A 57,671-nucleotide genomic window follows, 5' to 3' on the forward strand; every position below is an offset into this window, starting at 1 on the left:
TAATGCTGAGGATGATTATTACATATGTGCATATGGAAAAAGATTAATTCCTGTTTCAAGCAAAATTAAAGTATCTAAATCTAACTATAAATCAGTAGTGACCATTTACGAAAGTGAAAACTGTAATGGCTGTCCATATAAAGATAAATGTACTAAAGCTAAAGGGAATAAGAGATTTCATGTATCTAAAGATTTTCTTGAAAAACGTAATGAATCTCTTAAAAATATTTCAACGCCCGAAGGAAAAATTTTAAGAATGAATCGTTCTATTCAGGTCGAAGGTGTATTTGGAGTTTTAAAACAAGATTATGCATTTAGAAGATTCTTACTTCGTGGTAAGAAGAATGTATTGGTAGAATTTACATTGCTCGCATTTGCTTATAATATTCAAAAATTATTTAATAAAAATATTAAAAACACAAATGGAATATTATTACACATTCCTAAAACAGCTTAGTGGAATAATATGTAAAACAAATAGAAGGATTAATACCTTCTATTTGTTGTGTTTAAAATTAAATTTATTACCACTAATTACATAATATAAACTGAATAATTTTTCTAAAAAACAAAAAAGAGGGCGTCTACATAAATGATTTAAAAATCATTTATGAGACGTCCCCTTCTTTATTTTATTGTTCTTTTTCCACGATTACTGGAATTATCATAGGCTTTCTTTTAGTCTTTGTATATAGGAAATGTCCAAGTGAACTCTTGATTTTAGACTTAATTGAATACCAGTCTAAAATATCGTTATCTAAACAGTATTCTACTTCTCTTTTGATTAAATCAGTGGTTTCGTTTAATAAATCATTAGAGTCTTTTACATAGACAAATCCTCTTGAAATTATATCAGGTCCAGAAATGATTTCTTTTGCATCCTTATCTATTGCAAGAACAGCAGTAAGGATACCATCTTGTGATAATACTTTTCTATCTCTTAATACAATATTTCCTACGTCTCCAACTCCGCTACCATCAACATAAACTGTTCCAGTATGAACTGATTTTGTTTTGACAGCTTTCTTGCCTGTAAGTTCAAGTACATCACCGTTATCTAAAAGGAAGATATTCTTTTCATCCATGCCTAAAGATTTTGCCAGTTCAGCATGTTCTTTAAGATGTCTGTATTCACCATGAACAGGAACGAAATACTTTGGCTTTATTAGAGAATGGATAAGTTTTAATTCTTCTCTACATGCATGACCAGATACATGAACTTCTTCCATGGCATCATAGATAACTTCTGCACCTTTGCTTATTAACACATCAATAAGTTTTGTGATAAGCTTTGTATTTCCTGGAATAGGTGAAGCAGAAATAATTATATAATCTTTTTCTTTTAAAGCTATTTTTTTATGGTTGCCTGAGGCGATTCTTGATAATGCAGACATTGGTTCACCTTGACTTCCAGTAGTGATAATAGTAACCTTATTATCAGGATATTTATGTATATCATCAAGTTTGATAATGGTGTTTTTAGGAACTTTTAAATAACCTAAATCCATGGCAATTTGTGAAATTTTCTCCATGCTTCTACCACTAAATGCAACTTTTCTTCCATATGTTATAGAAGAATTGATTACTTGTTGAACTCTATGTACATTAGATGAGAAAGTAGCAACTATTACTCTTCCTTTAGCATTTCTAAATAGTCTTGTAAGATTTTGTCCAATTATAGTCTCGGAAATAGTAAAGCCTTCTCTTGTGGCATTTGTACTATCAGCCATTAATAAAAGAACACGTCTTTTACCTATTTCAGATATACGTTGTAAGTCAATAACTTCGCCATCTACAGGTGTATAATCTATTTTGAAATCACCAGTATGGAAGATGACACCTTGAGGTGTTGTTATTGCTAATGAACATGAATCAGCGATACTGTGACATGTTCTGATGAATTCACAGGCAAAGTGCTCTGTCTTTATAGGTTCCTTTAAAGTGATTTCATTTAATGAGCAGCTTGATACCATATTAAATTCAATTAGCTTGCTTTCAATAAGGCTTAAAGTGAATTTACTTGCATAAACTGGAACATTAATTTCCTTTAATATATATGGAAGAGCACCTATATGATCTTCATGACCATGTGTTATAAAGATTCCTTTAACCTTTTCTCTATTTTCTAAAAGATAAGATATATCTGGAATTACTAAGTCTATTCCGTACATCTCATTGTCAGGGAAAGAAAGACCGCAATCAATTACAATTATTTCATTTTCATACTCAATTGCAGTGATATTTTTCCCAATTTCGCATAATCCGCCTAACGGAATTAATTTTACTTTGCTTTTTTTAGTTCTCATATAATCTCCAATTCTTAACGCAATTTATAATAATTATTATTAAAATCTATAATTTTTCCATATTATAATTAGTAGTTTAATTATATATAATGGTTTCTAATTAATCAATAAAATTTTATTAACTTAAAATAATATCAACTTAATTATATTCTTTTTTTATTCTATGGAAAAAATTTTTGATAAATGAGGTTGATTTTAAGTATAACATAAAATTAACTATGAAATAAATAAATTTTAATATATAATAGTCATAATTACTTTTATGAAGGTAATCATTGTTTAGGTTTTACAATATACTGATAAGGAGAAATAAGGATGAAGAAAATAATTATGGTTATTATTGTTATATTAGCATTGCTTTGTGCTTTAATTTTAGGAATAGGTGGCAACTATTTATATAATCTTGCTGTGAACCCTAGTGTTTCGAAAGATATGGTTTTTAATTCATCAAAAAATGATGTGACACAAGAAGAAACTAGTGGTGATGTTACTGAAGAAACAAAAAATTGGCTGGAGGATGAGAGTGGGTATAGTGATGTATATATCACATCAGATGATGGACTAAAACTTCATAATTATAAGATTATTAATGAATATACCAGTAATAAGTGGGTTATACCAGTACACGGCTATACATCTAGTGGAGTTGGAATGGCTTATTATGCAGAGAAATTTTATAATATGGGATATAATGTAATGATTCCAGACTTAAGAGGACATGGAGAAAGTGAAGGAGATTATATAGGTATGGGGTGGGATGATAGAAATGATATCATGAATCTTATAGATTATATAATTGCTGAAGATAAGAAAGCAGAAATAGTACTGTTTGGTGTTTCAATGGGAGCAGCAACAGTGATGATGGTTTCAGGAGAAGAGCTTCCTTCAAATGTAAAAGCGATTGTAGAAGATTGTGGATATACGTCAGCTTGGGATCAATTTGCCTATCAGTTAAAAGTATTGTTTAATTTACCTGAATTTCCAATGATGAATATTGCAAATATTATATGTAAGATAAGAGCAGGGTATTTTATTAGCGATGCTTCAGCAATTAAGCAGGTAAAGAAATCAGTGACTCCAACACTATTTATTCATGGAGATAGTGATAGTTTTGTACCTTTTGAAATGCAGGAAGAATTATATGAGGCGTGTAATGCTGAAAAGGAAAAGGTTGTAATAGAAGGTGCAGCACATGCAAAAGCTTCTTCTACTAATCCAGAATTGTATTGGACAAGTATAGTTGATTTCTTAGAAAAATATGTAGAATAGTTAAAGTTAAGTTGTTATAATTAAGGTGTAAAAATAATTGTGTATACTTTTATGAAAAAATTACTTTTATAATAAAAAAATTATAATATACATTGACATTAATAAAATAAAGATATATTATATTAGTATAATATAAATGAATAAAATTTTAGAAGACAACGGCGTTTTCAAATGTTTAGGTATCTTATTTTGAGATAGATATCTAAAATATTTGAGGGCGCCTTTTTTGTTTGATGGAGGTACTGTAATGAGTAGATTAAATGAAATATTTGGTTCAAATGTATTTAATGATTCTGTAATGAAGGAATGTTTACCAAAGGCTACTTATAAAGCGCTAAAAAAGACTATTGAAGAAGGAAAAGAATTAGAGCTATCGGTTGCAGAAGTTGTAGCTTCAGCAATGAAAGATTGGGCAATTGAAAAGGGAGCAACACATTTTACTCATTGGTTTCAACCAATGACTGGAATTACAGCAGAAAAACATGATGCATTTATTAATCCAACAGGTAATGGAGAAGTTATTTTAGAGTTTTCAGGTAAAGAACTGATTAAAGGTGAGCCTGATGCATCTTCATTTCCTTCTGGTGGTTTGAGAGCTACATTTGAAGCAAGGGGATATACTGCATGGGATTGTACATCTCCTGCTTTTGTAAAAGATGATACACTTTGTATTCCAACAGCTTTCTGTTCTTATAACGGTGAAGCATTAGATAAGAAAACTCCGCTTTTAAGGTCTATGGAAGCTATTTCAAAGCAAGCGGTAAGAGTGCTTAGAGCATTAGGCAATACAAACACCAAAAGAGTTATTACTACAGTGGGACCAGAACAAGAATATTTCTTAATTGATAAAAAACTATATGACCAAAGAAAAGATTTAATTCTTACAGGAAGAACTTTGTTTGGTGCTAAAGCTCCAAAGGGACAAGAATTAGAAGATCATTATTTTGGAACTATTAAAGAAAGAGTATCAAATTACATGAAAGAAGTTGATGAAGAACTTTGGAAACTTGGAATATATGCTAAAACTAAGCATAACGAGGTTGCACCAGCACAACACGAATTAGCACCTGTATTTACAACAACTAATATATCAACAGATCATAATCAACTTACAATGGAAGTTATGAAAAAGGTAGCATTAAGACATGGACTTGTATGTCTTTTACATGAAAAACCTTTTGCTGGAGTTAACGGTTCAGGAAAGCATAACAACTGGTCTATGGCAACAGATGATGGAATAAATCTTTTAGAACCTGGAAAGTCACCAGAAGCAAATGAACAATTCCTATTATTCTTAGTGGCAGTAGTTAAAGCCGTTGATGAGTATGCTCCACTTTTAAGAGCTTCAGCAGCAAATGCAGGTAATGATCATAGACTTGGAGCTAATGAGGCGCCACCGGCAATAGTATCTATGTTCTTAGGGGAACAACTTACTAATATATTAGAACAAATTGAAAATGGGGATGAGCTTGCTGTAACAACAAATAAAAAGTTAAGGATTGGTGTTTCAACATTACCAGCTCTTCCTAAAGATGCAACAGATAGAAATAGGACTTCGCCATTTGCATTTACAGGAAATAAATTTGAATTTAGAATGTGCCCATCATCAGGTTCAATATCTGGTCCAAACTTTGTTCTTAATGCTATAGTAGCAGAAGTGCTTTCAGAATTTGCTGATAGACTTGAAAAAGCACATGATGTAGAAGCAGAAGTTAATGACATAATTATTGAAACTGTTAAGAAGCATAAGAGAATTATATTTAATGGTAATGGTTATTCTGAAGATTGGATTGAAGAAGCAGCAAGAAGAGGGCTTCCTAATATTACAACAACAGTGGAATCAATAAAGTCATTATTAGATGAAAAAAATATTGAAGTATTGGAAAAACACAATGTGCTTACAAGAGAAGAAGTTCATTCAAGATATGAAATAAGTCTTGAAAACTATAGTAAGACAATTAATATTGAAGCTTTAACTATGATTGAAATGACTAAGAGAGAGATATTACCAGCAGTGATAAGCTTTGCAGGAAAATTAGCTAAAGGAATTAATGAAATGAAATCCACAGGATTATCACTTAGATTAAATTGTCAGGATGAACTTTTAGAAAAAGTATGTATTTTAACAAATAGTGCAGATGAAAAGGTAAAAGTCCTTGAAAATGTTCTTCTTAAGGCTGAAGGGATTGAAGAAAGTTATGAACAAGCATATGCTTATAAGTTTGAAGTAGTTGCAGCAATGGATGATTTAAGAGAAGATATTGATGCTCTTGAAACAATAGTAGGAAAAGAATATTGGCCTTTACCAACTTATACAGATTTATTATTTAGCGTTTAGTTAAAAGTTAGCTATAATTTATCTTAAATTATTATAAATTCCATTATTATATAGGTATATTTGATATAACTATATATGATGGAATTTTTTATCATGCCAGGGTTACATAAAAAATAAAAAAATTAAAATATTACAGAATATAATTTCTATAAATTCCATAAAGTATTAATGTTGCTTGCCATTATAAGATATACATAATATAATTAAAGTGATATGAAAGCAACAGAGGGGGAAGAACATGAAAACAAAAGGCAGAAGTACAGTATTGTTTATACTATCCTTTATTGTTATAGCCTTTTTAGCATTTACAGGCTTTAAAGGTTTTGAAATAGGTGGATGGGAATTTAAGAACTTTGAAAAAACCATTACTAAGGGGCTAGACTTACAAGGTGGAGTATCTGTGCTAATGGAAATAAAAGATGCAGATGTCAGTGTAGAAGATTTAGAAAAAACTCGTGAATTAATTGATTTAAGAGTTAATAAATTAGGAGTTGCTGAAACAGCAGTTACTACAGAAGGAAACAACAGAATAAGGGTAGAAATTCCTGGTCAATATGATTCTAAGGAGTTAGTTGACAGTTTATCTGCTACTGGTGAATTAACATTTAAAGATTCAGAAGGAAATGTTGTTATAAGCGGTTCAGATATTGAAAGTGCAAGTGTAGTTATGGATAACCAAACTAATAAACCAGTAGTATCATTAAAGCTTAATGCAGAAGGAAAAAATAAATTTGCACAAGCAACAGCTGCAAATATTGGTAAAACAATAAGTATTTATATGGATGATGAATTAATATCAAAACCAAAAGTTCAAAGTGCAATAACAGATGGTGAAGCCATAATATCAGGTAGTGCAGATGTTGAAGAAGCTAAAACACTAGCAAGCTTAATCAATGCAGGGGCATTACCAGTAAGCATAGAAGTTGCATCAATCAGCAATGTTGGAGCGCAATTAGGTGAAGAAGCTTTACCTAATGCTATTAAAGCAGGAGCTATAGGTATAGGTGCTATATTCATATTCATGATTGCATACTATAGAATTCCAGGAATTATTGCTTCTATGGCATTAACTTTATATACAACATTAGTACTTTTTATCTTCTCAGAAAATGGTGTTGCACTTACATTACCAGGTATTGCAGCATTCCTGCTTACAGTTGGTATGGCAGTAGACGCTAATGTACTTATATTTGAAAGAATAAGAGAAGAATTAAAGAAAGGCTTATCAGTAAAAACAGCAGTTGATAAAGGATTCCATAATGCATTATCTTCAATTGTGGATTCAAATATCACTACTATAATAGCTGGTTTGGTTCTTTATTATATGGGAACTGGTACTGTAAAAGGGTTTGCAGTAACATTAATGATTGGTATAGTGGTAAGTATGTTTACAGCATTAGTTGTAACAAAGACATTAATGAAATTAGGAGTTAACATGGGATTGTTAAAGACTCCAGCTCACTTTAGAGTAAAGAGGGGGTAAGAAAATGATAAAAGTTGTAGAAAAGAAAAAAATATGGTTTTCAATATCCCTTACAGTAATATTAGTAGGATTAGTTTTATTATTCACTAGAGGGTTAAACTTTGGGATAGACTTTAAAGGTGGAACTAAGCTTCAAGTGGAGCTTGGTGAAAAACTTGATACAGCAGCACTAGATGAAATAATAAATAAATATGATTCATCTGCATCTTGTAAGATTGTTAATGATACTCAGTACGAAATAAAATCAACAGTATTAGATGAAACAACAAGTTCAGAACTTTTAAATGAAATTGAAGAAACTTTTGAACTTGACGATACAGCATTGGTAGAACAAAATCAAATAGGTGGTGCTGTTGGTAAGGAACTTACTAGAAAGTCATTAATTGCAGTTGGAGTAGCATGTGTAGCAATGCTTGTTTATATAGCTATCAGATTCCAACTTGCCTTTGGTGTTGCAGCAATCATTGCTTTATTACACGATGTGCTTATAACGCTAACTGTATATCTAGTATTCGATATAAATATAAATACTCCATTCATTGCAGCAATGCTTACAATTGTAGGTTATTCAATCAATGATACAATTGTTGTATTTGACAGAATAAGAGAAAATGCAAAAGGTATGAGAAGATCAAGTTATACTGAAATAGCTGATAAGAGTATTAATCAAACTTTATCAAGATCCATTAATACATCTTTAACAACATTAATAATAATTGGGGCTGTAAATATATTTGTACCAAGTGTAAGAGAATTTGCATTTCCACTATTTATTGGTATTGCAGTAGGGGCATATTCATCAATCTTTATAGCATCACCGTTATGGGTATTAATAAAGGAAAAAAAGAATAAACATAATACAGCAAAAGTAGCTTAAAGTAATTAGTAAAAAGCAGCCATTCTAAAGGAAAGGCTGCTTTTATTTTTAGCAAAAATAGCAGATAAATAGTACAAAAGTAAGAAAGTTGGCAAAAATTTATTTTTTTTATATAAAACATTTGTAAAGTTCATAAATATACATTATAATATAAATGTTTTCTTAAATATTGTGGAGGAGTTTGTCATGCGTAAGTTTTGGGAAAGTATATATAGTCCAAATTACATAAGTGGATATAATCCCTTTTTACTTAAAGATATGAATAGAGCAATTGAGCGAATGGTATCAGCAATAAATACTAGAGAAAAAATTGTTTTATATGGGATACCAAATGTAGATGGACTATGTGCTATTTCATCCCTAATACTGGTTTTGAAATATTTAAATGCAGATATTGAATATGTAGTCCATGATGATCCTTCGGGAAATTCCAAAATCAATTGTCAAGATATAGTGAATAATGTTCATTTTTTAGGTGGAGAGCTACTTATTAATTTAGGAATAGATTTAAATTCAAAAGAAGAAGAAGAATTATGCAAGAATCTTGGAATTGATATTATTTCAATTGAGAATAAAAATGTAAATACTGATAAAGAATACATATATATAAATCCGTGTCAAAAAGGATGTCAATATAGATATAAGGATTTGTCTATAAGTGGACTAACATTCAAATTGATGCAGGCAATTGCAATTTACTATAATATAAAAAGCATAAATAAGTATTTAGATTTGATTTTAATTGGAGAAAAGTGGGCTAATGTACCATTAAAGGGTGAAAATGGTGTAATATTAAAAGAGGGAAAGAAATTTTTAATAAATACCAATAACTATGGGTTAAGAGCAATAATGGATGCATATGATACTGTTGAAATAGATGATGAATTTATTTGTAAGATAACGGATGTAATTACACCAACAATAAATGTAGTTACAATGATGGATAATGCTCGTATTATTATTGAATTATTGATAACAAATAAAAAGGAACGAGCGCAACAAATTACAAAGTATTTAAATAAATCCAGAGAGAATATATAATTATGTATATATAAATATTAGTGATATTGGAGGAAGAACATATGGATCTTAAAGAAAAGATAAGAGTCATTGAAGGGTTCCCAAAAGAAGGAATAAGTTTTAAAGACATTACTACTTTAGTAGCTGATGGAGAAGCATTTAAAGAATCAATAGATAGGATTGTAGAACATTTAAAAGATAAAAATGTAGATGTAATATTAGGACCAGAAGCTAGAGGATTTATTTTTGGAGTTCCTGTAGCATATGCTTTAGGTGTAGGATTTGTTCCTGTAAGAAAGAAAGGTAAATTACCAGCAGAAACAGTTTCTGTGGATTATTCATTAGAATATGGTGTTGACGTCTTAGAAATTCATAAAGATGCTATAAAAAAAGGGCAAAAAGTAGCTATAGTTGACGATTTATTAGCTACAGGAGGAACTGTTGAAGCAGTTGCTAAACTTGTTGAAAAAGTAGGAGCTGAAGTTGTAGCATTAGATTTTGCTATTGAACTTACTGAATTAAAAGGTAGAGATAAATTAGAAGGTTATGAAATTATGTCATTAGTACAATATGATGTGTAATTTTATTGAAAATAAATAAATTATAATATATAATATTAATAAAAAATGGCTGGTTAGTTAACCAGCCATTGACTTTAGAGTAATAAATTTATCTTAAGGAGATAAATCTTAATGTTAGAGATGTTAGTAAAAAAAATTAAAGAAAACTGTGTAAATATTAATATGGATATGGTAGATAAAGCTTATAATTTAGCTTTTGAAGCCCATAAGGAACAAAAGAGAGATTCTGGTGAGCCATACATCATACATCCAATAGAAGTAGCTACGATTTTAGCAGAACTAGGAATGGATACAAGTACTATTGTAGCAGGGCTTTTACATGATGTAATCGAGGACACTGAATATACTTATGATGATATAAAGAATCTATTTGGTGAAGAAGTAGCCAACTTAGTTAGTGGAGTAACAAAAATAACTAAGATGGAATATAAGTCTAAAGAAGAGCAGCAAGCAGATAATTTTAGAAAGATGCTACTTGCTATGGCTGATGATATTAGAGTAATAATAATAAAATTGGCTGATAGACTACATAATATGCGAACACTTAAGTATAGGAAAAAAGAAAAACAAAAGAAAACTGCTATGGAAACATTAGATATTTATGCACCACTTGCACACAGGCTGGGGATTTCTAAGATTAAGTGGGAACTAGAAGATTTATCTTTCAGATACCTTCATGAAGAAGAATATTATGACTTAGTTAAGCAAGTTGCAGAAAAGAGAACAGAAAGAGAAATATACATTAAGAAGATTATTGAAGATATGTATAATAAGCTTGAAGAAGCTGGAATTGATTCAGATATTGATGGAAGACCTAAGCATTTCTTTAGTATATACAAGAAAATGGTAACTAAAAATAAGAGTATAGAGCAAATATTTGATTTGACAGCCATAAGAGTTCTTGTAAATACTGTGAAAGATTGTTATGAAGTCTTAGGGATCGTACATACAATTTATAAGCCTATTCCAGGAAGATTCAAGGATTATATAGCAATGCCTAAACCTAATATGTATCAATCACTTCATACAACAGTAATTGGTCCACAAGGAAAGACATTTGAGATTCAAATAAGAACTTTTGAAATGCATAGAACAGCAGAATACGGTATTGCCGCTCATTGGAAATATAAAGAAGGCGACAATAATGGTGAAACTAAGGAGAAAAATTTTGAAAGTAAGCTGGTATGGCTTAGAGATATGCTTGAATTCCAAAAGGAAACAGCAGATGCACAAGAATTTATTGAAGGATTTAAAATAGATTTATTTACTGATGAAATCTTTTTATTTACGCCAAAAGGTGTAGTTATCGATTTACCAAATGGAGCAACACCAATTGATTTTGCATATAGAATCCACACTGATATAGGTAATAAATGTGTAGGTGCCAAGGTTAATGGTAAAATTGTACCTTTAGACTATAAACTTAAAACAGGGGAAATTGTGGAAGTATTAACATCAAATAATGCAAAGGGCCCTAATATGGATTGGCTTAATATTGCTAAAAGTAATCAGGCTAAAAGTAAGATAAGATCTTGGTTTAAAAAGGCTAAGAAGGAAGAAAATATCAGCAAGGGAAAAGAATTATTTGAAAAAGAACTTAAGAAGCAAGGTGTTCATTTTGCAGATATTGCAAAAGGAGAAACTTATGAGAAGTTTGTCAAGAGGAATAATATTAATGGAATGGATGACTTGTATGCTTTAATAGGTCTTGGAGCAATTTCAGCGTCATCTTTCATTTGGAAGCTAAAAGATGAAAATCAAAGTAAAGATGAAAAGGTTATTGAAGAAAATACAAATAAAATCATTGAAGATAATATTTCTAAAGCACAAAGAAATAAAATAGATCAAACTGTAGGAATTACCGTAAAAGGTGTTGATAATCTTATGATAAGATTTGCAAAATGCTGTAATCCAGTTCCAGGCGACGATATAATGGGTTATATCACCAAGGGAAGAGGTATTTCAGTACATAGAGCAGATTGCGGTAACTTGAAAAATCTCATAATGGAAGATGGAGATAAGGTTGTTGATGTTTCTTGGGGAACTTCAAATGGAAGAGCTTATATTGCTGAAATCCAAGTTAAAGCTGAAGATAGAAGTGGATTGCTTACTGATATAATGGGAATAATATCAGAGCTTAATCTGCAACTTAACGCTTTAAATGCTAAGTCAGCAAAAGGTAGCATGGCATATGTCAACATAAAGGTTAAGATAGACACAGTTGAACTATTAAAAGATCTCATGAAAAAAATAAGACATCTTAAGGGAATTATTGATGTATATAGAGTAAATAATTAAAGGAAGAAAAAATATGAGAGCAGTAGTACAAAGAGTTACAAGTTCTAAAGTAGTGGTAGACGGCCAAATTACAGGAGCTATTAATAAGGGAATCAATGTGCTTATTGGCATAAGCTGTGATGACAATGAAGAAGATTTAAAATATATAAGGGATAAAATAATCAATTTAAGAATTTTTGAAGATGAAAACTTTAAGATGAATAAATCTTTAATGGATATTGGTGGAGAAATACTTGTAATTTCACAATTTACCTTATATGGAGACTGTAGAAAAGGTAGAAGGCCTAATTTTATGGCTGCTTTAGGAGGAGAAGAAGCAAAAAAATTATATGATCAGTTTGTTTTAATGATTAAAGAGTGTGGCATAAAAGTTGAAACAGGAATTTTTGGAGCTGACATGAAAGTGGATATTCAAAATGATGGACCTGTTACTATACTGCTAGATAGTAAAAAGAACTTTTAGTATATGATTAACTTAGTTAATGATGAACTTAGTAAATGATGAATGATGAATGATGAATTGTGGAATAAATTCCTCAACGGAATTTAGAAAAAATATAATTTTCAGAAATTCTGTAAGAATTTCATCATTAATTCATAATTCGTAATTCATAATTCATAATTTTAAAAAAAGGAGGGTGTTTTGTATGATGATAAAGACTTTTCCTGTGGGGATGCTTCAGGAGAATTGTTATATAATAATAAATGAAGAAACAAATGAAGCTTTTGCAGTTGATCCAGGTGATGAAGGAGCAAGACTTATTGCTAATATAGAAAAATTAGGGTGCACTTTAAAAGCAATTTTATTAACACATGGTCATGCTGACCACGTAGGAGCAGTTGTTGACTTAAAAAATAGATTCAATGTGCCTGTTTATATAAATGAAAAGGAAATCCTTTGTATGAAAAATGATAATACTGTATTTGGTAAATTACCAGAGTGTTATGATTTTATAAAAGATGGAGACGAATTAGAAATTGCAGGGATGAAAATTAAATGCATCCACACTCCAGGCCATACTTTAGGAGGAATGTGCTTCTTAATAGATAATGAACTATTTACTGGTGATACATTATTCCAAGGAGCTGTTGGTAGAAGTGATTTTTATGGCGGAAATCATGGAGAGCTTATTAACAGTATCAATGAAAAGCTGATGATACTTGATAAGAAAACTAATGTATATCCAGGACATGGACCAAGTTCAACTTTAATGTATGAAGCAATGAGAAATCCTTTTTTACAAGATGATTTGTTTTAAACAAAGGAGAAGAAATGGAAATTAAAATTAGATTAAATGATCATAAATATAGATATGATGTTTATCAAATGTTCAATATATATTTTGCACTAGATGAACTGAAATTTGTGGATGATGGTGAATATATAATTAATATTGAAGAAAATAAAATAACGTTTGCTTTTAATGGATATTATAAGGAAAGCTTAATTGGCGAAAATATAAAAGAAGATATTAAAAGATTGGTATTTGAATCATTAAAGGATATTACAGGAGAAGAGCATCCTTGGGGAATACTTGTAGGAATTAGACCATCTAAAATTGCTTTAAAGTACTTAAATGAAGGGAAAAGCAATGAAGAAATAGTGGAGATTTTCAAAGAAAAACATTTAGCAGCAAGAGAAAAAGCAGAGTTATGTATTGAAGTTGCCAAAGCTGAGGAAAGCTTTGTAAATACAGATGAAAAGAAAATAGCTATTTATGTTGGTATGGCATTTTGCCCTACAAGATGCTTCTATTGCTCATTTGCAGCTAACCCAATAATGGGAAATAAAAAGATGGTAAATCCATATTTAGAAGCACTTACAAAAGAAATCAGAGCACTGAAAGAATATGTTAATCTTAAAGGATTAGCAATTGAATCAGTATACTTTGGTGGAGGTACTCCTACTGCAGTAAATAATGATGAGTTTGAAGAAATAATGTCAGAAGTTTATGATGCTTTTGTGAAAGATAAAAACCTTGTGGAATTTACTGTGGAATGTGGAAGACCTGATAGTATAACAAAAGAAAAGCTTTTAACAATGAAGAAATTTGATGTTACAAGAATAAGCATTAATCCTCAAACAATGAATGATGATACATTAAAGATGATTGGAAGAGGACATGACTCTGACAGCGTTATTGAAAAATTCAATATGGCCAGAGAAATGGGCTTTGATGATATAAATATGGATATGATTATAGGACTTCCAGGAGAAGGTATCAAAGAAGTAAAGCATACTAAGGATGAAATACTTAAGCTTCATCCAGATAGTCTTACAGTACATGGACTATCATTAAAAAGAGCATCAATTCTTTATGAAAATTTCATACTTAAAAAAGGTATTCAAGTGAAAAAACAAAAAGAGCTGGCAGATATGTATGAAGAAAGCAGAATTTTAGCTTCAGAGCTAGGATTAACTCCATATTATATGTATAGACAAAAAAATATGGTAGGCAACATGGAGAATTTAGGGTATTCTAAGAAGGGCAAAGAATGTATTTATAATATTCAGATGATTGAAGATAAGCAGACAATTATAGCCCTAGGAGCAGATGCTGTTACTAAAGCTGTATTCTTAAAAGAAGATAGAATTGAAAGGTTTGGTAATGCTAAGGACCTAAGAGAATATATAAATAGAATTGATGAAATGATTGAAGGAAAAATTAAGTTATTAGATAGCCTATATAAATAGCAAAAGGCTTTTTTATAGACAAAAAACACATGCTTTATGTGTGTAAGTCGTATATAAGGAGGAATAGTGTAAATGGAAGTTCAAGCACCAAAAGGTACGAAGGATATGTTACCACAAGATGCGTATAAATGGCACTTTGTAGAAAATAAATTTAGAGAAATAGCAAAGTTTTATGGAATGAGAGAAATCAGAACGCCAATGTTTGAGCATACTGATTTATTTTTAAGAGGTGTAGGAGATACAACTGATATAGTACAAAAGGAAATGTATACTTTTAATGATAAAGGAAATAGAAGTATTACATTAAAACCAGAAGGTACTGCACCAGTAGTAAGAGCATTTATTGAAAATAGACTGTTTAATGAGGCACAGCCTACAAAGCTTTATTACGCAATACCATGCTTTAGATATGAAAATGTACAAAAGGGAAGATTAAGACAATTCCACCAATTTGGAACAGAAGTTTTTGGTTCTAAGGAACCATCAATGGATGCAGAAGTAATTGCTTTTGCAATGGAATTTTTAAAGAGTCTTGGTTTAAAAAGCTTAAGCTTAAATATAAATAATTTAGGATGCCCTAACTGTAGACCTAAGTATAATGAAGCATTAAAGAAATTCTTAGAAGAAAACTATGATGATTTATGTGGTTTATGTCAAAGCAGATTTGAAAAGAATCCAATGAGAATTCTTGATTGTAAAAATAAAAATTGTGGTGAAATTACAAAAAATGCACCGATAATCTTAGATTACATGTGTGAAGAATGTGATACTCACTTCACTGAAGTTAAGAAGTATTTAGATGCATTAAATATACCTTATACAGTGGATCCAGGAATAGTTAGAGGATTAGATTACTATACAAAGACTATTTTTGAAATATTAAATGATGATTTTACTGTTTGTGGTGGAGGAAGATATGATAGGCTTATAGAGCAACTTGGTGGTCCAGAAATGCCAGCAGTAGGTTTTGGTCTTGGAATAGAAAGACTTCTACTTACACTTCAAAATGAAGGTATTGAAATTCCAAATGAAGGATTATATGATTTATACATAGGAGCTAGAGGAGAAGATGGAAAGCTTGCATCATTCAAGCTGGCAAATGCTTTAAGAACTAGAGGTATAAAGACTGAAATAAACCATATGGGAAGAAGCTTAAAGGCAGAAATGAAGTATGCTAATAAGATTGGAGCTAAGTTTACTGTAGTTTTAGGTGATGATGAGCTTCAAACTGGAAATGCAAAGTTTAAGAGAATGAGCGATGGTGAGCAGTTTGAAGTGAATTTAAACAATATAGAAGAAATAGTAGCAATACTAAATAGTTAGGAGGAAATTATAATGGGTGAGGCACTAGGTGGCTTAAAAAGAACTATGATGTGTGGTGAACCTAGAGAAGCAAACATAGGAAGTAAGATTACTCTTATGGGATGGGTTCAAAGAAATAGAAAGCTTGGAGGTCTTGAATTTATAGACCTTAGAGATAGAACTGGAATAATGCAAATTGTTTTTGGTGAAGAGATAAATGCTGAAAGCTTTGAAAAAGCTAAAAGCGTTAGACCAGAATACTGTATAGCTGTTACTGGAGAAGTTGTAAAAAGACAATCTCCTAATGAAAATATGCCAACAGGAATGGTTGAGTTATTATGTGAAGAAATAAAAATTCTTTCTGAATCAGATACTCCACCAATATATATAAAAGAAAATTTAGATGCAGCAGAAAATATAAGATTAAAATATAGATATTTAGATCTTAGAAGACCTGATATGCATAGAATATTTGCTATAAGAAGCAAAACTACTAAGGTAATAAGAGATTATTTAGAAGAAAATAATTTCTTAGATGTTGAAACTCCAGTTTTAGGAAAATCAACACCAGAAGGTGCAAGAGATTATTTAGTACCATCAAGAAATTATCAAGGAAAATTCTATGCACTTCCACAATCTCCACAATTATATAAGCAATTATTAATGATGTCTGGTTTCGATAGATATTATCAAATAGCTAAATGCTTTAGAGATGAAGATTTAAGAGCTAACAGACAACCAGAATTTACTCAAGTAGATATGGAATTAAGCTTTGTGGAGCAAGACGATGTAATGGCATTAAATGAAGGATTAATTGCTAGAGTATTTAAGGAAGTAATTGGTGTAGATGTACAATTACCAATAAAGAGAATGACATTCAAAGATGCCATGGAGAAATATGGTAGTGATAAACCAGATTTAAGATTTGGTATGGAGATCACAAATATTACTGAAGCTGTTAAAGATATGGACTTCGTAGTGTTTAAATCAGCTATAGAAAATGGTGGTTCTGTTAGAGCATTATGCTTAAAAGGTGGAGCATCACTTGGAAGAAAACCAATTGATAAATTAGGAGAATTCGTTAAGACTTATAGAGCAAAAGGTCTTGCATGGATTCAATTAAAAGAAGATGGAGTTAAATCTTCTTTAGCTAAATTCTTAACAGATGATGTAACAGAAAATATAGTGAAAACTATGGGAGCTGAAACTGGTGATGCAATATTCATCGTTGCAGATAAAGATTCTGTTGTATTACAAAGTTTAGGGGCATTAAGATTAGAACTTGCTAAGCAATTTGATTTAATAAAAGATAAAAATGAGTTTAACTTCACTTGGGTTACTGAATTCCCATTCTTTGAATACAGTGAAGAAGAAGAAAGATTTAAAGCATGTCACCATCCATTTACATCACCAATGGATGAAGATTTAGAATTTGTTGAATCTGATCCAGCTAGAGTAAGAGCTAAAGCTTATGACTTAGTATTAAATGGTGAAGAATTAGGTGGAGGATCTATCAGAATTCATGATTCTGCTGTCCAAGAAAGAATGCTTAAAGCATTAGGATTCACTGAAGAAAGAGCTTGGGAATCATTTGGATTCTTATTACAAGCACTTAAATTTGGAGCACCACCACACGGCGGATTAGCATTTGGTTTAGATAGAATGGTAATGTTCTTAGCTGGAACTGAAAATATTAAGGATGTTATTGCTTTCCCTAAAAACCAAAACGCTTTCTGTTACTTAAGTGAAGCACCAAACGTAGTTGATGAAAAACAAATTGATGAATTAGGATTAATAATCACAAAAAAAGAAGAAGAATAATTTTAAAAGAGGCTATAGCTTTAAAGGCATAGCTTCTTTTTTTATCTTTAAGCATAAAAAATATATATTTGCAGAAAATATAAATAAGCTTTTTTATGCTATAACTTTAGGAGGGATTATAATGAAAAACAATTCTATGAATAAGATGAAGAGAACCATGAAGAAGAGCATGAAAAAAAGTAATGTATTAGTTGAAATGGCAGAAGATTTTAAAGATTTAATTACAAATGCGAAAGTATACAAAAAATTAACGAAAAGAAAATAATATATTTTTCAATATGGCCCTAGGAAATCTAGGGCTATATTTATTAAGTGCGATAGATTTTGTAAATTTAATAAAAAATGATACAATATAACCTATATAATGAAGTGTAGGAGGGAAAGAAAAATGGATAATGATAAATATAGAAAAGATATTTCCAATAGACTTAAGAGAATTGAGGGGCAAGTTAAGGGAATACAGGGAATGGTGGAAAAGGATGCATGTTGTGATGATATCCTTATTCAGATTTCAGCTGTAAGATCTGCTATTAATAAAGTTGGAAGCATGATGATAGAACATTATGCCAATAACTGCATGGGCATTGAGAAGGATAGTATTGAAGAAGCTAGAATAAAAAAGCTTGTCAAAACTATAAATACATTTATAAAATAATGATGAACTATATTTATATAATTCATCATTTTTTATTATTAAATCATTATAAAATTATTGTTGATTAAATCCTTTAGTAGAATACTTTCTTTTAGCTCTGAAAATAAGTGAAGTAATGGTGGATATAAAAATTACACCTAAAGCAAGAGTTCCAGCATTAGCCAAAGTATTTATTCCTAAATGCAGAGCAGTTTCTAACTCTCCTTTAATTGTGGCAAGCATTGTATAGTACATTCCACCTCCAGGAACCAATGGGAATAAAGCACAAATTATAAAGGAAGTAACAGGCGTCTTAAAAATTCTAGCTAAAATTTCGCTATATGTACTGAATACTAAAGCAGAAATAAATAATGAAGAAACTTCACTTAGACCTAGAGATAGTGGCAAGGAATAGCAATACCAACTTAGTCCTCCCCCTAAAGCTGCAAAAATAAGTTTCTTACCTTTTATATTAAAAAGTATTCCAAAACCAAAGGTTACTATAAATGAAACAAACGACATACGTAATAACATATTAAATACCTCCTAGAAATCTCATGCAAATACTTAAACCTGCACCAGTACCTACTGCAACAGAAATAGCAATAAAAAATGCTTCAGCTGCTCGTGTAAGACCAGAAACCAAATCACCTGCTATAGTATCCCTTATGGCATTAGTAATGGCAAGACCAGGCACTAGAAGCATTATAGAGCCAATGATAGTTTGATGTATGCCACTAGCAAGACCAAGCTTTTGTAGAATTACTGCTAAAATGGCAGTAAGGGCACCTGAAATTACATTAATAAAGAAAAAGTTTATTCTAAGTTCGTTGCCTTTTAGAGTAATAAGCCTAATTAATAGCCCTATAATAAAGGCTGAAAACATATCTTTTATTGTGCCACCAAAAAGGATTGCACATGAGCCAGCACCAAAAGCCGAAAAGAATAATGTCACCATAGATGAATATCTTTCCCCTTCATTTATTTTTATGAGCTCTTCTTTAAATTGATCAACAGTTAGATTTCTACTTAGAATATTTCTAGACAAGTCATTTACCTTATCTATTTTGTTCAAATCAACTGTTCTGCTGACCACTCTTTTAGTTAAGGAGTATATTTCTCCTTTATGGAATATAGAGGTCATTATTCCGGTAGGAGTAACAAAGCTTTCTGCTTGTTCCGCTCCAAAGGTTTTGCAAATTCTCAAAATAGTATCTTCTACACGATAAGTTTCTCCGCCACTTTCCAAAATAATTTGACCTGCAAATGTTGCAACTTGTAAAATTTCGTTCATGGTTTTATCTCCTATTGTTTTTTTATAACTATATGTATTATAACATATAAAATAAATAGGTAATATATATAAAAATATAGTTGAATATATTATTAATTATATTTATAATTTTAATAAAATATAAAAAATTGGGGTGATAATATGAATTTTGAAAATTTAGTGAAAGTTGACGAAGAAATTTATAATTTAGTTGGAAAAGAGTTAGAAAGAGAGCAAGAGGGGATTGAGCTTATAGCATCAGAAAATTTTGCATCAAAGGCAGTTATGGAAGCAATGGGCTCTTATTTAACAAACAAATATGCAGAAGGTTATCCAGCTAAACGTTATTATGGGGGCTGTCAAGTAGTTGATGAAGTTGAAGAGCTAGCAAGAGAAAGAGCTAAAAAGCTTTTTGGAGCAGAACATGCCAATGTACAACCACATTCAGGATCACAAGCAAATATGGCAGTGTACTTTACAATACTTCAACCAGGTGATACAGTACTAGGCATGGACTTAAGCCATGGAGGACATCTTACTCATGGTTCAACTGTAAATTTCTCAGGTAGATTATATAATTTCGTTTCTTATGGGGTTAATAAGGAAACTGAAATGATAGATTATGAACAGATAAGAAGATTAGCATTAGAATATAAGCCAAAGCTTATAGTTGCAGGAGCTAGTGCATATTCAAGAATAATAGACTTTAAAAAATTAAAGGATATTTGTGATGAAGTAGGGGCATATTTTATGGTTGATATGGCACATATAGCAGGACTTGTAGCAACAGGAGCACATCCTTCACCAGTACCATATGCAGATTTTGTTACTTCAACAACTCATAAGACACTAAGAGGTCCTAGAGGTGGACTTATATTATGTAAAGAAAAGTATGCCAAAGCACTAGATAAGAATATTTTCCCTGGTATTCAAGGAGGTCCATTAATGCATACTATAGCTGCAAAAGCTGTATGCTTTAAAGAAGCACTTCAACCAGAATTTAAAGAATATATAAATAAAGTAGTGAAAAACTGTAAAGTATTAGCAGAAGAATTAGTAAAATATGATTTTAAATTAGTATCTAATGGAAGTGATAACCACTTAATTCTCGTTGATTTAAATAATAAGGATATAACAGGAAAAGATGCAGAAAAGCTTTTAGATAGTATTGGAATAACAGTAAACAAGAATACTGTACCAAATGAAACAAAGAGTCCATTTGTTACTTCAGGTATAAGAATAGGAACAGCAGCTGTAACAACTAGAGGCTTTGATGAAGAAGATATGAAAGAAGTGGCAGCTTTAATAAATGATGCAATTGAAAATAAGGATGAAAATTTATCATCATTAAAAAATAGAGTAAAAGCATTATGCAGTAAGCACCCTTTATATTAATAATGATATAAGCATAGGAGGAAACAATGAAATTAATTTCTTGGAATGTAAATGGATTAAGAGCATGTGTACAAAAGGGATTTTTAGAATATTTTAATAGTGTTAATGCAGATGTGTTCTGTATTCAAGAAAGTAAGCTTCAGGAAGGTAAAATAGAACTAGATCTTCCAGGTTATGAGCAATATTGGAATTATGCAGAGAAAAAAGGATATTCAGGAACAGCAATATTTACAAAGAAAAAACCTTTAAGTGTAAAATATGGTCTTGGAATTGAAGAACATGATCATGAAGGTAGGGTAATTACCTTAGAGTTTGAAGATGAATATGTTATAACTGTTTATACTCCTAATTCACAAAATGAACTGGCTAGACTTGATTATAGAATGAAGTGGGAAGATGATTTTAAAGAGTATTTAAAAGAACTTTCAAAAAAGAAGTCAGTAATCGTATGTGGAGATTTAAATGTAGCACATAAGGAAATAGACTTAAAGAATCCTAAGACTAACCGAAAAAATGCAGGATTTACAGATGAAGAAAGAGAAAAGCTTACTGATTTATTAAAGGCAGGCTTTATTGATACATTCAGATATTTTAAGCCAGATGTTACAGGGATTTATTCTTGGTGGTCATATAGGTTTAATTCAAGAAAGAATAATGCTGGATGGAGAATTGATTATTTCCTAGTATCAGAAGATATGAAGGATAGATTGGTTTCAGCAGATATACACACAGAAGTTCTTGGCTCAGATCATTGTCCAGTAGAACTAGTAATTGAATAATTTATTTAAAATAGACATAAACCTAAACTTGGTTTATGTCTACTTTTTTATGGCAAAATAGCATTAGAAAGGAAGAAAAAAGGCATAAAAAAGCATATTTTGGTGAAACTATGTAATAAGCAGAATATTTTGAAAAAAAGTAAAGGAGGTATAACTTATGTATTGGATAGTTAGGGCAGAGAAAAAAGGACAGGGAATTAAAAAGCTAGTAAATCTAATATTAGCTTTATCTTTGATTATAGTAAATATAAGCACTATTTTTACATATGCCTATGAACCAACAGAAGCGTCCAATGAAAATATTAATAATAACTTTAAAGTATGTATTGACCCTGGACATCAGGCTAAATATGATTCTAGGGGTGAGCCAGTGGCACCAGGAAGTGGTGTCAAGAAAGCTAGGGTATCAGCTGGTACAAAAGGAGTTGCCACTAAGAAGAATGAATATGAAGTAAATTTGGAAGCAGCATTATTACTAAGAGAAATGCTTAATAATAAAAATTACAATGTAATAATGACAAGGGATAATAACGATGTAAATATTAGCAATATAGAGCGTGCAGAGATAGCTAATGAAAATAATGCAGATATTGTCATCAGGATACATTGTGATAGCTTACTGGATAGCAGTAAGACAGGAGCTACCATTCTTGTGCCAAATAAGGATTGTGAATGGACAAAGGAAATATATGAGAATAGTTATAAATTTGCCACAATACTACAGGAAAAATTAAAAGGAGAAAATATTAAGGTAAATGGAGTATTTGAAAGAAAGGATATAACAGGATTCAATTGGTCTAAGGTACCAGTGGTAATTTTAGAGATGGGATTTATGAGCAATTATACTGAAGATACTATGCTTTCTAATCCTGATTATCAAAAAAAGCTTATGAATTGTGTATCTGAAGCAATAGATGAATATCAAAATGTTATGGACAAAAGATAAATTTATTTCATAAAGCATAAAAAGAGTAATAAAAATATAAAAAGAGGATAAAATATAAGATAAATATTATTTTTCAAAATAATAATGTATAGGAGGTATTTGGTGAAAAAGTATAATTTAATTTACTATTGGCAAAACTTCTTGGCTAATGAAGAGGATGTCTCACTTAAACCTAATGCATACGTTATAAAGTTTTGTATAGTAAATAAATATAGTTATGATTATTATTGTAATTGGTATTCATTTGCAAATGTAGAGAAATTAATAAGTTTTTTAAAATATGTAGTAATACCTTCAACATATATAACAAAGGCATTTGGCAAAGATGAAAATACAATATTTTTAGATGCTTTAGATAAATACGAGTGTATGGAGTATTTGGAGAAAGCCAATGTTTTTGATAAGGCAGAATTATTAAGAAAAGTTAATAGAGAATATGATTTTTTAAGCAGAATTGAAAAATGCAATTTAGGAATTGAAGGAGTTAAAAAGTATTTAGAGTTAGTTAATAAATATAATGATAGGAATGCTAAAATATTTCTTGAATTAGAATTTTATAAAAATGTAAATATGATTGGTAAAGGGCTAATAGATGAATATGAGAAGGAAAATATGCTAGATGACTTGGAAGAAAATATGTCTTTAAATAAAAACGAAATATTATCAATGTTTGAAAATATAGATAAAAATATGTTTATGTTAAAAAGACTCAATACTTATTTGAATAATACGCTTACATTCTAGTAAAAAACAAGAGATTAATAAATATCTCTTGTTTTTTTTATGAAAATGAAGGTAAATAAATATTGCATATTAACAAGAACAAAATAAAATGGTATATTAATATAAGTTATATAAAGTATTATTGATACTTTTATTAAAAATTAGAAATGAGAGATGTGATTAAATGGATAAAAATAGATTTTTACCTATTTCTAGAGAAGATATGAATGAAAGAGGTTGGGAACAATGCGATTTTATTATCGTAACAGGTGATGCATATGTAGATCATCATAGTTTTGGGACTGCTATCATATCAAGAGTTTTAGAAAATGAAGGTTACAAAGTAGGTATAATAGCACAGCCAGATTGGCATAGTACTGATGATTTTAAGAAGCTTGGTAAACCAAGACTTGGATTCCTTGTTAATGCAGGAAATATGGATTCAATGGTAAATCATTATACTGTAAGTAAAAGAAGAAGAGAAAAGGATCTTTATTCACCAGGTGGTGAAATGGGATTAAGACCAGATAGAGCAACTATTGTTTATTGTAACAAGATTAGAGAAGCTTATGGTAAGATAAATATATGTATAGGTGGAGTAGAAGCCAGTCTAAGAAGATTTGCTCATTATGATTATTGGTCTGATAAAGTTAGAAAATCAATTCTTATAGATAGTGGTGCAGACCTTTTAATATATGGAATGAGCGAAAAGCAAATAGTTGAAGTAGCTAGATGTATGAATGAAGGTTTTGAGGCTAAGTACATAAGACACGTACCAGGAACGTGCTATTTAGTAGATTCAATGGATGAAGTCTATGAAGAACATATTGTTATTCCTTCATATAAAGAAGTGACTGCAGATAAGAAAGTTTATGCGCAGGCTTTTAAAGTTACATATCAGGAGCAAGATCCTATAAGAGGAAGAACTATTGTGCAAGATCAAGGCGACAAGATACTTGTAGTTAATAAGCCAGAAGTAATTTTAAATAGAAAGGAACTTGATGCAGTATATGCACTTCCATACACTAAAGAATATCATCCATCATATAAGGAAGCAGGTGGAATTCCAGCTTTAGAAGAAGTAAAGTTTAGTATTATGAGTTCAAGAGGATGCTTTGGTAACTGTTCATTCTGCGCCATAACATTCCACCAGGGAAGAGCTGTTGAAAGTAGAAGTAAAGAATCTATAGTTAAAGAAGCTAAAGAAATGACAGAAATGCCAGACTTTAAGGGATATATTCATGATGTTGGAGGTCCTACAGCTAACTTTAGAAAGCCAGCATGTAAGCATCAATTAACTATAGGTGCATGTAAGACTAAGCAATGTTTAAGTCCAAGTCCTTGTAGAAACTTAGAAGTTGATCATAAGGAATTCTTAGGCGTTCTTAGAAGTGTAAGAAGCTTACCAAAGGTTAAGAAGGTATTTGTACGTTCAGGTATCAGATATGACTATGTAATGGCAGATAAGGATGATACGTTCTTCAAGGAATTAGTGGAGCATCATGTTAGTGGACAATTAAAAGTAGCTCCAGAACATGTATCTGAAGAAGTATTAAAATATATGGGTAAACCAGCTGGTAGAACATATGAAGATTTTAGACAAAAGTTCTTTAGAATAACAGAAAAGTTAGGAAAGAAACAATATATAATTCCATACTTAATGTCAAGCCATCCAGGTAGCACATTAAAGGAAGCAATAAACCTTGCTGAATACTTAAGAGATATTAAGTATCAACCAGAACAAGTACAAGATTTCTATCCAACACCAGGAACATTATCAACAACAATCTTCTATACAGGACTTGATCCATTAACTATGAAGCCAGTTTATGTACCTAAAACTAAGGAAGAAAAGGCTATGCAAAGAGCACTTCTTCAATTCAGTAATCCTAAGAATTATAATATAGTTTATGATGCATTAATGAAGGCTGGAAGAGAAGATTTAATTGGTAATGGACCTAAGTGCTTAATAAGATCAAAAGAGCAAAGATATATGGATGCTCATGGTTTAGGATACAAAGGAAAAAGCCAAGGGAAGTCAAAAGATAAAGGTGGAAGAGGAAGCAAAAACTCTAAAAATTCTAAAGACTCAAGAAATTCAAAAAATAGAAGATCAAATGACACAAGGGATAATAGAAATCCTAGAGATGCAAGAGATACTAAATCACCTAAGAAATCAAGAGGAAGCTTTAAGGAAAGACAGGCTGCAAAAAATAGAAGAGGCAGATAATAAAAAGACACTACATATGAATGGTCACTGAAAAGTGACTTTCATATATAGTGTCCTTTTTGTTTTGTAGTTATTAGATTTGTTACGTACATAAAAAATATTATAAAGTTAGTATAAATTCTTTTGAGAAGATATCCATTCATTTTTTAAAAGTGAGTATACTGCTAAATTCACTAGCTTTCCTTTAATTTTTTTAGCTTCTCTTAAGGTTCCTTCATAAGTAAGTCCACATTTCTTCATTACTTTTCCTGAAGCAGGGTTATCTATATCATGCTTAGCTACAATTCTATTAATATGAATTTCCTTAAATAAATAATCAATAACAGCTTTAAAGGCTTCAGAAGTAAATCCCTCATTCCAGTATCTGCTACTAATACAATATCCTATCTCACAAGCTTCACTAGCTTCGTCTAGCTCAACTATGGAAATGGCACCGATTACTTCATGAATAGATTTCAATTCAATGGCCCAATTATAGATATTATTATTGTATTCCTCTATCCAGTTATTAATTATTTTTTGTGAAACATTCACATCGCTATGGGTAGGCCAGGATAAGAATTTACTTACCTTAGGATCACTACCCCAATTTTTATACATGTATTCAGCATCACTATATTTAAATTTTCTAAGTATTAATCTATCAGTTTCTAATAAAACAGTACCTTTGTTAATCACTATTAATCCCCCTTTATATTAAGTATATTAATATAATAACAAAATAATGTAAAATGTGGTATAATTAATAAAAAAAGTAAGGGGGATTATGATGAATAATCTGGATGTTATCAGCCTATTGGGAGAATAGGCTAAAATAAATAAAACTATTCTCTCATGATCAAATAGCAATTAATTATTTGAGAAATGGAGAATAATATGAAAAAGGTTAAAAATGAATATAGTAAGATATTAATAAAGATGTCGTTACCAATATTAATGAATTATCTTATAATGACATTATTTGAAGTGATTGATAAAGCCATAGTAGGTAATTATTCAACAGAAGGTTTTGCAGCAATAGGAGTAGCAGCAAATTTCATTTATTTAGTAACAGGTGCCTTAGGTGTACTTTCAGCAGCTTATAATATTATAGCAGCACAATTTTGGGGCAAAAATGATAAGAAACAATTCAATGCTACTTTTAAAACAGTTATGGTTATTACAATTGTAATTGGAACTTTAATAATAGCTTTATCATTTGTAGGAGGAAGGCTTTTATTTGAGAAAGTTTATGGTTTAAAAAATGGAATACTATTATTAGCTTTGGATTATTTTTATATTGCTTCAGTAACTGTGATGATGAATATGATTATTTTTAATTTTTCTGTATATTTTAGAAATATGAAAAATACAAAGATATCATTTTATAGTACCATTGTTTCTACAGTTATAAATATAGCTTTTGATTATGCTTTAGTATACGGAAGATTTGGATTACCAGAGTTAGGTGTTAAAGGTGCAGCCATAGGAAGTGTAATAGGTTTAAGTGGAGGGATTTTAGTATACTTAATAAAGTTTAAAGCAGATAAAGAAAAAATGATTAAAATAAAGGCAGATAAAGAAGTAGCTAAAAGAATTATTAAATTATATATACCTTTGTTGGCACAGGATATAGTGGAAGGAACTATATTTACTATGATTTTAACTAGTTTTATATCCAGGATGAGTGTAATAAATATAGCAACATATAATTTGTTAGAAACCATTATAGGGGCAGTGGCACTTCCGATGTTTGCGTTATCATCTTCTACCATTACCTTAGCGTTACAAAAATCATTTTCTAAGGATAGGAAGGATACGCTAAGAATTATTAATACAGCAATTTCTATATCCATATTGATGATAGTGTCTTTAGGAAATATTATCTTGCTATTTCCAAGAGGGACAATGGCAATTATAAGTAAAGATAATTTAGTCATTGATAAAGCTGAGAGAGTACTATTATTTGCTATTATAGCAGTGATATTGAAGACATTTACTGTAGTTTATAAAAGCTTTTTGCAAGGAATAAATAATGAAAGCTTTGTGTTTAAATCTACAGTAATAATAAGTTTCTTATCATTATTCTGGATTTATGCATTAGTAAGAATATATGGCCTTAGGGGAATTTATATAGGAATAGCTATTAATAATATGATATTTTCCATTATCTATTTCAAAAGGATAAGAAATAATATGAAGTTGAAAAATTAAAGTGAGGATATTATGAATGATTATAGCTAAAAAAATTGTTGTAAAAGGAATAGTACAAGGTGTTGGCTTTAGGCCATTTATCTACAAAAATGCTACAAAGAATAACTTAAAGGGCTTTGTAAATAACACTAGTAAAGGTGTTTTTATTGAAGTGGAAGGTTACGAAAAAGATATAACTTCCTTTATTGAGGAAATAAAGCATAAACCTCCAGTCTTATCGAAGGTTACAGATATAAAGATAATAGATAGGGAAATAGAGGGATACACGGATTTTAAAATAATTGAAAGTGTGGAAGAGGAAGAAGCAATAACGTTACTTTCACCAGATATAGCTACTTGTGATGATTGCCTTGCAGATATCAGTGATGTAAATAATAGAAGATATAGATATGCTTTTACAAATTGCACCAATTGTGGACCAAGATTTTCAATTACTAAGAAAGTACCTTATGATAGAGAAAATACTACTATGGATGTTTTTCAAATGTGCAGTGAATGTAGGGAGGAATATAATGATCCTTTAAATAGGAGATTTCATGCTCAGCCTAATGGATGTTCTAAATGTGGTCCTAGGGTCTATATTTGTAACAAGGAAGGAAATGAAATAATCAGTAATGATCCAATAAAGGATATTGCTAAAGAAATAAAGAATGGAAAGATTGTTGCTATAAAAGGAATTGGTGGATTTAATTTGGCTTGTGATGCTAAAAATAAAGAAGTAATAAATGAACTTAGAAAGAGGAAAAAAAGGCCAAGAAAACCTTTGGCTGTAATGATGAGAGATGTTGAGACAGCTAAGAAATATTGTAATGTAAATGAAATGGAGGAAAGAATACTGCTTGGCAATAAAAAGCCTATTTTACTTTTAGATAAAAAAAGAAATTCTCTTTTACCAAAGGAGCTGACTAATTATCAAAATGGAAAATTAGGTGTAATGCTGCCATATACGCCAGTACATCATATTTTATTTAGTGAAGATATTGAAATATTAGTGATGACCAGTGCAAATATAAGTGGCGAGCCTATGGTATATAAAAATCATGAAGTAATAGAAAAACTAAAGGGTATAGCAGATTTTTATTTAATGAATAATCGTGATATTTATATCCCTATAGATGACTCTGTTTCAAGAGTGGTTTTAGGCAAGGAAAGAGTTTTGCGGAATGCTCGTGGATATGCACCTAAATCAATGGAAATAAAAGATATGTCATATTCTATTGCTTTAGGAGCTAATAGTAATAACACATTTGCTATAGCTAATAATGAAAATATTTTTTTTAGCAATTATATTGGTGATTTGGCAAATTATAGTACTTGGCAACATTATATAAATTCACTAGAACATATGAAAGGAATTTATAAGATTGATCCTAAAAGTTATTTTTATGATCTTCATCCAAATTTTTATCAAAACGAGTTATTAAAAGAAATAAAAACTAAGAAAATTGGCATACAGCATCATCATGCACATATAGTAGCATGCATGGCAGAACATTTTTTAGAAGAAGAAGTAATAGGAGTTGCTTTTGATGGGACAGGTTATGGCACTGATGGAAAGTTATGGGGTGGAGAATTTTTTGTTTGTAATAAGGAAAAATTCAAAAGACTTGCTCATTTAAACTATGTAGCTCTTCCAGGTGGAGAAGGAGCTATTAGAGAGCCCTGGAAGATGGCCATAAGCTATTTATATGATACTTTTAAAGAAGAATATGATGCTTATGTGCCTAAACATTTGCAAGAAAAGAAACATCAAATTATTACTGAAATAATAAAAAAAGATATAAACTCACCTAAAGCAAGTAGTATAGGAAGACTTTTTGATGCAGTTGCAGCATTGTTAGGCTTTGATGATAAAATAACCTTTCAAGGTGAAGCAGCCATAGACTTAGAAAATTTATGCTGCAGAGATGATGGGTCATTTTATCAATATAATATTTCCTTGGAAGAAGGAATCTATATAATTGATTGTAAACTATTAATTAAATCTGTAGCAATTGAAGTAATAAGTGGCATAGATAGGGAACTTATAGCTAGGAGGTTCCATAATACTATTATAAAATTCACCATTGAAGTATGTGAAATATTAAGAAAAGAATATAATTTATCATCAGTTGTATTAAGTGGTGGGGTGTTTCAAAATGAAATATTGCTAATAAGTATATATGAGGAATTAATTAAAAAAGATTTTAAGGTGTATATACATGAACAAATTCCAGCCAATGATGAAGGAATAAGTATAGGACAGATGATAATAGGCAATGAAATATTAAAAAAGGAGCTTGTTTTTTAGGAGGGCACTGAAAAACTTAATGTTTTTCAAGTGCGGTTATCTACAAAGTAAAAAAATAGTTAATGAAGCTGAAGTTTTTAGTTTCATTAACTATTTTTATTTAGTTATTTATATAATAACTAGGATATTTCTATCCTAATATCTTCAATATTCTTTTAATATTTACTGTAAATATTGCTAATGCCCCTTGCATTTCCATGCCAATTAGACCTGAAGATGATGCTTTATCATATCCATGTCTATGTTTTAACTCACTATTTTTTGCTTCTATTTTATAACGCTCTTTAGACTTTTCTTTAAAATATTCGCTTTCTTGAAATGCTATCTGTGATTTATGTATATCACTTTTTATAGTAACCGAATAAGTTTTACTCTTGGCTCCGTCTTTATAACAACCTTCTTTTTGTGGACAAATTTTACATTTTTCTATATCAAAATAATAAGTATCTGTTTGGTTTGTAGATACATTTTTTTTGCCCTGTCGTGCTTTACGAATAGCCATATGTCCTTCTTTACATACATACATTCCAGCATCTTTATTGAATTGGAACTCATCTTCTTTTTTTCTAAATCCTTGCGTTACAGAAGGATTTAACTTTGATACGAGTTTCATATTATTTTTATTTGCAAACTCAATATTACCCTTTTCTGAATAAGCAGAATCACCAATTATTGTTTCAACTTTTATTCCAGATTTCTGACTTTTAGTGATTAATGTTTCTAATTCTTTACCATCGTTTTTTTCTCCAGTAGTAATAGTTGCAGCAGTTATTATTCTTTCTTCCGTCATTGCAATATGTGTTTTATAACCAAAGAAAGATGTGTCAACAGACTTGTGGCCAATTCTTGCATCCGCATCAGCGCAAGCTTGAATATGATGAATATCATCTTCTAATGTTTCATTTAACATATTTAATTTTTCCCTAACCTTTGGATAAGCTGCAATAATATCATTCTTTTCTATAGCTTTAACTAAGTCCTGACAATATTTAATTTCAGCATCTAAATTATCAATTGTATTTTTAGCTGGTAAAGTATTTTTAATATTCTCATCTATTTCATAAACTGATTTTCTTAATTTCTTAGAACGTTCTTGTAACACTTCACGTGGTGATTTTTGATTATATCTTGCTGCAGTATGCGTAGCATCAACAATGATTGACTTTGATTTTATTATTCCTTTTTCAAGGGCGATTTCAACAGTTTTATTTATTAACATATCTAAAATATTTATATCTTTAAGTCTAAGTCTACGAAATTTAGTTAAAGAGCTTGGCTCAATAACATTTTACTCTGGAGCCATCCCAAGAAAATATTTAAATGACATATCATATTTTGAACGCTCCACAATATCCACATCTGATAAATCAAATATGGATTTTAATAAAAGATATTTAAACATGCGTATTGGATCAATAGCATTTCTACCATTATTAGTACAATATTTATCTAAAAGTTCATCATAAACAAATGAAAAATCAATTAGTTCATTAATTTTTCTTAACATATTATCTTTAGGAACAACTAAATCATAAATTCCTGCATATTCACTTAAAATCATTGTTTCTTGCTTTTTTATCATACAAATCACCCACATTATTTTATAAGTTAAGTATAACATAAAAGACCTAAAAAATTGTCTTAAAAAAATTTTTTAGGTCTTTTATTCCGAAAGGCACTTTTTCAGTGCCCTCGTTTTTTAGCAAGCCCTTTTTCGTTACTATATAAAAGTTTTGGCATATGCTATTTGTCAGGACTTTTGCTAAAACATAGCTTACATACATTTACTTTATTACCGGCATTATCTTTAGCTGTCCATGCAAGTTTTACTCTTTTTCTACCACAAAGAGGGCATGTACCTCTCCATTCAGGAGTAGTTGCTTTTAGATATTTTCCTCGTCTTTGTTTTGCCATATTGTTACCTCCTTAAATTTTTTAATATGGTAAAAGTGTTCTTTAAAGTATATTCATAACTATCTAATAATTGAATAAGAAATATGAAAATTAAGCAAAATAAAATTATTATGATAATAAGGAGATGATACTATGAAAAAGATTGATGTTGCATTGAAAAAGACAGTAGCAAAGAAAATGATTATTGACGGCGAACCATGGGATAAGATAATGGATGAAACACATTTAAGATTAAAGGACTTAAAGAGAATTCAAAGAGATGAAATAGATCCCCATTTTTAATACATAGGAGGAATTAAAAATGAAGAATGATAATAAGAGGACATATAGTAAAGAAAATTATTTGAGAAATGGAACAAAGACACAAAATCAATATGCAAAAAATAGCTTTAATAATAATGTTCAAGAACCAGCTTTAAATGAAAGTGGAGAAGAAGCAAAGAGAAGAGGATTTTAATAGCTTTATTGCTACAGCACTAAATATTTAGCGCTGTAGTTTCTTTGTGATACAAAATAAATGTTAAGTAATATTTTTCATCAATTATGTATTATGAAAAAATATGAAACATATATTTATATTGTAAAAAACTTAGATGGGGGAAATCATATGAATTTAATTGTTTTAGCTCCAGTAGGAGCAACAGTGGCATTATTATTTGCGGCATATTTTACTTATACAATTTTTAAAGTAGATGAAGGCACTGACAGCATGAAGCACATTGCAGAGAGTATACGTAAGGGTGCAAATGCCTATTTAAAAAGGCAGTATATTGCTGTAGGTAAATTTTTTATAGTAATTTTTATCTTGCTTTTAATTCTTTCTTATTTTGATTATGTATCTATATTCATTCCATATGCCTTTGTAACAGGAGGATTTTTCTCAGCTCTTAGTGGATATTTAGGAATGAAAATAGCTACTAATTCCAATGCAAGAACTGCTAATGCTTGTACGAAGAGCTTGAATAGCGGGTTAAGAGTTGCATTTTTCAGTGGAGCAGTAATGGGATTGGTAGTAGTAGGACTTGCTCTTTTGGATATAAGTATATGGTATTATATTTTAAATTGGTATTATCATGGTGATGCAGCTGCTATTGCATCAACAATGCTTACATTTGGTATGGGTGCTTCTGCAATGGCTCTATTTGCCAGAGTAGGTGGAGGTATATTTACTAAGGCAGCTGATGTAGGTGCAGACTTAGTAGGAAAAGTTGAAATAGGAATTCCAGAAGATGATCCAAGAAATCCAGCTGTTATAGCTGACAATGTTGGTGATAATGTTGGTGATGTTGCTGGTATGGGAGCAGATTTATTTGAATCATATCTAGGTGCAATAGTTTCATCTTGTGCACTTGCTATTTCAGCAGGACTTAAGGCTAATGGTGTAGCACTTCCTCTTATTATCGCAGCCCTTGGAATTATTGCATCAATTATTGGTACTTTCTTTGTTAAGGCAAAGGAAGATGTATCTCAAAAATCACTTCTTGCAGCTTTAAGACGAGGAACATACTCAGCTGCAATAATTATTGCAATTGTATCATATTTCTTAGTTTCAAATGTTTTAGGAAATAAATATATAGGAATATATTTTGCTATACTTTCAGGACTTGTAGCAGGTATTTTAATTGGATTTTTAACTGAATACTATACCAGTGATAACTATAAACCAACTAGAACCATTGCAGAATCTTCAGAAACAGGTTCAGCAACAGTAATTATCACAGGATTATCTGTAGGAATGAAATCAACAGCTTTTCCAGTAATAGTAGTAGGTTTATCAATACTTATAAGTTATGTGGTGGCAGGAGGTCTTCATAGCTATAGTTTGGGGCTTTATGGTATTGGGATTTCTTCAGTGGGGATGCTTTCAACTTTAGGAATAACTTTGGCCACAGATGCTTATGGACCTGTAGCAGATAATGCTGGAGGAATTGCTGAAATGGCAGGATTAGATCCAGCTGTAAGAGAAAGGACAGATGCACTTGACTCATTAGGAAATACTACTGCAGCAACAGGAAAAGGGTTTGCCATTGGTTCAGCAGCTTTAACAGCACTTGCTTTTATAGCTGCTTATAAAGATTCAATAGAGCAAATAGTAGAAAAAAACTCTGATTTAACCTTCAAGTTTGACCTTTCAATTTTAAATCCTAATGTTTTAATAGGCTTACTTATAGGTACTATGGTTACTTTTGCATTTTCTTCTTTCACCATGAGTGCAGTAGGGAGAGCAGCCAGCAAGATTGTTATTGAAGTAAGAAGACAGTTTAAGGAAATCAAAGGTTTAATGGAAGGTAAATCAGATCCAGATTATGCATCATGTGTTGATATATGTACTAAATCAGCACTAAGGGAACTTATAATAATTGCAGCTATTGCACTTATTACACCAATTGCAGTTGGACTTATACTAGGGCCTAATGGTGTGGCAGGTTTGCTTGGTGGATCAACTACCAGTGGCTTTGTTTTAGCAGTTATGATGTCAAACTCAGGTGGATCATGGGATAATGCTAAGAAATATATTGAAGCAGGTAATTGTGGAGGAAAAGGTTCAGAAAATCATAAGGCAACAGTGGTAGGAGACACAGTAGGAGATCCTTTTAAAGATACTTCAGGGCCAGCTTTAAACATTTTAATTAAGCTTATGTCAGTAATAGCAATTGTTTTTGGTATGATAATACTTAAGTTTTCAATTTTCTAATTTTTAATTATTAAAGGGAGCAATATTTTATATTGTTCCCTTTATAATATTAATAATGAACATCTAAAAAATGAAATCTAATGTTGTCATTGCTCCATCCTAAATCATATGGAACCAGTAGTCTATCAGTATTATGACAAGTAACTAGAGGATATCCTTTAGAGTCTAATCCAGTGACTGTAGAAATGTGAGTAATCCTTCCTCTTTTTTCGTAACCTACAAAATCTCCAGGTCTTAAATTAAAGGCTGCTTTATAGACGTCATTATAGCTTCCTTTAGCAATATATGATGCTCTACCGCTATTAACCATGTAGTTTTTAAATTCCTGAGCATTAACCCAAGCTTTAGTACCAGACTTTCCAAAGTAGCTCCAAGAAGAGTTTTTCTTAAAGTTTCCTCCTTCATATAGTATTTGAGAAGCAAAGTTAGCACAATCACCACCATCGGGGTTAAAGTTTTTGTAGTCCTTATTGTATTTAAATAAATGTTCCTCATCATCGGATATACCACAATAAGTATGGGCGTAATCAATAGCTTTTTTTGTTCTTTCGTCTGGTGTATATTCAGGCGCTTTATGTGATAATATGTAATTTTTAATTTCATCAGATTTTATGTTGTTTAAATCTAATGAATCAGCTAATGGATCTGTATACCATTCTTTTTCAATGATAAATCTGTTATCATCATTTTTTCTTAAATTCAAATAATGGCATGTGCCTAGTTTAAATCTATTTTCTATACCTGGTTCATCTTCATATTTATAGAAAAATTCTGTGGACACATAACAGATAATTCCATATAAATCCTTCTCTTTTTCGCTTGCTTTACTTATCTTTACAATAGAATTAATCCTACTAAAACTAGCGCCTTGTTTTTCACACCAGTTGGAAAAGTATTTAATTTTTTTTGTTTCATTTTCATAAGCCCACTGACCAGTTTTTTTGTCCAAATTATAAAAGGATTTTAAACCTTCACTATCTTTAGATAAAATAGATGAATTTCTATTGAGAAATAAGTTATCTAGTAAGGGTTTAAACTGAGACTTTAAGTCTTCCTTATCTTCAATGAGATTAACCTCTTCCTCCATTGTAGTAATATCATCTTTAGGCAGGTTACAACTGTAACAAGAAATGGAGCATATATTTAAAAGTAAGCAAAAGAAAGATATTAATTTTACTAATAAACTAATTTTCAAAGACATCAAACCTTTCTATAACAGTTTAGAATGAAAAATACTAATTAATGCAAATATTTAATTATATTTTATGCAATTATAGAATTTTTATAGGTGTTAAATTAATCTTATAAATACTGTGGAATATGGAAGTGGAAAATCATAAAATAATTAAAGTTAAATATAAAGGAGTAGGATTATGTCAAAGAAGGATTTAACTAGATTATTTGATAATGCCTTTACGATACCTTTTGATGATGAAGATAAAATTGTTTTTATGTCAGATGTGCATCGTGGTGATGGAACATATTACGATGCCTTATTAAATAATAGAAATATATATTTGACAGCTCTTAGATATTATCTTAGAAATAATTTCACTTATGTGGAAGTAGGTGATGGCGATGAACTATGGAAAAATAGGGATTTTACTGAAATAGCATATGCATACGAATCAGTATTTAGAGTATTTAATAAATTTAGCAAAAAAGATAGGATTTTTATTATATATGGAAATCATGATATAATAAAGAGTAAAAAAAATTTTAAATTAAAGCAAGAAAAATGTATAAATAAAATTGGTGCAAAATATGGCAGTGAATTTATACACTTTATAAATAACAATACATTTTATGAAGGAATTAATTTTTTATATACTCCACTAAATGAAAAATTTCTTGTAACCCATGGACATCAAATAGATCTGACTAATTCTACCTTTAAAGATATAAGTAAAATATTAGTGAGATATATTTGGAAGTTTATGTATGGAATAGCAGGTTTTCGTGATCCAACTAATTCAGCAAAAAGTAAAAATAAAAGAACACTTATTGATAATAAATTACAACAATGGGTTAAAGAAAATGGTAAAATGCTTATATGTGGGCATACCCATAATAGTTATTTTCCAGATATTCATGAACCACCATATTTTAATGATGGATGTTGTGTACTTCCAGATGCAGCAACAGCAATTGAAATCTCAGGAGGAAAGATATCTTTAGTGAAGTGGAGCGTACAGGCTCAGGAGACTGGGATACTTTGGGTGAAGAAAGCAATTATTGGAGGTCCTGTAGCCATTGAAAACTATTTGTTATGGGCAAGGTATGAAAGGGATAGGTTAAGAAAAGTAGAAGAGGAAGAAAGAAAGAATAAATAAAATTATAGTAAGATTATGTAAGGAGAATCAGAAGATGAATTTAAGTGGTAAAGTTATATTGGTTACAGGTGCATCAAGGGGTATTGGTAGAGCCATCGCTATTGAACTTGCATCAAAAGGGGCTACAATAGCAATAAATTACTCGAAAGATGATGAAGGAGCAAAAGCTACTTTAGAAAATGTTTTTGAAAGCGGCGGATATGGAAAACTATTTAAGAAAGATATTTCTAATTATGATAATTGTAAAGAACTTATGGATGAAGTTATAGGAACCTTTGGTAAGTTGGATGTATTAGTAAATAATGCAGGAAGATCAAAGATTGGATTATTAATGGATATGTCTGTAGAAGAAATAAGCGATTTAATAAATACAAACTTGATGGGGGCAATATATCTTTCAAAGCTAGCCGTTAATAATATGCTAAAAAATGGTGGCAATATAATAAATATTTCATCTGTCTGGGGAGAAGCTGGTGCTTCATGTGAAGTGGTCTATTCAGCAACTAAGGGAGGTCTTAATTTATTTACTAAAGCTTTAGCAAAAGAAGTGGCTTCATTTAATATAAGAGTAAATGCAGTGGCACCAGGAGTTATTAATACTGAAATGAATAATGTATTTGATAGTGAGGAGAAGGAAGCCTTAAAGGCGGAAATACCTATGATGAGATTTGGTGAGGCTCATGAAGTAGCAAGAGTTGTTAGCTTTTTATGTGATGATAAATGTAAGTATCTTACTGGACAGATAATAAGAATAGATGGTGGATTTATTTAAATTTTAGCAGAAATGTAAGGTGGAACATTATGATAAAAGTAAAGATAGACAAGAATAAAAAAGGAGAACCTAATTTTAAATTACATTTTAAGAAGATTAATGAAAAAGAAGAAAGACTTTTAAAGAGAGCTTTAATGGAAGGTAGGGAGATAAAAGGAAGTTTCAAATATGAAATTCCTCTTAGGTTCTTTATGCCTATTATCAGAAATATAAAAAAAGAAAATCTAAAAATTGATAGATATAGCAAAAATACATTTTATGAATTTTCAGATAGGTATGATGAAAAATATTACTATTCATTTGAGATAAATGCAAAGTATATGAAGAAATGGCGTCAGGAAGAGTGTCCAGATATTTTTAAGGTAGAAATAGATAGTGAAACGCTAGAACTAAAAAAAGAAGTTATATTTAAAAAGATTGATAGAAGAATAAAAGATGCTTAAACTTTAAGCATCTTTTATTTTTAGTTAAGATTATCATCATCAGCTTTTGATAAGGTAAATTTAAATAATACTCCATTTAGACTATTAGTCATGGAAAAAGTACTATTGTGAAGTTCTAAAATTTTCTGAACAATTGCAAGTCCAAGTCCAAAGCTATTGGTAGATCTATTACCAGACTTATCAAGCTTATAAAACTTAATAAAAATATTGTCAAGCTCTTCTTCAGGAATATGTGTGCCAGTATTTTCAATAGATATTTCAAAGTTGTCAGCATTTTCAATTATACTGATATTTATATTATTTCCACCAGGGGTATACTTTATTGAGTTGGTAATTAAGTTTTGAATAACCTGTTCAATTTTAAGAATATCACCTTGTACGTATGCAAAATCAGGAATATCTAGATAGTTTACTGTAATATCCTTATCCTTAAGCTCTAAGCTAAGGTTCTTAACTTTGGCATTTATTAGTCTTACTATATTAAAACTTTCAATTTGTAAAAGCATTGAATTGGATTCTAATTTGGAAAGCTCCAGCATGCTGGTAACAAGTGTATTCATTTTTCCAGCTTCATCAATGATTGTTTCAAGATATATCTGAGCATTTTCAGGTGAAACAATACCATCTTTTAAGCCTTCAGCATAACCACTTATTATACCAATAGGAGTTTTTAAATCATGACTTACGCTGGCTACAAAATCCTTACGCATAGTTTCTAGCTCACGTTCTTTTTCTATATCAGCCTCTAATTGTATATTTTTTTCTTTTAAATCATCAAGAGATTTTTTTAAATTGGCTGATAGAAAGTTTAGTGTCATAGCTAAGCTACCAATTTCATCATCAGAGGTTACGTCGCATTTAACACTAAAATCTAAGTTTGACATCTTTCTTGCAATATTATTTAAGTTTTTCAATGGTTTAGCTATAAGGTTGGCGTAAACTATTGAAAGGAATGTTGCAACAATTATGAAGCCAATAAGAAGATAGAAGTAAAATGTTCTTATAACTGAACCAGCTTCTTTTATTGGCTGAATTGATGATACAGAAATAAATAGTGCATCATTTTCATTTTGTAGGGACATAGGAGCCACAATTCCTATTTGCTTTGAATCGCGAGAGCGATTAGTAAAAATAGTGGAAAGAGGTTTATTTTCTTCTAATACTGCATTAATAAGGTTAGTGTTAGATAATAACTCTGCACAAAAATTTGTAAGGGTAGAAAAAGTATTATCAGAGTTTTGGTTATTTGATACATAAACAAAATCGTTTCTGTATAAAGGAATAATAGCAACTCTAGAAGAATTTTTTTCCTCATAATTTGTTAATGCACTAGATAATACTTGGTTATTATTTATTTCATAGGAATACATATATCTAAATTCATTAGCTTGATTAAGAAGATAGAGTTTCTTTTTATATAGATAGAAATCTTCAAAAAATAAAAGTTGAAAGAATAAAGTTATAAAAAATACTCCTAATATTAAGCCTAAGGTTATGGTAAATAGTTTTCTGCTGATACTTTTATTATTGGTTGACATCAAATTTATACCCACTTCCTCTTACTGTTACAATGTAATTTGCTTTTTCACCAAGCTTTTCCCTAAGTCTTTTTATATTTGTGTCTACTGTACGAAGATCACCATAATAGTCTATTCCCCAGACATTATCTAAAATAGTATCTCTAGTTAATGCTATGCCAATATTGTCAGATAGGTAAACAAGGAGTTCATATTCCTTTGGAGAAAGGGATAGTTGAACATTATCAACTTTTATTTCATGAGCAAGCTTGTTTATAGTAAGTCCATTATAATTTTTTGTAGAAGATTTATCTTCATTAAGATCAGCAGTTCTTTTTAAAAGTGCTTTGACTTTTGCTACAAGAATTTTTGGAGAAAAAGGCTTAGTTATGTAGTCGTCAGCTCCTATATCATAGCCATAAAGTTTATCTTCTTCCTGACTTTTTGCAGTAAGAAGAATTATTGGAATATCTGATACTGTTCTAATGTTTTCAAGAACAGTAAGGCCATCAATTTTAGGCATCATTATATCTAAAAGGATAAGGTCAACATTATTATTTTTAAAAGCCATAAGCCCTTCTTCACCATCACAGGCTTCAATCACAGAAAATCCTTCGCTTAATAGATAATCTTTCAGTAAAAAACGTATCCTAATTTCATCTTCAATAATAAGTATTGTTTTATTCATAAATAAGTCCTCCATTATATACTTAATAATAATTATAGTCTAAAAACTTAAAAATAAAAACATGTTAATATATTGTTGTAATTAATATTTAAACATATTATTATAAAAAGAAGTGGATTAAAAATGGATTTTAGCTCTCCATAAAGGCATTTAAAACAATTATAGGAGATGGGAAAGGAAATTATCAGATGATAAAATTAAATTTTGATGTTAAAAAACACAAATTAGAAAACGGGTTAGAAGTATTAACAATAAAAAAGGATACACAAATATCTTCTATTAATGTAGGAATAAAGGTTGGCTCATTAAATGAAAGTAAGGATGAAAAGGGGATTTCACATTTTATTGAGCATATGATGTTTAAAGGAACAACTAAAAGAGGCTTTGAAAAGTTAAATGATGATTTAGAATCATTAGGCGGAGAATATAATGCATACACTGATTATTCCATTACTGTTTACTCTATAAGCTGCCTGGAAGAGGAATTGGGAAATGCAATAGAGTTATTGGGAGATATGGTTACTAACTCTGTATTTTTAAAAGAGGAGATAGAGAAAGAAAGAGGAGTAATTCTTGCAGAAATGAAGGCTAGTATGGATAGTGTGGAGGATTTAAGCTTTAAGAGAGTTAATGAAATTGCATTTGAAAAAAGCTGTTTAAGATATGATGTGGCAGGAACAGAAAAGAACGTAAAGAAATTTACTAGAAAAGATCTTATAAGTTATTATGAAAAACACTATATACCTAATAATACATTAATAACTATGGTTTCATCTTTGGAACATGAAGAAGCTTTAGAGAAAATAAAAGAAAACTTTGGTCATTGGCAAGCTAAAGAAGCAATTGCAGTAGAAATAATTGATGAGCAAAATAAGACCATTAGAAAAACAACCCATAAGAAAAATATTGAATTAAGTACTATAATGTATTTATTTACTTTTTATGATTTAGAAAAGGATTTAGAATTACCACTTAGAATACTTAATCATAGATTAGGAGAAAGTTCTAATTCACTTTTATTTAGAGAAGTAAGAGAAATTAGAGGGCTTGCCTATGATATATATTCACATCTTGATATGACTAATCATATAAAGTCATTGTACATTTATACGGCTGTTGCTGAGGAAGATGTTAATAAGACAATAGAAGCAATAAATGAAATTTTAGAAGGCGTTAAGGAAAAGAAAATAGAAATTGGCGATAGAGATCTTGATATAATGAAGAAGGTTCATAAAACAGCTGTTATTTCAACTTTAGATGATTCTTCTGAATTATGCAGTTATATTTTAAATCAATCCATAGAAGATGAGGATATTTATGAGTTTTTACATGATATGGAGAGAATTAATAACATTACAAGTGATGAAATTTATGAGGCAGCTAATAAAGTTTTAAAAAATCCAACTATTCATATATTAAAATCTTAAAAGGTGGATATAATTATGAATATAATTACAAAAATAGAATGTGGAAAACGTAATAAAGATAGAGTAAATATCTATATTGATGAAGAATATGCTTTTTCGGTGGATATGGAAATTGTTTACAAAGAAGGTCTAAAAGTTAAAGATTCAGTAGACTATGATAAATTAAAAAAAGTTATTGAAGAAGATAATTATATCAAATGTAAAAATGCTGCCATAAGAATAATTGAAAGATCTTATAAAAGCGAGAAGGAAATAAAAGATAAATTATTAAAAAAGGAATTTGATAATAAGACCGTTAATAGGACTTTATCATTTTTAAAAGAATATAATTTAATAGATGATGAAAAACTTGTATCTATGTATGTAAAAGATAGATTAAGAAGCCAAGGAGAAAAAAAGATAAAGTATAGTTTGATGCAAAAAGGAATAAGTGAAGAGCTTATTTATAGAGAGCTGGATAAGATTAGCAATGATGATTTAGAAGATACAGCTTATAATTTAGCATTAAAGAAGTATGGTATTTTAAGAAACAAGGAAAATGATAAATATAAACTATATCAAAAGCTTACACGATATCTAATTGGTAGAGGATATGGATATGATTTAGTTTCAAGGGTGGTAAAGAAAATAATTAATGAGGAATAATTATGAAGGGAGCCTTTATGAGAGAGTTAGTAGCATATGTTATTTGTGCTATAGTTATACTGTATGGTATAAGGGAAAGTATAGGTACAGCATTTGAAGAAAGAACCTTAAAATATTCACTATATAAGGTATTATATTATTTTTCTATATTGCTGACATTTTTTCTTGTAATAGTAAATTTAAATTTAGTAATGACAATAATTATAAGATTTAAATTACAATATCTTACCTTTATATATAATACAAAGTACACCAATAGCATTATACTAATTATATTTTTCTGTATTAGCCAGAATATTATTTATGTATTGTTAAAGCTATTATCTCAACCTGTTCTTTCATCTTTTAAAAGCAGTGAAAAGAGGGCAATCCCTTTATGCATCATATCAGGATTTTTAGGATTTATTAAAGGATTAGTCATAATTCTAATAGCTTTTGTAGGTGTGATTACTTACAATAGAACCATAGGAGATAATAACAAAATAGATTTATTTAATGATTTTTTAGCTTATGATAGAATAAAAACTATTATATTTACTGAGACTAGCTTTAAAAATCATATGTATCCTGTAAATGACAACACAATTTCCACTGCTAATAATATTATTTATTATAATGGAGTGACCTTAGAAGAAGGTATACAATCTAATGAGGAAATAGATAATAAGGCTAAAGAAATAATAAAATTTTGCGAGGATGATAGAAGTAAGGCCAAAAGGATATATACTTGGATAGGCACAAATATCCAGTATGATTCAGAAAAGGCATCAAAAGCTTTAAATGAAGAGGAGCTAAATGGTAGTGGATCAATTGCAGCCTGGTGTAATGGTAAAGGAATATGTTTTGATTATGCATGTCTTTATGTATCAATGGCAAGAGCTGTAGGATTAAAAGTAAGGCTAGTTACAGGAGAAGCATTTGATGGTAATAGTTATGGTCCTCATGCATGGAATCAAGTTTATCTAACAGACGAAGAAAAATGGATAAATGTTGATACAACATTTTATATTTCAGGAGATTATTTTGATAGCAATTTATTTGATGAAGATCATATAGAAGAAGAAATTGCTGGTGAATGGTAAATAAAAAAGCACTTTAGTTAAAGTGCTTTTTTATTTTTGGATAAAATAAGTTTTATTGCCTTTTCACAGTCAAGGTCAGAGCTATCTAATGCCCAAGCTAGATTAAAATATATTAGAGCTTTATTGCTTTCCTGCTTCATGGCATAACAATAGGCTAGGTTAAAATAGTATTTACTTTCTTTTTGAAATTCCAGAGATTTTTTTATCATCTTTATAGCAGAATCAAAATCTCTTAATTTTATATAGCACACACCAATATTATAATAAGAGCAAGGAACATTTGAATTTGAAGCAATTGATAGCTTATATGAATCTATGGCCTTTTGAAATTGTTTTTCAGTATACAACTTATTACCTTCATTGAAGTGATTCATTTTTCCCTCCTATGATTTATAAATATATTTTAATTATGTTCTCTATATGGAAATATTATTCATTAAATTATATTATTTTACAGATCATATTATGAAAACTATAAAAAAATATAATGAAAAATTATTAGGAAAATATGTTATAATATAGTAAAAATTGAATATAATATACATAATTGTATATAAATATAAAAGAGAAAGAGAGATATATTATGGGTAAGTATAAAGTGGGTATTGATGTAGGTTCAACTACTATTAAAGTATTAGTAATTGATGAAAATAATAATATTAAATATAGCACTTATAAAAGACATTTTTCAGATATAAAAACTACCTTAAAAGAGAGCTTAAAGCAATGTTATGAATTTATAGGAAATAGCAATGTTAAGATGATGGTAACTGGTTCAGGAGGACTAGCTGTATCTAAATGGTTAGATTTATCTTTTGAACAAGAAGTTATTGCTTGTACTAAAGCTATAGAAACCTTTATACCACAGACAGATGTGGCCATAGAACTAGGTGGTGAAGATGCAAAGATAACTTATTTTAGCAATGGGATAGAACAGAGAATGAATGGAAGTTGTGCAGGAGGCACTGGAGCATTTATAGATCAAATGGCAGTACTTTTAAATACCGATGCCATAGGAGTTAATGAATTGTCTAAAAAGGCCAAGATAATTTATCCAATCGCTTCTAGATGTGGAGTATTTGCTAAAACAGATATACAGCCATTAATTAATGAAGGTGCAAGAAAAGAGGATATTGCTGATTCAATTTTTCAAGCAGTTGTTAATCAGACTATTAGTGGACTAGCGTGTGGTAAGCCTATAAGAGGAAAAGTAGCATTCTTAGGAGGACCACTTCATTTCTTAGATGGACTTAGAAATAGATTTATTAAGACTTTAAATTTAAAAGAAGGTGAGTACATAGTCCCTAAAGAATCCCATTACTATGTAGCAATAGGAGCAGCATTATTGGCAAAAGATGAAAAGTATGTACAACTAGATGATATAATAGAAAAAATCAGTACAATAAAAGTAGAAAATGATGCTGATGGACATATTGAACCTTTATTTATTGATAATGATGATTATGAAGAATTTAAGATAAGACATGAACAAGATAAGGTTAAGAGAGAAGAGTTAGAGAGTTATAAGGGAAATGCCTTTTTAGGAATTGATGCAGGTTCTACTACTACAAAAGTATCGCTTATTGGAGAGGAAGGTCAATTGCTATATTCTTATTATAACAGTAATGAAGGAAGTCCCTTAAATAAGAGCATAGAAATATTAAAGGATTTATATAAAAAACTTCCTAAAGATGTGAAAATAGTAAAAAGTACAGTGACAGGCTATGGTGAAGGATTAATCAAGACTGCTTTAGGAATAGATATTGGAGAAATTGAAACCATCTGTCATTTTAAAGGGGCAGAGGCCTTCTTGCCAGGGGTAGATTTTATTTTGGATATTGGCGGACAAGATATGAAAGCCTTAAAGATTAAAGAAGGAAATATTGATAATATTCTGATAAATGAGGCATGTTCTTCTGGCTGTGGGTCATTTATAGAAAGCTTTAGTAAATCATTGAACATTCCTATTAAGGAGTTTGCTAAATTATCAATTAAATCTAAGAAACCAGTAGATTTAGGTTCTAGATGTACTGTGTTTATGAACTCAAAAGTTAAACAGGCACAGAAGGAAGGATATGATGTTGCAGATATTTCAGCAGGATTATGCTATTCAGTAATAAAAAATGCTTTATATAAGGTTATAAAGATACGTAATTTTGAAGAGTTAGGCAAAAGGATTATTGTACAAGGAGGAACATTTTATAATGATGGTGTCCTTAGAAGCTTTGAAAAGATAACAGGAATTAATGCAATACGTCCAGATATTTCAGGTATAATGGGAGCATTTGGTGCAGCATTAATAAGTAGGGAAAGATATATAGCAGGTGAAGAGACAACGCTAGTATCAAAAGAGGAACTAGGAGAGATAGAAATAGCAACTAATACTATGAGATGTGGTGGTTGTGGAAATAACTGTCTTTTAACTGTAAATAAGTTTTCCAATGGTAAGAAGTTTATCACAGGAAATAGATGTGAAAAGCCTCTAGGAAACATGAAGGGCAAAAAGGAAATTCCTAATTTATTTAAATATAAATTGGAGAGGGCCTTTGATTATAAACCTTTAGATGAAAGTAAAGCTGAAAGAGGAGTAATAGGAATACCAAGAGTACTTAATATGTATGAGAATTATCCGTTTTGGTTTACACTACTAACAAGTTTAAAATTTAGAGTTGAAATATCACCATTATCCAGTAGAAAAATATATGATAAAGGAATTGAGACAATTCCATCAGAATCAGCATGTTATCCAGCAAAAATATCTCATGGCCATGTGTTATGGCTTATAGAAAAGGGCATTAAAAATATTTTTTATCCATGTGTTGCATATGAATACAAGGAAGATCCTACAGCAGATAATCATTACAATTGTCCAATGGTAACATCATATCCAGAGGTTATCAAAAATAATATTGATGAAATAAAGAAGCAGGAAATAAACTTTATTTCGCCTTTTATCTCACTAAACAATGAAGAAAAATTGGCAAAAAGGATATATACAGTATTCAAGGAGTTTGGTGTATCTATAAAAGAAGCTAAGGAAGCCGTGAAGAAAGCTTTTGAAGAAAGAGAAAGATTTGTAACAGATATAAGGCAAAAAGGTGAAGAGGTTATTAAATATATTGAAGATAATAATATTAAAGGTATAGTGCTTAGCGGAAGACCTTATCATGTAGATCCAGAGATTAATCATGGATTAACAGATATTATTACATCTTATGGTATGGCAGTGCTTACAGAAGACAGCGTTGCTCACTTAGGTAAGGTAGAAAGACCTCTTAGAGTAGTGGATCAATGGATGTATCATAGTAGACTATATAGGGCAGCATCATATGTAAAGAATAATCCAAACTTAGAGCTTATTCAAATTACTTCCTTTGGCTGTGGACTTGATGCCATAACATCAGACCAAGTTAATGAAATTTTATCATCAGCAGGAAAGATGTATACACTAATAAAAATTGATGAAGGAAGCAACCTTGGAGCAGTAAGAATTAGAATTAGGTCATTAAAAGCAGCAATTGAAGAAAGAGAAAGGAAAGGTATTAAGTTAAAGCCAGTGACAGAAGTGAAAAAAAGAAATATTTTTACTAAGGAAATGAGAAAGGATTATACAATCCTTTGCCCTCAAATGTCACCAATACACTTTGATTTAGTTGAAGCGGCATCTAAAAGTGTTGGCTATAATGTAGAAGTAATGCCATCTATTGATAAGGAAGCAATTGAGTATGGTTTAAAATATGTAAATAATGATGCATGCTATCCATCAATAATTGTAGTAGGACAAATGATTCATGCTTTGATGTCAGGAAAGTATGATTTAAATAAGACTGCTGTAATTATGAGTCAGACAGGAGGAGGATGTAGGGCTACAAATTATATAGGATTCATTAAAAAGGCATTAAAGGAAGCTGGTTTTGATAATATCCCTATAATTTCATTAAATTCCCTAGGAATGGAAAAACAGCCAGGCTTTGAAATAACACCATCCTTTGTTAATAGAGGTCTTATGGCATTATTATATGGAGATTTATTTATGAGAGTCTTATATAGAGTAAGGCCATATGAAAAGGTTAAAGGATCAGCAAATGCATTATATAAGCGTTGGAATGATATTGCATGCAAAAATGTACAAAATGGAAAGTGGTTGGAGTTTAGTAAAAATATTGAAAATATAGTAAAAGATTTTGATGAGCTAGAAATATTAGATATAAAGAAACCGAAGGTGGGAGTAGTAGGAGAAATACTTGTTAAATTCCATCCAACAGCAAATAATGACATAGTTTCACAATTAGAAAATGAAGGTGCTGAAGCTGTTGTGCCAGATCTTCTAGATTTCTTCTTATATTCGTGTTATGATGCTGAATTTAAATATAAATATCTTTCTGGAAGCTATAAGTCTATGCAGTTAAATAAATTAGCAATTAGGATAATGGAATTATATAGAAAGAAGATTAAAATAGAATTAAGCAAAAGCAAGAGATTTGGCTATCCAATGCATATAAAGGATTTAGGAAAGAAAGCATCAAAAGTATTATCTCTAGGTAACCAAACAGGTGAAGGCTGGCTTCTTACAGGAGAAATGCTAGAACTTATTGATACAGGTGTTAATAATATTGTATGTGTACAGCCTTTTGCATGTTTACCTAACCATGTTACAGGTAAAGGAATGATAAAGAAACTTAAGGAACTTTATCCTTTATCAAATATTGTAGCAGTTGATTATGATCCTGGTGCATCGGAAGTAAATCAAATTAATAGAATTAAACTTATGCTGGCAGTGGCATTTAAAAACATGAATTTAGAAAATAAATGCAATGAGAAATATGAAATTAATGAAGAAACAGTAAGTGAAGTTGCTATAAAATTAAATAATTAATACTAAAAATAAGAGAAAAATAAAAAATACGACATTTTTTTATTTTTCTCTTTATTTTTTTCGTACTTTTTACTATAATATATGTATATTTTAAACGGAAAATTAATGGCAGGAGAGATAATATGAATAATAATAATCCATATATATTAGTACTTGGGGCATCAATAGTAGATATAATTGGTTTTAGTAAGAGAGAATTTAAGGCAAAGGATTCAAATCCTGGAGCTATAAAGATATCTCTTGGGGGAGTTTGCAGAAATATTGCTGAGAATTTAGCTAGGGTAGGAGTAAACACAGAGTTTATTTCCACATTAGGAGATGACTCTAATGGAAGAAATATATTAGAACATTCTAAGAGAATAGGCTATAAGATGAATAATTCATTAATCTTAAAGGATGAATGTACACCTACATATATGGCAATACTAAATGAAGAAGGTGAAATGGAGTCTGCAATTGTAGATATGGAGAGCATAAACAAAATGGAAAGTAGCTTTATAGATTTAAAAGCTGAAATTTTTGAAAATGCTGAATACACTATTGTAGATGCAGACAACCCTCAATTATTAGAGTATGTTTTAAAGAAATTCCAAGGAAAAACTAAATTTATACTGGATCCAGTTTCAGCAAATAAAGCAACAAAAATAAGCCATTTGATGAAATATTTCCATACAATCAAACCAAATAGATTAGAGACTGAAGCTTTATGTGGATTCAAAATCAATGGTTATGAAGATTTACAAAAAGCAGGAAGATACTTCTTAGAACAAGGAGTGGAAAATGTATTTATAAGTTTAGATGCAGATGGAATTTACTATCTTACAAAAGATGAAGAAGGTACTATATGCCAAAATGATAAGATAGACGTAAAAAATGTAACAGGTGCTGGAGATTCATTTGTAGCTGGATTAGGATATGGATATATGAATGGTTTATCTATAACTGAAACATTAAAGTATGCAATTGCAATGTCAATAATTACTATTACTCATGAAGATACTATTAACCCAGCAATGAGCCATGAACACGTTAAGAATTACATGAGTAAAATGACTTGGAAATAGTTATTTTAAGAGATGCTTAGGCATCTCTTTTTTTACGCTTAAGAAAGTATAAAATTTTTAGCATAAAGAATACTAATAAATTAGCCATTTCTTATATACGTTGTTACTAGTGCGTAAAAAAAGAAAATTATAGTGCCCAAAAAGAACCGTAAAAGAAAAATACATTTATTAAATTTTTGTAAGGATTTATTTTTCTTTTAGAACCTTTTGGTTGGCTAACAAAAGTTGCTTTCTTCGCTGAAGCATGGCGTCAGCCACTTTTGTACTGCAAAAATACAACATTAGATTTTATACAATAACAATAAAGGCATATTTATATAAGAGGGAAGAAATAAAAAAAGATATATAATCTTAAATAAAATACTCGTAAATGAGTATAGTAATTAATAAAAAACTGCACCAATAAACTGTCAGTATAAATACTAAATACATGGACAAAATATTTGTGAGGTGATAAGTATGGGAAGTAAATTAAAAATAAATAAAAAAGAAAATAAGAATATAAGCCATAATCCTCAAGCTGAAAGTGTTAAAGCATGCTTTGGTGAACCTAAAGCAAAGAAATATGATCCAACAGATTTTAAAATTTAATTTTTAGGATTAAAAAAATGGAAAAGTACGATTATATTTTTAGATGGCTTAAAAATGCATCAAAAGCTGAAAGGCATATTGATGAAATGGAGGATTTTGCCAAAAAACATCCAATAATATTTATGAAATTCCATAAATATTCTCGAGATATCGTTGAAAGAAATGAGGATGATGAAAAATATATTAAGGCTAAAAATGAATTAGAAAAATTGTTTAATCAGCACTCAAGTGATTTCTCATCAGTATTTGAAGCTGTGAAAAGTAAATTTAATTATTAAGAATAGGTGAATAAAGATGGATAATAATAAAAATAGAATGAAAGATAGAGAAAAATCTAATAGTGAATTAAGAAAAATTGATCCTACAGGAAATTCAGATGTAGGTATTAAAAATGGTGAAAAGATTGGAGCTCATGCTCATAACAAAAAGAGTTATAAGACTTATGAGTGGATGCAAGATAAATAAATGAGAAAGTAAAGCAGTTTTTCTGCTTTACTTTTTTACTTTAAGCTAAGCACTAGTTAGTAAGTTCATCTAATAATTCCTTAACAGTAATAATTTTATCAACTTTATAGGCATTTTCTCCGCAGAAAACTAACCCATTATCAACATCTCCTTTTACAGAGTTAATAAGTGCTTGTGTTATACAGTAAGGAGTTGTAGCTGGATTACAACTAATTATACAGTTATAGCATTTTTTAGGCTTATATATTCCGGTGTTAATGTTGTTAATGAATTTGTTATTTAAAGCTCTACCAGGCATACCTACAGGGCTCTTAATAATTTTAATATCGTCTTTCTTTGCATTTATATATGCATTTTTAAAATTAATATGAGCATCACATTCTTCAGTGGCAACAAACCTTGTACCAATTTGAACACCTTGTGCACCAAGTTCTAAATATTTAATTATGTCTTTTTTATCATAAACGCCACCGCCTACAATAACAGGTATATCTTTTTTAAATATGTCTTCAAATTTTTTAATTTCAGCAATAATATTTTTAACATTTTCATCAAAGGATAATATTTCATTTTCTATCTTATCTGCCTTAAAACCTAAATGTCCACCGGCAAGAGGTCCTTCAATAACTACAGCATCTGCACAAGCATTATAATGACTTTTCCAATATTTCAAAATTACATTAACTGCTTTAACAGAAGAAACAATTGGTATTAGTTTTATTGTACTTCCGCTAGCATATTTAGGAAGATTAAGAGGTAGACCAGCACCAGATATTATCAGATCTGCTCCAGCTTCTATGGAGGCTTTAACAAAATCTTCATAATGTTTTAGAGCAACCATTATATTAACACCAATTATTCCACCATTAGACAATTCCTTTGCTTTTTTAATATTTTTTTTAAGTCCTCTGATATTGGCTTCTAAGGTATTTGTGTGAAAATCACTCTCCATATATCCAGGATGAGCAGCAGAAATGACTCCAATGGCGCCATTTTTTGCAACTTCGCCTGCTAAATTGCAAAGGGAAACACCAACACCCATACCTCCTTGGATGATTGGCAGCTTTGCTTCTATATTACCTATTACTAATTTTTCAAACTTCATATGAAATGACTCCTTTGTATTTACAATTAATAATTTGATAATCAAAATATTATATATTATAATTGATATTTAAGAAATTTGCAAATTAAGGCAAAAAGTTTAAATATTGACAATTCATACAAAATATATTACTATACAGGTAGTTTGATAATCAAAATATATTTAAAAATAATTTACAAAATAAAGGAAAAAATAAAAATATTGACAAATATTCTTAAAAGTATTACTATACAGTTAGTTTGGTAGTCAAAATAAGTAATGAGAGTTATAAATAAATCTGTATTTGCTTGTTTAATAACTAAAAATTATTATAAGAGCTTATTTTTTCTTTATATTTAATTTGATTATCAAAAATTTTGAATTTAAAACTAAAATAAGGAGAATGTAAATGCCAGGAGTAAGAATTGTAGGAATAGGTCATTATAGTCCTGATAATTGTATTAGTAATGATTATTTGGCATCAATTGTAGATACAAGTGATGAATGGATCGTTAAAAGAACAGGTATAAAGACTAGAAACCTTTCACAAGGTGAAGGTAGTAGCGAACTGGGAGCAAAAGCAGCATTAAATGCTCTAAAAAACTCAGGTTGCAGTCCAGAAGAAATTGACTTGATAATTGTTGCAACAACAACACCAGATTCATTTACACCTTCATCAGCATGTAGGATACAAGGAATGCTTGGCTGTATAAATGCAGCAGCATTTGATATTAGTGCAGCATGTTCTGGATTTCTATATTCATTAATAATTGCTAATAATTTTCTTAAGCAAGGTGAAAGAAAAAAGGCTTTATTAATTGGTACAGAAGTACTATCAAGAATTGTTGACTGGAGTGATAGAAATACTTGTATATTATTTGGTGATGGTGCAGGAGCAGCTGTTGTTGAATTTTCTGAGGAAGGTAATGGAATAATGGAAACTTGCTTCGGATCTGATGGTTCTCTAGGGGATCAGTCTTTAAGGGCTGGAAGATTTAAAGTGGTTAATCCTATTTGTAAAGTAGACGATTCTGTAGAAAATAATTATATTTCTATGGATGGAAAGGCAATATTTAAATTTGCCGTTTCAATTATACCAAAAATTGTAGAAGAACTTTTAGAAAAATCTAACTTAGATATTTCTGATATTAAATATATAGTTCCACATCAAGCCAATATGAGAATAATAAAAGATTCTGCTAGAAGGCTTCATGTTGAAATGGACAAGTTCTTTATTAATTTGGACAAGTATGGTAATACTTCAGCAGCAAGTATTCCTATAGCATTAAGTGAAATGAGTGACCAAGGTTTATTACAGCGAGGAGATAAAATTATTGTAGCAGGTTTTGGTGGAGGCCTTACATGGGGTGGAGCCTTAATCGAATGGTAAAGTTAAATAAAAAAAATTTATTATAAAAATTAAAGATTATGGAGGATTATAAAATGATATTTGAAAAGGTAAGAGAAATAGTAGCAGAACAATTAGGAATTAGTGAGGATGAAATAAAATTAGAAACTAACTTTGTAGATGATTTAGGAGCAGATTCATTAGATTTATTCCAAGTTGTAATGGAGTTAGAAGATGCTTTTGATGTAAAAGTTGAAGAAGTTGATGGATTAAAAACAGTAGCAGATGCTGTTAAATATATTGAAACTGCTACTCAAAAATAGGAGGAGTATTAATGAGTAATGTAATATGTGAAATGTTAGGCATTAAATATCCTATTTTTCAAGGTGCAATGGCATGGGTATCTGATAGTTCATTAGCTGCTGCAGTATCTAATGCAGGAGGTCTTGGAATTATAGCTGGAGCAAATGCTCCAGCTGAGCATATAAGAAATGAAATAAGAAAAACAAAAGAAATGACAGATAAACCTTTTGGAGTAAACATTATGCTTTTATCTGAAAATGCAGATGAACTAGCAAAGATGGTTATTGAAGAAGGAGTTAAAGTAATCACAACAGGTGCTGGAAATCCTGGAAAGTATATGGAAGCGTGGAAAGCAGCAGGAATAAAAGTCATTCCAGTGGTAGCTTCAGTTGCTCTTGCTAAAAGAATGGAAAGATCAGGTGCTGACGCAGTTATTGCTGAAGGTTGTGAATCTGGAGGGCACGTAGGTAAGCTAACTACTATGGCATTACTTCCTCAAGTTGTTGATGCAGTTAATATTCCTGTAATTGGTGCAGGAGGAATAGGAGATGGCAGAGGAATTGCAGCTGCCTTTATATTAGGAGCTTCAGGTGTACAAGTTGGAACTAGATTTTTAGTTGCTGAAGAATGTACTATTCATGAAAATTATAAGAATGCAGTTTTAAAGGCTAAAGATATAGATACTGTAGTTACTGGAAGAGTTACTGGACATCCAGTACAAGTATTAAAGAATAAATTGGCTAATGAGTTTTTAAAGCTAGAAAGACAAAATGCTGATATTGAAGAAATTGAAGCTTTAGGGAGAGGAGCTCTTGCTAAAGCTGTAAAAGAAGGAGATGCTGACTGGGGATCACTTATGTCAGGGCAAATTGCTGGAATGGTTAATAAGAAACAAACAGCTAGTGAAATAATTGAAGAAATGTTTGCTCAATATAATGAAATAATAAATGGTATTAGAAATGGAGAAAGCATATGAAGATAGGTTTTATTTTTTCAGGCCAAGGTTCTCAATACGTTGGAATGGGTAAAGAATTATATGAAAATTTTCAAAGTTTCAGATCTATATGCGAGAGAGCTAATGAAGCATTAGATTTTAATATAACAAATTTAATGTTCCATGGGGAAAAAGAGCAATTAAATATTACGGAAAATACACAGCCAGCAATACTTACTATGTCTGCTGGGATTTTAAGTATATTAAAAGAGAAAGGTATAGAAGCAGAAGCTGTGGCTGGCTTAAGTCTAGGAGAGTATTCTGCTTTATATGCAAGTTCAGCAATAGATTTTGAAACATGTGTAAAGCTTGTTAAAAAAAGAGGGCATTATATGCAAGAGGCAGTTCCACTTGGTGTTGGAGGAATGGCTGCCATAATAGGATTAAGTGAAGAAAAATTAAAGGAATGCCTTGTAGAGGCAAGAAAATATGGTGTAGTTGAAATTTCAAACTACAATACACCAAAGCAACTTGTTATTGGTGGAGAAGCAAAAGCTGTGGAAGTGGCAATAGAACTTTGTAAGGAAGCTGGAGCAAGAAGAGCAGTACCACTTAAAGTTTCTGGACCTTTCCATACACCGCTTTTAGAAGAAGCTTCTGTCAATTTAGCAAAGGAATTAAATAATATTGAGTTTCAAGATATGAAGATTCCAGTATTAACAAATGTAACAGCAGAGGTTATTGCTGATAGTAGTCAAATAAAAGATTTATTAATCAAGCAAGTTAAATCTTCTGTTAAATGGACAGAGACTATTAGAAATATGATAGATATGGGTATAGATACTTTTATTGAAATAGGACCTTCTAGAACTTTAAGCGGATTTTTAAGAGATATTGATAGAAGTGTTACTACATTTAATGTAGAAGATATGAAATCTTTAAATAAAACTTTAGAAGGGATATTGATAAAAAATGCTTAAAAATAAGAATGCAGTGGTTACAGGAGCTACCAGAGGAATAGGTAGAGAAATAGCTTTTACATTAGCAGAAAATGGTGCTAATGTAGCAATTAATTATAGAACATTAAATGAAGATGTTGAAAGATTAATAGAGGAATTAAAAAGCTACGGAACTAATATAGTGGCAGTAAAATGTGATATTTCTGATGAAGAAGAAGTGAAAAATTTTATTGCAGAATCTAAAAAACAACTTGGTAGCATTGATATCTTAATTAATAATGCAGGAATAACTAAAGATGGACTTTTAATGCGAATGAAAGAAAAAGACTTCAGTGATGTTTTAGATGTTAATTTAAAAGGAACATTCATCACTACTAGAGAAGCTGCTTCTATTATGATGAAGCAAAGGCATGGAAAGATCATTAATATTTCTTCAGTGGTTGGAGTTATAGGAAATGCTGGGCAATGTAACTATGCAGCTTCTAAAGCAGGGGTTATAGGTTTTTCTAAATCTGTAGCAAGAGAACTAGCATCAAGAAATATTACAGTAAATGTAGTAGCTCCAGGATTTATTAATACAGATATGACAGGGGTTTTACCTGAAAAGGTAAAAGAAAGCATGCTTCAAGGTATTCCTCTTAAAAGAATTGGTGAGCCAAAGGATATAGCTAATGCAGTGTTGTTTTTAGCATCAGATTTATCCAACTATATTACAGGACAAGTCATAAATGTTGATGGCGGAATGGTTATGAACTAGAGGAGGTATATTATGAAAAGAAGAGTTGTAATTACAGGATTAGGAGCAATAACACCAGTTGGAAATAATGTTAATGATTTTTGGAATTCCATTAAGGAAGGTAGAAATGGTATTGATGTAATAACACATTTTGATACATCTGATTTTAAAGTAAAGCTTGCTGCAGAAGTTAAAGACTTTAAGGCAGAAAACTATATGGATAGAAAGCAAGCTAAAAGAATGGATAGATTTTCTCAATTTGCTATAGCTGCAACAAAGGAAGCTTTATTAGATAGTAAGTTAGATTTAGAAAATTATGATAAAGAAAGAATATCTATAATTTTCGGTTCAGGAATAGGTGGAATTGAAACAATTCAAAATCAAATAAGGATACTTGATACTAAGGGTCCAAATAGAATATCACCACTTACAATCCCAATGGCTATTTCTAACATAGCTGCTGGTAATATGGCTATTGAATTTGGAATTAAAGGAAGTTGTATAAGTCTTACAACAGCTTGTGCTACTTCATCACACTGTATAGGAGAAGCTTTTAGAAATATAAGAGATGGCTATTCAGATATTGTAATTTCAGGAGGAACTGAAGCTTCAGTAACAGAATTCTCAATTGGTGGATTCCAAGCGCTTACAGCATTAAGCAAGAGTGAAGATAGAAATAGGGCATCTATACCATTTGATAAAGAAAGAAATGGTTTTGTAATGGGTGAAGGTGCTGGAGTAGTGATTTTAGAAGAACTTGAAAGTGCATTAAAAAGAGGAGCAAAAATATATGGAGAAGTAGTTGGTTATGGAACTACTTGTGATGCATATCATATGACATCACCAAGTAGTGATGGAGAAGGGGCAGCTAGATCAATGAAAAATGCAATTTTAGATGCAGAAATAAGCCCTGAACAAATAGGTTACATTAATGCTCACGGTACTTCTACTGAAATTAATGACAAGGTTGAAACACTAGCAATTAAGCAAGCTTTTGGTGATTCATATAAAGATGTAGCTGTAAGTTCAACAAAATCTATGACTGGACATTTATTAGGAGCAGCTGGTGCAATTGAAGCAATCATCTCAGTTAAAGCAATTGATGATAACTTTATTCCAGCAACAATAAATTACCTTAATGCTGATGAAGCCTGTGATTTGAACCTAGTAACAAATAATGGACAAGAGAAAGAAATTGAGTATTCAATGTCCAACTCTTTAGGATTTGGAGGTCATAATGCTACATTAATATTTAAGAAATGGAGGAATAAATAATGTTAGATTATGAACAAATTAAAGAGATAATTAATAAAATTGATGGATCTAGTTTAAGATTATTTGA

53 protein-coding genes and 1 pseudogene (1 of these 54 running past the window's edge) are annotated in these 57,671 nt (G+C 30.2%); 43 read left to right on the forward strand and 11 right to left on the reverse strand.

Annotated features, from left to right (window positions below):
• Nucleotides 1-457 (forward strand): transposase (locus Q5O44_RS07470; RefSeq protein ID WP_302637641.1); only part of this gene is annotated, 457 nt, incomplete at its 5' end.
• Nucleotides 458-632: 175 nt separating this feature from the next.
• Here the strand turns inward: Q5O44_RS07470 and Q5O44_RS07475 are convergent.
• Nucleotides 633-2,306 carry a ribonuclease J gene (locus Q5O44_RS07475; protein WP_022167783.1) on the reverse strand — a complete coding sequence of 558 codons (1,674 nt, stop codon included), beginning with the start codon at nt 2,304-2,306 and terminating at the stop codon, nt 633-635.
• A 315-nt stretch (nt 2,307-2,621) separates the two neighbouring features.
• Between Q5O44_RS07475 and Q5O44_RS07480 the strand changes: the two genes are divergently transcribed.
• The 14 genes from Q5O44_RS07480 to Q5O44_RS07545 all read left to right on the forward strand — a co-directional run bounded on the left by Q5O44_RS07480 (nt 2,622) and on the right by Q5O44_RS07545 (nt 18,645).
• Nucleotides 2,622-3,575: an alpha/beta hydrolase gene (locus tag Q5O44_RS07480; RefSeq protein WP_022167784.1), complete on the forward strand. Its 954-nt coding sequence runs from the start codon at nt 2,622-2,624 to the stop codon at nt 3,573-3,575.
• 247 nt (nt 3,576-3,822) lie between these two features.
• Nucleotides 3,823-5,913: a glutamine synthetase III gene (locus Q5O44_RS07485; protein ID WP_302637642.1), complete on the forward strand. Its 2,091-nt coding sequence runs from the start codon at nt 3,823-3,825 to the stop codon at nt 5,911-5,913.
• Between the two features lie 238 nt (nt 5,914-6,151).
• Nucleotides 6,152-7,396 carry a protein translocase subunit SecD gene (gene secD / locus Q5O44_RS07490; RefSeq protein ID WP_022167786.1) on the forward strand — a complete coding sequence of 415 codons (1,245 nt, stop codon included), beginning with the start codon at nt 6,152-6,154 and terminating at the stop codon, nt 7,394-7,396.
• Nucleotides 7,397-7,400: 4 nt separating this feature from the next.
• Nucleotides 7,401-8,273, forward strand: coding sequence for a protein translocase subunit SecF (secF, locus tag Q5O44_RS07495; protein ID WP_022167787.1), 873 nt, complete (start codon nt 7,401-7,403; stop codon nt 8,271-8,273).
• A gap of 186 nt (nt 8,274-8,459) precedes the next feature.
• Nucleotides 8,460-9,314 (forward strand): DHH family phosphoesterase, encoded by an 855-nt coding sequence (locus Q5O44_RS07500; RefSeq protein WP_022167788.1) that lies wholly within the window; start codon nt 8,460-8,462, stop codon nt 9,312-9,314.
• A 41-nt stretch (nt 9,315-9,355) separates the two neighbouring features.
• On the forward strand, nt 9,356-9,874 hold the full coding sequence (locus Q5O44_RS07505) for an adenine phosphoribosyltransferase (RefSeq protein ID WP_022167789.1): 519 nt from the start codon (nt 9,356-9,358) through the stop codon (nt 9,872-9,874).
• 111 nt (nt 9,875-9,985) lie between these two features.
• Nucleotides 9,986-12,172 carry a bifunctional (p)ppGpp synthetase/guanosine-3',5'-bis(diphosphate) 3'-pyrophosphohydrolase gene (locus Q5O44_RS07510; RefSeq protein WP_022167790.1) on the forward strand — a complete coding sequence of 729 codons (2,187 nt, stop codon included), beginning with the start codon at nt 9,986-9,988 and terminating at the stop codon, nt 12,170-12,172.
• Between the two features lie 13 nt (nt 12,173-12,185).
• The gene (dtd, locus tag Q5O44_RS07515; protein ID WP_022167791.1) at nt 12,186-12,635 is read left to right on the forward strand and encodes a D-aminoacyl-tRNA deacylase; all 450 of its coding nucleotides are present in this window, start codon (nt 12,186-12,188) and stop codon (nt 12,633-12,635) included.
• A gap of 184 nt (nt 12,636-12,819) precedes the next feature.
• Nucleotides 12,820-13,431, forward strand: a complete 612-nt coding sequence (locus Q5O44_RS07520) for an MBL fold metallo-hydrolase (RefSeq protein WP_022167792.1) — start codon at nt 12,820-12,822, stop codon at nt 13,429-13,431.
• A 14-nt stretch (nt 13,432-13,445) separates the two neighbouring features.
• The gene (locus Q5O44_RS07525) at nt 13,446-14,867 is read left to right on the forward strand and encodes a coproporphyrinogen III oxidase (protein ID WP_022167793.1); all 1,422 of its coding nucleotides are present in this window, start codon (nt 13,446-13,448) and stop codon (nt 14,865-14,867) included.
• Between the two features lie 72 nt (nt 14,868-14,939).
• Nucleotides 14,940-16,190: a histidine--tRNA ligase gene (gene hisS, locus Q5O44_RS07530; RefSeq protein ID WP_022167794.1), complete on the forward strand. Its 1,251-nt coding sequence runs from the start codon at nt 14,940-14,942 to the stop codon at nt 16,188-16,190.
• 12 nt (nt 16,191-16,202) lie between these two features.
• Complete coding sequence (gene aspS, locus Q5O44_RS07535) at nt 16,203-17,990, forward strand: aspartate--tRNA ligase (RefSeq protein ID WP_022167795.1); 1,788 nt, start codon at nt 16,203-16,205, stop codon at nt 17,988-17,990.
• Between the two features lie 121 nt (nt 17,991-18,111).
• The gene (locus Q5O44_RS07540) at nt 18,112-18,255 is read left to right on the forward strand and encodes a hypothetical protein (RefSeq protein WP_022167796.1); all 144 of its coding nucleotides are present in this window, start codon (nt 18,112-18,114) and stop codon (nt 18,253-18,255) included.
• Between the two features lie 123 nt (nt 18,256-18,378).
• On the forward strand, nt 18,379-18,645 hold the full coding sequence (locus Q5O44_RS07545) for a metal-sensitive transcriptional regulator (RefSeq protein ID WP_022167797.1): 267 nt from the start codon (nt 18,379-18,381) through the stop codon (nt 18,643-18,645).
• Between the two features lie 54 nt (nt 18,646-18,699).
• On the opposite strand, the gene Q5O44_RS07550 is transcribed toward Q5O44_RS07545, so the two are convergent.
• Together Q5O44_RS07550 and Q5O44_RS07555 are read right to left on the reverse strand one after the other, a co-directional pair.
• Nucleotides 18,700-19,158 carry a threonine/serine exporter family protein gene (locus tag Q5O44_RS07550; protein WP_022167798.1) on the reverse strand — a complete coding sequence of 153 codons (459 nt, stop codon included), beginning with the start codon at nt 19,156-19,158 and terminating at the stop codon, nt 18,700-18,702.
• Between the two features lies 1 nt (nt 19,159).
• Nucleotides 19,160-19,918, reverse strand: a complete 759-nt coding sequence (locus tag Q5O44_RS07555) for a threonine/serine exporter family protein (RefSeq protein ID WP_022167799.1) — start codon at nt 19,916-19,918, stop codon at nt 19,160-19,162.
• A 141-nt stretch (nt 19,919-20,059) separates the two neighbouring features.
• Here Q5O44_RS07555 and glyA point away from each other — a divergent pair, with 141 nt between their 5' ends.
• The 5 genes from glyA to Q5O44_RS07580 all read left to right on the forward strand — a co-directional run bounded on the left by glyA (nt 20,060) and on the right by Q5O44_RS07580 (nt 25,970).
• The gene (glyA, locus tag Q5O44_RS07560; protein ID WP_022167800.1) at nt 20,060-21,292 is read left to right on the forward strand and encodes a serine hydroxymethyltransferase; all 1,233 of its coding nucleotides are present in this window, start codon (nt 20,060-20,062) and stop codon (nt 21,290-21,292) included.
• A gap of 26 nt (nt 21,293-21,318) precedes the next feature.
• A complete protein-coding gene (locus Q5O44_RS07565) occupies nt 21,319-22,071 on the forward strand; it encodes an exodeoxyribonuclease III (RefSeq protein ID WP_022167801.1) in 753 nt (250 codons plus the stop codon).
• A 157-nt stretch (nt 22,072-22,228) separates the two neighbouring features.
• A complete protein-coding gene (locus Q5O44_RS07570) occupies nt 22,229-23,017 on the forward strand; it encodes an N-acetylmuramoyl-L-alanine amidase (RefSeq protein ID WP_022167802.1) in 789 nt (262 codons plus the stop codon).
• 102 nt (nt 23,018-23,119) lie between these two features.
• Entirely contained in the window at nt 23,120-23,761 is a 642-nt protein-coding gene (locus Q5O44_RS07575; RefSeq protein WP_022167803.1) for a hypothetical protein, read from the forward strand.
• A gap of 163 nt (nt 23,762-23,924) precedes the next feature.
• On the forward strand, nt 23,925-25,970 hold the full coding sequence (locus Q5O44_RS07580; protein ID WP_022167804.1) for a YgiQ family radical SAM protein: 2,046 nt from the start codon (nt 23,925-23,927) through the stop codon (nt 25,968-25,970).
• Between the two features lie 108 nt (nt 25,971-26,078).
• Here Q5O44_RS07580 and Q5O44_RS07585 read toward each other — a convergent pair whose 3' ends face one another.
• Entirely contained in the window at nt 26,079-26,648 is a 570-nt protein-coding gene (locus Q5O44_RS07585; RefSeq protein WP_022167805.1) for a GNAT family N-acetyltransferase, read from the reverse strand.
• A 198-nt stretch (nt 26,649-26,846) separates the two neighbouring features.
• Here Q5O44_RS07585 and Q5O44_RS07590 point away from each other — a divergent pair, with 198 nt between their 5' ends.
• Nucleotides 26,847-28,163, forward strand: a complete 1,317-nt coding sequence (locus Q5O44_RS07590; protein ID WP_022167806.1) for an MATE family efflux transporter — start codon at nt 26,847-26,849, stop codon at nt 28,161-28,163.
• Nucleotides 28,164-28,179: 16 nt separating this feature from the next.
• On the forward strand, nt 28,180-30,453 hold the full coding sequence (gene hypF, locus Q5O44_RS07595) for a carbamoyltransferase HypF (RefSeq protein ID WP_022167807.1): 2,274 nt from the start codon (nt 28,180-28,182) through the stop codon (nt 30,451-30,453).
• A gap of 130 nt (nt 30,454-30,583) precedes the next feature.
• On the opposite strand, the pseudogene Q5O44_RS07600 reads toward hypF, so the two are convergent.
• Together Q5O44_RS07600 and Q5O44_RS07605 are read right to left on the reverse strand one after the other, a co-directional pair.
• Nucleotides 30,584-32,035 (reverse strand): annotated as a pseudogene (locus Q5O44_RS07600) (IS1182 family transposase).
• Between the two features lie 161 nt (nt 32,036-32,196).
• The gene (locus Q5O44_RS07605; RefSeq protein WP_022167810.1) at nt 32,197-32,367 is read right to left on the reverse strand and encodes a hypothetical protein; all 171 of its coding nucleotides are present in this window, start codon (nt 32,365-32,367) and stop codon (nt 32,197-32,199) included.
• 132 nt (nt 32,368-32,499) lie between these two features.
• Between Q5O44_RS07605 and Q5O44_RS07610 the strand changes: the two genes are divergently transcribed.
• From Q5O44_RS07610 to Q5O44_RS07620, 3 genes are all read left to right on the forward strand, one after another.
• Complete coding sequence (locus Q5O44_RS07610; RefSeq protein WP_022167811.1) at nt 32,500-32,649, forward strand: hypothetical protein; 150 nt, start codon at nt 32,500-32,502, stop codon at nt 32,647-32,649.
• 19 nt (nt 32,650-32,668) lie between these two features.
• Nucleotides 32,669-32,824, forward strand: coding sequence for a hypothetical protein (locus Q5O44_RS07615; protein WP_022167812.1), 156 nt, complete (start codon nt 32,669-32,671; stop codon nt 32,822-32,824).
• Nucleotides 32,825-32,974: 150 nt separating this feature from the next.
• Entirely contained in the window at nt 32,975-35,062 is a 2,088-nt protein-coding gene (locus Q5O44_RS07620) for a sodium-translocating pyrophosphatase (RefSeq protein ID WP_022167813.1), read from the forward strand.
• Between the two features lie 49 nt (nt 35,063-35,111).
• On the opposite strand, the gene Q5O44_RS07625 is transcribed toward Q5O44_RS07620, so the two are convergent.
• Complete coding sequence (locus Q5O44_RS07625; RefSeq protein WP_022167814.1) at nt 35,112-36,263, reverse strand: amidase domain-containing protein; 1,152 nt, start codon at nt 36,261-36,263, stop codon at nt 35,112-35,114.
• Between the two features lie 172 nt (nt 36,264-36,435).
• On the opposite strand from Q5O44_RS07625, the gene Q5O44_RS07630 reads away from it, so the two are divergent.
• The 3 genes from Q5O44_RS07630 to Q5O44_RS07640 are packed head-to-tail and all read left to right on the forward strand — an operon-like array spanning nt 36,436 to nt 38,610.
• Nucleotides 36,436-37,395 carry a metallophosphoesterase gene (locus tag Q5O44_RS07630; RefSeq protein ID WP_022167815.1) on the forward strand — a complete coding sequence of 320 codons (960 nt, stop codon included), beginning with the start codon at nt 36,436-36,438 and terminating at the stop codon, nt 37,393-37,395.
• Between the two features lie 34 nt (nt 37,396-37,429).
• Nucleotides 37,430-38,167: an elongation factor P 5-aminopentanone reductase gene (gene ymfI / locus Q5O44_RS07635; RefSeq protein ID WP_022167816.1), complete on the forward strand. Its 738-nt coding sequence runs from the start codon at nt 37,430-37,432 to the stop codon at nt 38,165-38,167.
• Between the two features lie 29 nt (nt 38,168-38,196).
• A complete protein-coding gene (locus Q5O44_RS07640; protein WP_022167817.1) occupies nt 38,197-38,610 on the forward strand; it encodes a hypothetical protein in 414 nt (137 codons plus the stop codon).
• Nucleotides 38,611-38,630: 20 nt separating this feature from the next.
• Here Q5O44_RS07640 and Q5O44_RS07645 read toward each other — a convergent pair whose 3' ends face one another.
• Entirely contained in the window at nt 38,631-40,148 is a 1,518-nt protein-coding gene (locus Q5O44_RS07645) for a HAMP domain-containing sensor histidine kinase (RefSeq protein ID WP_291660681.1), read from the reverse strand.
• Nucleotides 40,135-40,815, reverse strand: coding sequence for a response regulator transcription factor (locus Q5O44_RS07650; RefSeq protein WP_022167819.1), 681 nt, complete (start codon nt 40,813-40,815; stop codon nt 40,135-40,137). Before Q5O44_RS07650 ends, Q5O44_RS07645 begins: the two co-directional genes overlap by 14 nt.
• A gap of 188 nt (nt 40,816-41,003) precedes the next feature.
• On the opposite strand from Q5O44_RS07650, the gene Q5O44_RS07655 reads away from it, so the two are divergent.
• Genes Q5O44_RS07655 through Q5O44_RS07665 form a run of 3 tightly spaced genes read left to right on the forward strand, consistent with a single transcriptional unit; the run spans nt 41,004 to nt 43,969 of the window.
• Entirely contained in the window at nt 41,004-42,242 is a 1,239-nt protein-coding gene (locus Q5O44_RS07655; protein WP_022167820.1) for a pitrilysin family protein, read from the forward strand.
• 15 nt (nt 42,243-42,257) lie between these two features.
• A complete protein-coding gene (gene recX / locus Q5O44_RS07660; protein WP_022167821.1) occupies nt 42,258-42,887 on the forward strand; it encodes a recombination regulator RecX in 630 nt (209 codons plus the stop codon).
• 17 nt (nt 42,888-42,904) lie between these two features.
• Nucleotides 42,905-43,969 carry a transglutaminase-like domain-containing protein gene (locus tag Q5O44_RS07665; protein ID WP_291660619.1) on the forward strand — a complete coding sequence of 355 codons (1,065 nt, stop codon included), beginning with the start codon at nt 42,905-42,907 and terminating at the stop codon, nt 43,967-43,969.
• A 17-nt stretch (nt 43,970-43,986) separates the two neighbouring features.
• On the opposite strand, the gene Q5O44_RS07670 is transcribed toward Q5O44_RS07665, so the two are convergent.
• Nucleotides 43,987-44,343 (reverse strand): tetratricopeptide repeat protein, encoded by a 357-nt coding sequence (locus tag Q5O44_RS07670; protein WP_022167823.1) that lies wholly within the window; start codon nt 44,341-44,343, stop codon nt 43,987-43,989.
• A 209-nt stretch (nt 44,344-44,552) separates the two neighbouring features.
• Between Q5O44_RS07670 and Q5O44_RS07675 the strand changes: the two genes are divergently transcribed.
• The 5 genes from Q5O44_RS07675 to Q5O44_RS07695 all read left to right on the forward strand — a co-directional run bounded on the left by Q5O44_RS07675 (nt 44,553) and on the right by Q5O44_RS07695 (nt 50,965).
• A complete protein-coding gene (locus Q5O44_RS07675; protein ID WP_022167824.1) occupies nt 44,553-48,845 on the forward strand; it encodes a 2-hydroxyacyl-CoA dehydratase in 4,293 nt (1,430 codons plus the stop codon).
• 122 nt (nt 48,846-48,967) lie between these two features.
• On the forward strand, nt 48,968-49,909 hold the full coding sequence (locus Q5O44_RS07680; RefSeq protein ID WP_022167825.1) for a carbohydrate kinase family protein: 942 nt from the start codon (nt 48,968-48,970) through the stop codon (nt 49,907-49,909).
• A 459-nt stretch (nt 49,910-50,368) separates the two neighbouring features.
• Complete coding sequence (locus Q5O44_RS07685) at nt 50,369-50,500, forward strand: CPC_1213 family protein (protein WP_022167826.1); 132 nt, start codon at nt 50,369-50,371, stop codon at nt 50,498-50,500.
• A 17-nt stretch (nt 50,501-50,517) separates the two neighbouring features.
• Nucleotides 50,518-50,778, forward strand: coding sequence for a hypothetical protein (locus Q5O44_RS07690; protein WP_022167827.1), 261 nt, complete (start codon nt 50,518-50,520; stop codon nt 50,776-50,778).
• A gap of 16 nt (nt 50,779-50,794) precedes the next feature.
• Nucleotides 50,795-50,965, forward strand: a complete 171-nt coding sequence (locus tag Q5O44_RS07695) for a hypothetical protein (RefSeq protein ID WP_022167828.1) — start codon at nt 50,795-50,797, stop codon at nt 50,963-50,965.
• A gap of 52 nt (nt 50,966-51,017) precedes the next feature.
• On the opposite strand, the gene Q5O44_RS07700 is transcribed toward Q5O44_RS07695, so the two are convergent.
• The gene (locus tag Q5O44_RS07700) at nt 51,018-52,070 is read right to left on the reverse strand and encodes a nitronate monooxygenase family protein (RefSeq protein WP_022167829.1); all 1,053 of its coding nucleotides are present in this window, start codon (nt 52,068-52,070) and stop codon (nt 51,018-51,020) included.
• A 388-nt stretch (nt 52,071-52,458) separates the two neighbouring features.
• On the opposite strand from Q5O44_RS07700, the gene Q5O44_RS07705 reads away from it, so the two are divergent.
• The 7 genes in view from Q5O44_RS07705 to accB are tightly spaced (at most 53 nt apart) and all read left to right on the forward strand, a layout consistent with a single transcriptional unit that may run on beyond the window.
• The gene (locus Q5O44_RS07705) at nt 52,459-53,439 is read left to right on the forward strand and encodes a beta-ketoacyl-ACP synthase III (protein ID WP_022167830.1); all 981 of its coding nucleotides are present in this window, start codon (nt 52,459-52,461) and stop codon (nt 53,437-53,439) included.
• A 53-nt stretch (nt 53,440-53,492) separates the two neighbouring features.
• Nucleotides 53,493-53,720 carry an acyl carrier protein gene (acpP, locus tag Q5O44_RS07710; RefSeq protein WP_022167831.1) on the forward strand — a complete coding sequence of 76 codons (228 nt, stop codon included), beginning with the start codon at nt 53,493-53,495 and terminating at the stop codon, nt 53,718-53,720.
• An 11-nt stretch (nt 53,721-53,731) separates the two neighbouring features.
• Entirely contained in the window at nt 53,732-54,676 is a 945-nt protein-coding gene (gene fabK / locus Q5O44_RS07715; protein ID WP_022167832.1) for an enoyl-[acyl-carrier-protein] reductase FabK, read from the forward strand.
• On the forward strand, nt 54,673-55,614 hold the full coding sequence (gene fabD / locus Q5O44_RS07720) for an ACP S-malonyltransferase (protein WP_022167833.1): 942 nt from the start codon (nt 54,673-54,675) through the stop codon (nt 55,612-55,614). Before fabK ends, fabD begins: the two co-directional genes overlap by 4 nt.
• On the forward strand, nt 55,607-56,350 hold the full coding sequence (gene fabG / locus Q5O44_RS07725) for a 3-oxoacyl-[acyl-carrier-protein] reductase (protein WP_022167834.1): 744 nt from the start codon (nt 55,607-55,609) through the stop codon (nt 56,348-56,350). Before fabD ends, fabG begins: the two co-directional genes overlap by 8 nt.
• Before the next feature lie 12 nt (nt 56,351-56,362).
• Entirely contained in the window at nt 56,363-57,604 is a 1,242-nt protein-coding gene (gene fabF, locus Q5O44_RS07730; RefSeq protein ID WP_022167835.1) for a beta-ketoacyl-ACP synthase II, read from the forward strand.
• Nucleotides 57,604-57,671 carry the beginning of an acetyl-CoA carboxylase biotin carboxyl carrier protein gene (gene accB, locus Q5O44_RS07735; RefSeq protein ID WP_022167836.1) on the forward strand. It continues 436 nt past the right edge of the window, so only the first 68 of its 504 coding nucleotides appear in the window; it begins with the start codon at nt 57,604-57,606; its stop codon lies beyond the right edge, outside the window. The genes fabF and accB overlap by 1 nt, the downstream gene beginning before the upstream one ends.

Origin of the sequence: Clostridium sp. CAG:221, assembly GCA_000435835.1 — a bacterium.
Lineage (GTDB): Bacteria > Bacillota > Clostridia > Clostridiales > Clostridiaceae > Clostridium.

What these genes read in the sequence shown, in the direction of transcription:
- dtd (WP_022167791.1), top strand. Translation starts at nt 12,186, where the DNA reads ATGAGAGCAGTAGTACAAAGAGTTACAAGTTCTAAAGTAGTGGTAGAC.
- Q5O44_RS07605 (WP_022167810.1), bottom strand. Translation starts at nt 32,367, where the DNA reads ATGGCAAAACAAAGACGAGGAAAATATCTAAAAGCAACTACTCCTGAA.
- Q5O44_RS07615 (WP_022167812.1), top strand. Translation starts at nt 32,669, where the DNA reads ATGAAGAATGATAATAAGAGGACATATAGTAAAGAAAATTATTTGAGA.
- Q5O44_RS07640 (WP_022167817.1), top strand. Translation starts at nt 38,197, where the DNA reads ATGATAAAAGTAAAGATAGACAAGAATAAAAAAGGAGAACCTAATTTT.
- Q5O44_RS07680 (WP_022167825.1), top strand. Translation starts at nt 48,968, where the DNA reads ATGAATAATAATAATCCATATATATTAGTACTTGGGGCATCAATAGTA.
- recX (WP_022167821.1), top strand. Translation starts at nt 42,258, where the DNA reads ATGAATATAATTACAAAAATAGAATGTGGAAAACGTAATAAAGATAGA.
- fabK (WP_022167832.1), top strand. Translation starts at nt 53,732, where the DNA reads ATGAGTAATGTAATATGTGAAATGTTAGGCATTAAATATCCTATTTTT.
- Q5O44_RS07655 (WP_022167820.1), top strand. Translation starts at nt 41,004, where the DNA reads ATGATAAAATTAAATTTTGATGTTAAAAAACACAAATTAGAAAACGGG.
- Q5O44_RS07610 (WP_022167811.1), top strand. Translation starts at nt 32,500, where the DNA reads ATGAAAAAGATTGATGTTGCATTGAAAAAGACAGTAGCAAAGAAAATG.
- Q5O44_RS07620 (WP_022167813.1), top strand. Translation starts at nt 32,975, where the DNA reads ATGAATTTAATTGTTTTAGCTCCAGTAGGAGCAACAGTGGCATTATTA.
- Q5O44_RS07650 (WP_022167819.1), bottom strand. Translation starts at nt 40,815, where the DNA reads ATGAATAAAACAATACTTATTATTGAAGATGAAATTAGGATACGTTTT.
- Q5O44_RS07525 (WP_022167793.1), top strand. Translation starts at nt 13,446, where the DNA reads ATGGAAATTAAAATTAGATTAAATGATCATAAATATAGATATGATGTT.
- Q5O44_RS07480 (WP_022167784.1), top strand. Translation starts at nt 2,622, where the DNA reads ATGAAGAAAATAATTATGGTTATTATTGTTATATTAGCATTGCTTTGT.
- Q5O44_RS07580 (WP_022167804.1), top strand. Translation starts at nt 23,925, where the DNA reads ATGGATAAAAATAGATTTTTACCTATTTCTAGAGAAGATATGAATGAA.
- Q5O44_RS07675 (WP_022167824.1), top strand. Translation starts at nt 44,553, where the DNA reads ATGGGTAAGTATAAAGTGGGTATTGATGTAGGTTCAACTACTATTAAA.
- Q5O44_RS07505 (WP_022167789.1), top strand. Translation starts at nt 9,356, where the DNA reads ATGGATCTTAAAGAAAAGATAAGAGTCATTGAAGGGTTCCCAAAAGAA.
- Q5O44_RS07705 (WP_022167830.1), top strand. Translation starts at nt 52,459, where the DNA reads ATGCCAGGAGTAAGAATTGTAGGAATAGGTCATTATAGTCCTGATAAT.
- Q5O44_RS07690 (WP_022167827.1), top strand. Translation starts at nt 50,518, where the DNA reads ATGGAAAAGTACGATTATATTTTTAGATGGCTTAAAAATGCATCAAAA.
- Q5O44_RS07540 (WP_022167796.1), top strand. Translation starts at nt 18,112, where the DNA reads ATGAAAAACAATTCTATGAATAAGATGAAGAGAACCATGAAGAAGAGC.
- Q5O44_RS07475 (WP_022167783.1), bottom strand. Translation starts at nt 2,306, where the DNA reads ATGAGAACTAAAAAAAGCAAAGTAAAATTAATTCCGTTAGGCGGATTA.
- Q5O44_RS07695 (WP_022167828.1), top strand. Translation starts at nt 50,795, where the DNA reads ATGGATAATAATAAAAATAGAATGAAAGATAGAGAAAAATCTAATAGT.
- Q5O44_RS07700 (WP_022167829.1), bottom strand. Translation starts at nt 52,070, where the DNA reads ATGAAGTTTGAAAAATTAGTAATAGGTAATATAGAAGCAAAGCTGCCA.
- Q5O44_RS07645 (WP_291660681.1), bottom strand. Translation starts at nt 40,148, where the DNA reads ATGTCAACCAATAATAAAAGTATCAGCAGAAAACTATTTACCATAACC.
- Q5O44_RS07485 (WP_302637642.1), top strand. Translation starts at nt 3,823, where the DNA reads ATGAGTAGATTAAATGAAATATTTGGTTCAAATGTATTTAATGATTCT.
- aspS (WP_022167795.1), top strand. Translation starts at nt 16,203, where the DNA reads ATGGGTGAGGCACTAGGTGGCTTAAAAAGAACTATGATGTGTGGTGAA.
- fabD (WP_022167833.1), top strand. Translation starts at nt 54,673, where the DNA reads ATGAAGATAGGTTTTATTTTTTCAGGCCAAGGTTCTCAATACGTTGGA.
- secD (WP_022167786.1), top strand. Translation starts at nt 6,152, where the DNA reads ATGAAAACAAAAGGCAGAAGTACAGTATTGTTTATACTATCCTTTATT.
- ymfI (WP_022167816.1), top strand. Translation starts at nt 37,430, where the DNA reads ATGAATTTAAGTGGTAAAGTTATATTGGTTACAGGTGCATCAAGGGGT.
- Q5O44_RS07685 (WP_022167826.1), top strand. Translation starts at nt 50,369, where the DNA reads ATGGGAAGTAAATTAAAAATAAATAAAAAAGAAAATAAGAATATAAGC.
- fabG (WP_022167834.1), top strand. Translation starts at nt 55,607, where the DNA reads ATGCTTAAAAATAAGAATGCAGTGGTTACAGGAGCTACCAGAGGAATA.
- Q5O44_RS07665 (WP_291660619.1), top strand. Translation starts at nt 42,905, where the DNA reads ATGAGAGAGTTAGTAGCATATGTTATTTGTGCTATAGTTATACTGTAT.
- hypF (WP_022167807.1), top strand. Translation starts at nt 28,180, where the DNA reads ATGATTATAGCTAAAAAAATTGTTGTAAAAGGAATAGTACAAGGTGTT.
- Q5O44_RS07520 (WP_022167792.1), top strand. Translation starts at nt 12,820, where the DNA reads ATGATGATAAAGACTTTTCCTGTGGGGATGCTTCAGGAGAATTGTTAT.
- glyA (WP_022167800.1), top strand. Translation starts at nt 20,060, where the DNA reads ATGAATTTTGAAAATTTAGTGAAAGTTGACGAAGAAATTTATAATTTA.
- Q5O44_RS07565 (WP_022167801.1), top strand. Translation starts at nt 21,319, where the DNA reads ATGAAATTAATTTCTTGGAATGTAAATGGATTAAGAGCATGTGTACAA.
- Q5O44_RS07550 (WP_022167798.1), bottom strand. Translation starts at nt 19,158, where the DNA reads ATGTTATTACGTATGTCGTTTGTTTCATTTATAGTAACCTTTGGTTTT.
- Q5O44_RS07500 (WP_022167788.1), top strand. Translation starts at nt 8,460, where the DNA reads ATGCGTAAGTTTTGGGAAAGTATATATAGTCCAAATTACATAAGTGGA.
- Q5O44_RS07510 (WP_022167790.1), top strand. Translation starts at nt 9,986, where the DNA reads ATGTTAGAGATGTTAGTAAAAAAAATTAAAGAAAACTGTGTAAATATT.
- Q5O44_RS07630 (WP_022167815.1), top strand. Translation starts at nt 36,436, where the DNA reads ATGTCAAAGAAGGATTTAACTAGATTATTTGATAATGCCTTTACGATA.
- Q5O44_RS07670 (WP_022167823.1), bottom strand. Translation starts at nt 44,343, where the DNA reads ATGAATCACTTCAATGAAGGTAATAAGTTGTATACTGAAAAACAATTT.
- secF (WP_022167787.1), top strand. Translation starts at nt 7,401, where the DNA reads ATGATAAAAGTTGTAGAAAAGAAAAAAATATGGTTTTCAATATCCCTT.
- Q5O44_RS07545 (WP_022167797.1), top strand. Translation starts at nt 18,379, where the DNA reads ATGGATAATGATAAATATAGAAAAGATATTTCCAATAGACTTAAGAGA.
- Q5O44_RS07590 (WP_022167806.1), top strand. Translation starts at nt 26,847, where the DNA reads ATGAAAAAGGTTAAAAATGAATATAGTAAGATATTAATAAAGATGTCG.
- Q5O44_RS07625 (WP_022167814.1), bottom strand. Translation starts at nt 36,263, where the DNA reads ATGTCTTTGAAAATTAGTTTATTAGTAAAATTAATATCTTTCTTTTGC.
- acpP (WP_022167831.1), top strand. Translation starts at nt 53,493, where the DNA reads ATGATATTTGAAAAGGTAAGAGAAATAGTAGCAGAACAATTAGGAATT.
- hisS (WP_022167794.1), top strand. Translation starts at nt 14,940, where the DNA reads ATGGAAGTTCAAGCACCAAAAGGTACGAAGGATATGTTACCACAAGAT.
- Q5O44_RS07570 (WP_022167802.1), top strand. Translation starts at nt 22,229, where the DNA reads ATGTATTGGATAGTTAGGGCAGAGAAAAAAGGACAGGGAATTAAAAAG.
- Q5O44_RS07555 (WP_022167799.1), bottom strand. Translation starts at nt 19,918, where the DNA reads ATGAACGAAATTTTACAAGTTGCAACATTTGCAGGTCAAATTATTTTG.
- fabF (WP_022167835.1), top strand. Translation starts at nt 56,363, where the DNA reads ATGAAAAGAAGAGTTGTAATTACAGGATTAGGAGCAATAACACCAGTT.